General features: G+C 66.6%; 46 protein-coding genes and 2 tRNA genes (1 of these 48 running past the window's edge). 25 read left to right on the plus strand and 23 right to left on the minus strand.

The window, feature by feature from the left end:
* Both ACYQ1H_RS05760 and ACYQ1H_RS05765 read right to left on the minus strand, forming a co-directional pair.
* Positions 1-942, minus strand: a complete 942-nt coding sequence (locus tag ACYQ1H_RS05760) for a sigma-54 interaction domain-containing protein (protein WP_460027090.1) — start codon at positions 940-942, stop codon at positions 1-3.
* Positions 943-961: 19 nt separating this feature from the next.
* Positions 962-1,690: a sulfite exporter TauE/SafE family protein gene (locus ACYQ1H_RS05765; RefSeq protein ID WP_460027091.1), complete on the minus strand. Its 729-nt coding sequence runs from the start codon at positions 1,688-1,690 to the stop codon at positions 962-964.
* 208 nt (positions 1,691-1,898) lie between these two features.
* On the opposite strand from ACYQ1H_RS05765, the gene ACYQ1H_RS05770 reads away from it, so the two are divergent.
* Entirely contained in the window at positions 1,899-2,333 is a 435-nt protein-coding gene (locus tag ACYQ1H_RS05770; RefSeq protein WP_460027092.1) for an NUDIX domain-containing protein, read from the plus strand.
* Positions 2,334-2,355: 22 nt separating this feature from the next.
* On the opposite strand, the gene ACYQ1H_RS05775 is transcribed toward ACYQ1H_RS05770, so the two are convergent.
* Positions 2,356-4,230 carry a potassium transporter Kup gene (locus ACYQ1H_RS05775; protein WP_460027093.1) on the minus strand — a complete coding sequence of 625 codons (1,875 nt, stop codon included), beginning with the start codon at positions 4,228-4,230 and terminating at the stop codon, positions 2,356-2,358.
* 246 nt (positions 4,231-4,476) lie between these two features.
* Here ACYQ1H_RS05775 and moaB point away from each other — a divergent pair, with 246 nt between their 5' ends.
* Positions 4,477-5,004, plus strand: a complete 528-nt coding sequence (moaB, locus tag ACYQ1H_RS05780; protein WP_460027144.1) for a molybdenum cofactor biosynthesis protein B — start codon at positions 4,477-4,479, stop codon at positions 5,002-5,004.
* A 3-nt stretch (positions 5,005-5,007) separates the two neighbouring features.
* Here the strand turns inward: moaB and moaA are convergent, their stop codons facing one another.
* Complete coding sequence (gene moaA / locus ACYQ1H_RS05785) at positions 5,008-6,018, minus strand: GTP 3',8-cyclase MoaA (RefSeq protein ID WP_460027094.1); 1,011 nt, start codon at positions 6,016-6,018, stop codon at positions 5,008-5,010.
* 278 nt (positions 6,019-6,296) lie between these two features.
* Here moaA and ACYQ1H_RS05790 point away from each other — a divergent pair, with 278 nt between their 5' ends.
* Positions 6,297-9,089, plus strand: coding sequence for a 2-oxoglutarate dehydrogenase E1 component (locus ACYQ1H_RS05790; RefSeq protein WP_460027095.1), 2,793 nt, complete (start codon positions 6,297-6,299; stop codon positions 9,087-9,089).
* A gap of 9 nt (positions 9,090-9,098) precedes the next feature.
* Positions 9,099-10,337 carry a 2-oxoglutarate dehydrogenase complex dihydrolipoyllysine-residue succinyltransferase gene (gene odhB, locus ACYQ1H_RS05795; RefSeq protein ID WP_460027096.1) on the plus strand — a complete coding sequence of 413 codons (1,239 nt, stop codon included), beginning with the start codon at positions 9,099-9,101 and terminating at the stop codon, positions 10,335-10,337.
* Here the strand turns inward: odhB and ACYQ1H_RS05800 are convergent.
* The 5 genes from ACYQ1H_RS05800 to ACYQ1H_RS05820 all read right to left on the minus strand — a co-directional run bounded on the left by ACYQ1H_RS05800 (position 10,334) and on the right by ACYQ1H_RS05820 (position 13,503).
* Positions 10,334-10,615, minus strand: a complete 282-nt coding sequence (locus ACYQ1H_RS05800) for a YkgJ family cysteine cluster protein (protein WP_460027097.1) — start codon at positions 10,613-10,615, stop codon at positions 10,334-10,336. The two genes, odhB and ACYQ1H_RS05800, sit on opposite strands and share 4 nt — an antisense overlap.
* Positions 10,615-11,058 (minus strand): HIT domain-containing protein, encoded by a 444-nt coding sequence (locus ACYQ1H_RS05805; RefSeq protein WP_460027098.1) that lies wholly within the window; start codon positions 11,056-11,058, stop codon positions 10,615-10,617. Before ACYQ1H_RS05805 ends, ACYQ1H_RS05800 begins: the two co-directional genes overlap by 1 nt.
* Positions 11,048-12,091, minus strand: a complete 1,044-nt coding sequence (queA, locus tag ACYQ1H_RS05810; protein WP_460027099.1) for a tRNA preQ1(34) S-adenosylmethionine ribosyltransferase-isomerase QueA — start codon at positions 12,089-12,091, stop codon at positions 11,048-11,050. Before queA ends, ACYQ1H_RS05805 begins: the two co-directional genes overlap by 11 nt.
* 88 nt (positions 12,092-12,179) lie before the next feature.
* Entirely contained in the window at positions 12,180-12,608 is a 429-nt protein-coding gene (locus ACYQ1H_RS05815) for a hypothetical protein (RefSeq protein ID WP_460027100.1), read from the minus strand.
* 145 nt (positions 12,609-12,753) lie between these two features.
* Positions 12,754-13,503: a HesA/MoeB/ThiF family protein gene (locus ACYQ1H_RS05820; RefSeq protein WP_460027101.1), complete on the minus strand. Its 750-nt coding sequence runs from the start codon at positions 13,501-13,503 to the stop codon at positions 12,754-12,756.
* Positions 13,504-13,672: 169 nt separating this feature from the next.
* Between ACYQ1H_RS05820 and ACYQ1H_RS05825 the strand changes: the two genes are divergently transcribed.
* A complete protein-coding gene (locus ACYQ1H_RS05825; protein WP_460027102.1) occupies positions 13,673-14,005 on the plus strand; it encodes a DUF2782 domain-containing protein in 333 nt (110 codons plus the stop codon).
* Positions 14,006-14,090: 85 nt separating this feature from the next.
* Entirely contained in the window at positions 14,091-15,662 is a 1,572-nt protein-coding gene (gene gshA, locus ACYQ1H_RS05830; protein WP_460027103.1) for a glutamate--cysteine ligase, read from the plus strand.
* A gap of 110 nt (positions 15,663-15,772) precedes the next feature.
* On the opposite strand, the gene ACYQ1H_RS05835 is transcribed toward gshA, so the two are convergent.
* Together ACYQ1H_RS05835 and ACYQ1H_RS05840 are read right to left on the minus strand one after the other, a co-directional pair.
* The gene (locus ACYQ1H_RS05835) at positions 15,773-16,144 is read right to left on the minus strand and encodes a hypothetical protein (protein WP_460027104.1); all 372 of its coding nucleotides are present in this window, start codon (positions 16,142-16,144) and stop codon (positions 15,773-15,775) included.
* A gap of 177 nt (positions 16,145-16,321) precedes the next feature.
* The gene (locus tag ACYQ1H_RS05840) at positions 16,322-19,987 is read right to left on the minus strand and encodes an FAD-dependent oxidoreductase (RefSeq protein ID WP_460027105.1); all 3,666 of its coding nucleotides are present in this window, start codon (positions 19,985-19,987) and stop codon (positions 16,322-16,324) included.
* Positions 19,988-20,263: 276 nt separating this feature from the next.
* Here ACYQ1H_RS05840 and pepN point away from each other — a divergent pair, with 276 nt between their 5' ends.
* The 6 genes from pepN (at position 20,264) to ACYQ1H_RS05870 (ending at position 26,781) form a co-directional block, all read left to right on the plus strand.
* Positions 20,264-22,906 (plus strand): aminopeptidase N, encoded by a 2,643-nt coding sequence (pepN, locus tag ACYQ1H_RS05845; RefSeq protein ID WP_460027145.1) that lies wholly within the window; start codon positions 20,264-20,266, stop codon positions 22,904-22,906.
* Between the two features lies 1 nt (position 22,907).
* Complete coding sequence (locus tag ACYQ1H_RS05850; RefSeq protein ID WP_460027106.1) at positions 22,908-23,831, plus strand: hypothetical protein; 924 nt, start codon at positions 22,908-22,910, stop codon at positions 23,829-23,831.
* Complete coding sequence (locus ACYQ1H_RS05855) at positions 23,828-24,811, plus strand: vWA domain-containing protein (RefSeq protein WP_460027107.1); 984 nt, start codon at positions 23,828-23,830, stop codon at positions 24,809-24,811. Before ACYQ1H_RS05850 ends, ACYQ1H_RS05855 begins: the two co-directional genes overlap by 4 nt.
* Positions 24,799-25,359 (plus strand): MxaK protein, encoded by a 561-nt coding sequence (locus ACYQ1H_RS05860; RefSeq protein ID WP_460027108.1) that lies wholly within the window; start codon positions 24,799-24,801, stop codon positions 25,357-25,359. Before ACYQ1H_RS05855 ends, ACYQ1H_RS05860 begins: the two co-directional genes overlap by 13 nt.
* Positions 25,360-25,403: 44 nt before the next feature.
* Positions 25,404-26,396, plus strand: coding sequence for a vWA domain-containing protein (locus ACYQ1H_RS05865; protein WP_460027109.1), 993 nt, complete (start codon positions 25,404-25,406; stop codon positions 26,394-26,396).
* A 79-nt stretch (positions 26,397-26,475) separates the two neighbouring features.
* Complete coding sequence (locus tag ACYQ1H_RS05870; RefSeq protein WP_460027110.1) at positions 26,476-26,781, plus strand: hypothetical protein; 306 nt, start codon at positions 26,476-26,478, stop codon at positions 26,779-26,781.
* Positions 26,782-26,800: 19 nt separating this feature from the next.
* On the opposite strand, the gene ACYQ1H_RS05875 is transcribed toward ACYQ1H_RS05870, so the two are convergent.
* From ACYQ1H_RS05875 to ACYQ1H_RS05895, 5 genes are all read right to left on the minus strand, one after another.
* Entirely contained in the window at positions 26,801-29,266 is a 2,466-nt protein-coding gene (locus tag ACYQ1H_RS05875) for a glycogen/starch/alpha-glucan phosphorylase (RefSeq protein ID WP_460027111.1), read from the minus strand.
* Positions 29,267-29,395: 129 nt separating this feature from the next.
* The gene (locus ACYQ1H_RS05880; RefSeq protein ID WP_460027112.1) at positions 29,396-29,920 is read right to left on the minus strand and encodes a YqaA family protein; all 525 of its coding nucleotides are present in this window, start codon (positions 29,918-29,920) and stop codon (positions 29,396-29,398) included.
* Positions 29,921-29,993: 73 nt separating this feature from the next.
* Positions 29,994-31,139 (minus strand): lipocalin-like domain-containing protein, encoded by a 1,146-nt coding sequence (locus ACYQ1H_RS05885; protein WP_460027113.1) that lies wholly within the window; start codon positions 31,137-31,139, stop codon positions 29,994-29,996.
* Between the two features lie 4 nt (positions 31,140-31,143).
* Positions 31,144-33,702 carry an FtsX-like permease family protein gene (locus ACYQ1H_RS05890; protein ID WP_460027114.1) on the minus strand — a complete coding sequence of 853 codons (2,559 nt, stop codon included), beginning with the start codon at positions 33,700-33,702 and terminating at the stop codon, positions 31,144-31,146.
* Entirely contained in the window at positions 33,699-34,379 is a 681-nt protein-coding gene (locus ACYQ1H_RS05895; RefSeq protein WP_460027115.1) for an ABC transporter ATP-binding protein, read from the minus strand. Before ACYQ1H_RS05895 ends, ACYQ1H_RS05890 begins: the two co-directional genes overlap by 4 nt.
* A gap of 546 nt (positions 34,380-34,925) precedes the next feature.
* Here ACYQ1H_RS05895 and ACYQ1H_RS05900 point away from each other — a divergent pair.
* Positions 34,926-35,162: a YgaP family membrane protein gene (locus ACYQ1H_RS05900; RefSeq protein ID WP_460027116.1), complete on the plus strand. Its 237-nt coding sequence runs from the start codon at positions 34,926-34,928 to the stop codon at positions 35,160-35,162.
* An 86-nt stretch (positions 35,163-35,248) separates the two neighbouring features.
* Here ACYQ1H_RS05900 and ACYQ1H_RS05905 read toward each other — a convergent pair whose 3' ends face one another.
* Positions 35,249-36,523: a transporter substrate-binding domain-containing protein gene (locus ACYQ1H_RS05905; protein ID WP_460027117.1), complete on the minus strand. Its 1,275-nt coding sequence runs from the start codon at positions 36,521-36,523 to the stop codon at positions 35,249-35,251.
* Positions 36,524-36,598: 75 nt separating this feature from the next.
* Here ACYQ1H_RS05905 and ACYQ1H_RS05910 point away from each other — a divergent pair, with 75 nt between their 5' ends.
* The 6 genes from ACYQ1H_RS05910 to ACYQ1H_RS05935 all read left to right on the plus strand — a co-directional run bounded on the left by ACYQ1H_RS05910 (position 36,599) and on the right by ACYQ1H_RS05935 (position 43,776).
* Positions 36,599-37,315 (plus strand): potassium channel family protein, encoded by a 717-nt coding sequence (locus ACYQ1H_RS05910; protein ID WP_460027118.1) that lies wholly within the window; start codon positions 36,599-36,601, stop codon positions 37,313-37,315.
* Positions 37,312-38,406, plus strand: coding sequence for a glycine cleavage system aminomethyltransferase GcvT (gene gcvT, locus ACYQ1H_RS05915; protein ID WP_460027119.1), 1,095 nt, complete (start codon positions 37,312-37,314; stop codon positions 38,404-38,406). The genes ACYQ1H_RS05910 and gcvT overlap by 4 nt, the downstream gene beginning before the upstream one ends.
* 26 nt (positions 38,407-38,432) lie before the next feature.
* Complete coding sequence (gene gcvH, locus ACYQ1H_RS05920; protein ID WP_460027120.1) at positions 38,433-38,819, plus strand: glycine cleavage system protein GcvH; 387 nt, start codon at positions 38,433-38,435, stop codon at positions 38,817-38,819.
* 10 nt (positions 38,820-38,829) lie between these two features.
* Positions 38,830-41,733, plus strand: coding sequence for an aminomethyl-transferring glycine dehydrogenase (gene gcvP, locus ACYQ1H_RS05925; protein WP_460027121.1), 2,904 nt, complete (start codon positions 38,830-38,832; stop codon positions 41,731-41,733).
* Positions 41,734-41,828: 95 nt separating this feature from the next.
* Positions 41,829-42,521, plus strand: a complete 693-nt coding sequence (locus ACYQ1H_RS05930; RefSeq protein WP_460027122.1) for an SIMPL domain-containing protein — start codon at positions 41,829-41,831, stop codon at positions 42,519-42,521.
* 4 nt (positions 42,522-42,525) lie between these two features.
* Positions 42,526-43,776: a dicarboxylate/amino acid:cation symporter gene (locus tag ACYQ1H_RS05935; RefSeq protein ID WP_460027123.1), complete on the plus strand. Its 1,251-nt coding sequence runs from the start codon at positions 42,526-42,528 to the stop codon at positions 43,774-43,776.
* A 6-nt stretch (positions 43,777-43,782) separates the two neighbouring features.
* Here ACYQ1H_RS05935 and ACYQ1H_RS05940 read toward each other — a convergent pair whose 3' ends face one another.
* A complete protein-coding gene (locus ACYQ1H_RS05940; RefSeq protein ID WP_460027124.1) occupies positions 43,783-44,307 on the minus strand; it encodes a hypothetical protein in 525 nt (174 codons plus the stop codon).
* 143 nt (positions 44,308-44,450) lie between these two features.
* Here ACYQ1H_RS05940 and ACYQ1H_RS05945 point away from each other — a divergent pair, with 143 nt between their 5' ends.
* The 5 genes from ACYQ1H_RS05945 (at position 44,451) to ACYQ1H_RS05965 (ending at position 51,221) form a co-directional block, all read left to right on the plus strand.
* The gene (locus ACYQ1H_RS05945; RefSeq protein ID WP_460027125.1) at positions 44,451-46,109 is read left to right on the plus strand and encodes an MFS transporter; all 1,659 of its coding nucleotides are present in this window, start codon (positions 44,451-44,453) and stop codon (positions 46,107-46,109) included.
* Between the two features lie 18 nt (positions 46,110-46,127).
* Positions 46,128-47,939, plus strand: coding sequence for a GTPase (locus tag ACYQ1H_RS05950; protein WP_460027126.1), 1,812 nt, complete (start codon positions 46,128-46,130; stop codon positions 47,937-47,939).
* A 7-nt stretch (positions 47,940-47,946) separates the two neighbouring features.
* Positions 47,947-49,638, plus strand: a complete 1,692-nt coding sequence (locus ACYQ1H_RS05955) for a GTPase (RefSeq protein WP_460027127.1) — start codon at positions 47,947-47,949, stop codon at positions 49,636-49,638.
* A gap of 159 nt (positions 49,639-49,797) precedes the next feature.
* A complete protein-coding gene (locus ACYQ1H_RS05960; protein ID WP_460027128.1) occupies positions 49,798-50,547 on the plus strand; it encodes a globin domain-containing protein in 750 nt (249 codons plus the stop codon).
* An 11-nt stretch (positions 50,548-50,558) separates the two neighbouring features.
* Complete coding sequence (locus ACYQ1H_RS05965) at positions 50,559-51,221, plus strand: class I SAM-dependent methyltransferase (RefSeq protein ID WP_460027129.1); 663 nt, start codon at positions 50,559-50,561, stop codon at positions 51,219-51,221.
* 102 nt (positions 51,222-51,323) lie between these two features.
* On the opposite strand, the gene fusA is transcribed toward ACYQ1H_RS05965, so the two are convergent.
* From fusA to ACYQ1H_RS05990, 5 genes are all read right to left on the minus strand, one after another.
* A complete protein-coding gene (gene fusA / locus ACYQ1H_RS05970; protein ID WP_460027130.1) occupies positions 51,324-53,408 on the minus strand; it encodes an elongation factor G in 2,085 nt (694 codons plus the stop codon).
* A gap of 243 nt (positions 53,409-53,651) precedes the next feature.
* Positions 53,652-53,727: transfer RNA gene (locus tag ACYQ1H_RS05975), tRNA-Glu, on the minus strand.
* A 20-nt stretch (positions 53,728-53,747) separates the two neighbouring features.
* Positions 53,748-53,823: transfer RNA gene (locus ACYQ1H_RS05980), tRNA-Ala, on the minus strand.
* A gap of 43 nt (positions 53,824-53,866) precedes the next feature.
* Positions 53,867-55,270: a glutamate--tRNA ligase gene (gltX, locus tag ACYQ1H_RS05985; protein ID WP_460027131.1), complete on the minus strand. Its 1,404-nt coding sequence runs from the start codon at positions 55,268-55,270 to the stop codon at positions 53,867-53,869.
* Positions 55,271-55,401: 131 nt separating this feature from the next.
* Entirely contained in the window at positions 55,402-56,880 is a 1,479-nt protein-coding gene (locus ACYQ1H_RS05990; protein ID WP_460027132.1) for an AAA family ATPase, read from the minus strand.
* Between the two features lie 85 nt (positions 56,881-56,965).
* Between ACYQ1H_RS05990 and uvrC the strand changes: the two genes are divergently transcribed.
* A protein-coding gene (gene uvrC, locus ACYQ1H_RS05995) for an excinuclease ABC subunit UvrC (protein WP_460027133.1) crosses the window boundary here: on the plus strand, positions 56,966-57,671 show its 5' end (the start). It continues 1,130 nt past the right edge of the window; only the first 706 of its 1,836 coding nucleotides appear in the window; its start codon is at positions 56,966-56,968; its stop codon lies off the right edge, out of view.

The raw sequence follows: 57,671 nt of genomic DNA on the forward strand, positions 1-57,671 counted from the left end.
TTAGCTGATGCCGTATTTCTGCATGCGGTACAGCAGGGTATCGCGGGAAATCCCCAGTAGCTTGGCCGAGCGGCTGCGGTTGCCGTTGGTGCGCTGCAGGGCCTGGCGGATGAGGTCGATCTCAACCTGTTCCAGGTTGATGCCCCGCTCCGGCAGCTCGATCTCGGGTTTCTGTGCCGGCAGCCGGCTGACGATCTCGGGGGGCAGATTGTTTTCCTCGATGACGCGGCCGGCAAGCAGGATGCAGAGTCGCTCGCAGACGTTGCGCAATTCGCGGACATTGCCCGGCCAGGGATAGGCCACCAGGCGGTTCAGGGCCGACTTGCTGATCGAGACCTTCTGCAGTCCATGGTCGCGGGTGAACTGGGCGATGAAGTGTTGCAGCAAGACCTGCACGTCGCCGATGCGCTCGCGCAGGGGGGGAATCTCCAGCGGAACCACGTTCAGGCGGTAGTAGAGGTCGCGGCGGAATTCGCCGCGGCTGATCCGGTCCAGCAGGTTGGCATTGGTGGCAGCGATGATGCGGACATCGACATTGTGCGTCGCGGTCTCGCCGACCGGCTGGATCTCGCCGGTTTCCAGGAAGCGCAGCAATTTCGCCTGCAGCGGAACCGGCAGCGAATCGACCTCGTCGAGAAAGACGGTGCCGCCATTGGCCGCCTGCAGCCGGCCGACCTGGTTCGCGGTGGCGCCGGTGAACGAGCCCTTCCGGTGGCCGAACAGCTCGGACTCGACCAGGGATTCCGGCAGGGCCGCGCAATTGATGGTGATGAAGGGCTTGCCGCTGCGCGGGCTGTGCTGCTGCAGCGCTTGCGCGAGCACCTCCTTGCCGGTACCGGTCTCACCGACGATCAGCACCGTGACATCCGTGGCGGCGACCATGCGGGCGCTGCGCAACAGGGATTCGAAGTTGGGAGACTGCCCTATCAGCTTTTCGAACATGGTCATACCTCAACGCACCTCAATGGGCCATGGTGTGCTGCTGCACCATCGGATTGAGGCCGGGAAACGCCGCCATGAACGCCAGCAGGATCAGGGTGATTCCGGCCAGCTGGCGAAAGCGGGTCATGCTCGACAGGCGCACCATCCAGGAGGTCATGATGCCCACGCCCATCACCGCGGGCATGGTGCCAAGGCCGAATGCCAGCATGGTGAAGGTGCTGCGGACCACATCGCCGGTCGTCGCGGCCAGGGCCAGCGCGGTGTAGACCAGGCCGCATGGCAGCCAGCCCCACACCATGCCGAACACGAACGCCCGGGGCAGCGTCTCCACAGGGACCAGCCGCCGGCCGTAGGGTTCAATCCGCTGCCAGACACCGCTGCCGAATTTCTCGATGTAGGCGAAGCGCGGGAACCAGCCGGCGATATGCAGACCCGCGCCCAGCATGACCAGGGCCGAGAGTATTTGCAGCAACCGATGACCATGTCCCTCGCCCAGCGGCATGCTCAGCACATGCTCGGCCAGCCCGGCGAACAGCCCGGCGATGGTATAGCTGAAGACCCGTCCGGCGTTGTAGCTGGCGACATAGGGCAGCAGCGTGCGCTTGTTCTCGCGGATTTCCCGCTTGAGGCTGAGGGTCAGGGAGCCGATGATCGAGCCGCACATGCCAAGGCAGTGCAGCGCGCTGAACAGCCCCATCAGCAGGGCGACGAAATAGGATGTGCTGAAGGCGGAGTCGAGATGATTCATGTTGGCCCGGTCATGCTTGCGGGAGGATCGGCGGAGCGCGACGGCTCCCGACCCCGGGATTGACGGCGCATTTTACCGTGGATCGGTAGGGGATTAGCAGCCATGCGTCGCGGGACGCCGGCCAAAAGAGCGCTGGCAGTGCGGCAGGGCCCGGCTTGCCATCGGCGCCGCGATCTCTTAAGGTCCCGCAAAAACCGCGAGCGTCCTCATGTCCCGTCCCGTCACACCCCAGATCGCCGCCGACATCATCATCGAACTGACCGACCGTCCCGGTCGTCCCGTCGTCCTCATCGAACGCCTGTATCCGCCGCACGGCTGGGCCATTCCGGGCGGGTTCGTCGACGTCGGGGAGACCCTGGAGACGGCGGCCCGACGCGAGGCGCAGGAGGAGGTGGGGCTTGCGGTCCGGCTGACGGCCCTGCTGGGCAACTACTCGGATCCGGCCCGCGACGCCCGCGGGCATACCGTCACGGCCGTCTATGTCGCCGAGGCCACGGGAACACCCATAGCGGCCGACGACGCCAGGAAGGCGGTGATCGTCGACCCGGAGAACCTGCCTGCCCCGCTGGCGTTCGATCATGCGCTGGTGCTGGCGGATTACCGGCGGTTCCGGGCCACGGGGCAACCCGCGCCGCTGCGCTGATCGGTGGCCGCGCCCGGCCGGCTCACAGTTCGACCTTGAGACCCAGCTCGACCACCCGGTCGGGCGGAATCTGCCAGAACGCCATGGCGTTCTCGGCATTCATGGCCATGCGGATGAACAGGCGTTCGCACCAGCGCGGCATGCCATCGCGCGGGGTGGAGACCAGATGCTCGCGTGACAGGAAGAACGAGGCTTCGGCCAGATCCACCGTCAGTCCCTGGCTCCGGCAATAGGCCAGGGCGTCGGGAATGTTGGGCTGCTGGTTGTAGCCGTAGTAGATGCGTACCCGATAGATCTGATCGCCGAAGTGGCGGATCTTGACCCGTTCGGCAAGCGGAATCCAGGGTTCATCCCGGGTGACCACGGTCAGCACGATGACCTGCGCGTGCAGCACCTTGTTGATCATCATGTTGTGCGTCAGCGACAGCGGGGCGCCGAAACGTCCGGCCGTCAGGTAGACTGCGGTGCCGGGCACTCTCGGCAGGGGGTTGTGGCCCTGCCGGGAAACCAGTTCCTCCAGTGGTACCGCCTTTTCGTTGAGGCGTGTCACCAGCAGTTCCCGTCCCCGTATCCAGGTCCAGAGAAGCAGGTAGATCACCCCGCCGATCAGCAGGGACACCCAGCCACCGCGCGGGATCTTGGTCGCGTTGGCCATCAGGAAGCTCAGGTCGACCAGCAGGAAAAGGCCGAACAGCAGCCCGGCAAACCGCCAGTGATGGCGCGAAACCCGGCGCAGCAGGCCGAACATCAGCAGGGTCGTCACCACCATGGTGCCGGTGACGGCAAGGCCATAGGCCGCCGCCAGCCGCGACGAGGACCCGAAGCTCACCACCAGCAGGACGACCGAGAGCGCCAGCAGCCAGTTCATGGCCGGCACGTAGATCTGTCCGTAACGTCCCTTCGAGGTATGGCGAACCGCCAGCCGCGGCAGATAGCGCAGCCTCACGGCCTGGGCGGCCAGCGAAAAGGCTCCAGAGATCACGCCCTGGGACGCGATGATGGTGGCCAGGGTAGCCAGGGACAGGAGGGGCAGCACGCTCCAGCCCGGCCCCAGCAGGTAGAAGGGATTGCTGGCTGCCGCGGGATCGCGGATCAGCAGGGCGCCCTGCCCGAGGTAATTCAGGGTCAGGGCCGGGAAAACGGCGAGAAACCAGGCCGAGCGGATCGGCGCGATGCCGAAATGGCCGATATTGGCATACAGCGCCTCCGCACCGGTCACGACCAGCACCACGGCACCCAGCACCACCAGGGACTGGGCCTTGGCCTCGTGCAGGAATGCCAGGCCATGGGAAGGGTAAAGCGACTGCAGGACCGATGGCGTTTGCAGGATGCTCAACAGGCCCAGGATGGCTATCAGCAACAGCCACAGCACCATGATCGGGCTGAACAGCCAGCCGATGAAAGCGGTACCGCGATACTGGATGAGAAACAGCACCCCCAGGATGATCAGCGTGACCGGCACGATCAGGGCGTTCAGCTGGGGGGCGCCAACCTTGAGGCCTTCCACCGCGCTCATCACGGAAATGGCCGGCGCGATCATGGCGTCGCCAAAAAACAGCGCCGTACCGATGAGCCCCAGGCTCATGATCCAGCGGCGGCGCGGCTTCTGGTTGACGGGACGCAGGACCAGCGACATCAAGGCCATGATGCCGCCCTCGCCATTGTTGTCGGCACGCATCACCAGCCAGGCATACTTGACGCCCACCACCAGCGTCAGCGACCAGAAGACCAGGGAGAGGATGCCCAGCACATGCTCCGGAGTAGGCGTCAGCCCGCCCCCGCCGGTGAACGCGACCCGCAGGGCATAGAGCGGGCTGGTGGCGATATCGCCGAATACCACGCCGAGACAGCCCAGCGTCAGGCTCCAATGCGGCGATTCGTCCTGGTTGCGAACCATGTGTCCTCTCATGACTGATGTTCCCGGGCGGCCGGGAGACAAGGCGTGGCGCAGCCACGGTATCGTTTCAAGAAAACCGGCGCCCTGGAGGCGAATTGTCCGATCCGATTGACGGAATGCCCGGCAGCTGGACAAATCAGGTGATTATAGACCACCCATGTCATAGGGTAAGATCGTTGTCAAAATAAGGTGGCGAGCCGGCACCCCTGTCGTGTTAAGCTGGTTGTTTTGACTCAAAACGTGAAAATCCCAGTGCATCAGGAACGCTCATTTATTCCATTATCCATAACCATCCTGACGGTCTCCGACACACGCATCGAAGCCACGGATACCGCCGGTCGCCTGCTGCGGGAGCGGGTCACCGAAGCCGGACACTGGGTAATCGACAGGTCCATCGTAGCGGACGATAAATACCAGATTCGTGCCCGGGTTTCGGAATGGATCGCCGATCCGGCCATTCATGTCATCCTGACCACCGGCGGCACGGGCGTCACGGGGCGCGACGGCACCCCGGAAGCGGTGGAGGTCCTGTTCGACAAGACCCTGGAAGGTTTCGGCGAGGTGTTTCGCAGCCTGTCGTACCAGGAAATCGGCACTTCGACGCTGCAATCGCGGGCCACGGCGGGCGTCGCCAACGGCACTTACCTGTTCTGCCTGCCCGGTTCGCCGAATGCCTGCCGGCTGGCCTGGGACGCCCTGATACAGGCCCAGCTGGACTATCGCACCCGCCCCTGCAATCTGGTCGAACTGATGCCGAGACTGCTGGAAAGCTGAGTTTCAGCCGCCGGTGGCGTTCATGTGCCGCAGGATGACCGGCTGGGCCTCAAGGTCGAAATGATGGCGCTCGGGCTTGATGGCCATGGCATTGCGGATCGTCGCCTTGAGCGCCTCGGCCGAAGCCTGCTCGGCCCGCAGCACATCCTTGAGCTCGACCGCGTGCTCATTGCCCAGGCACAGCAGCAGGCGGCCCTCGGCCGTGACCCGCACCCGGTTGCAGCTACCGCAAAAATTGTGTGAATGGGGAGAGATGAACCCCACCCGCGAGGCACTCCCGGCGATACGGAAATAGCGCGACGGACCACCGGTGGTCTCCGGGCTGGGCAGCAGTTCGAACACCTGTTCCAGGTCCCGGCGGATGGCATCGCTGGAATAGAACTCCTCGGCCCGGTCATGGCCATCGACGTGGCCCAGCGGCATCTCCTCAATGAAGCTGATATCGATGCCATGGTCGATGGCAAAGCGCGTCAGGCTGACGACCTCGTCATGATTGCGACCCCGCAGGATGACGGCATTGATCTTGATGCGCTCGAAGCCCGCCTTCAGCGCCGCCTCGATACCGTCCAGAACCCTGGCGAGATCGCCGACCCGGGTCAGTTGCCGAAAGCGCTGCGGATCGAGGGAATCCAGGCTGATGTTGATGCGACGCACCCCGGCCGCCCTGATGTCGCCGGCCAGTTCGGCCAGGCGGGTTCCGTTGCTGCTCAGCACCAGTTCGCGCAGCCCTGGCAAGCGGGCGATGCCGGCCATCAGGTCGACCGCACCGCGCCGCACCAGGGGCTCGCCGCCGGTGATGCGAATCTTGTCCACGCCCAGGGCAACGAAGGCCTCGCACACCCGGTGGATCTCCTCCAGGGTAAGAATCTGCGGTCTGGGCAGAAAGCGCATGTCCTCGCTCATGCAGTAGAGGCAGCGCAAATCGCAGCGATCGGTGATCGACACCCGCACGTAGCTGACCCGCCGGCCGAAACGGTCGGTGAGCTGGGGAGTATTGGCGACGGCATTTTCCATGGCAACAAACCTTCTCCGGGTTACGTCCGGACCCTGACAGTCCGGCCCTGCTATATCTTGAGCATAACACTCGGGAATTGCCTTGTGCAGATACCCGCCGCCGCGGCCCGGCCCGGCTACGCTCACCCCGCGACAAGCGGGCAATTTCTGCCGAAATCAGGGAAACTATGTAGTGATGTGCAATCAAAACAGCGACGCTCAAACCCGACCCGCCCAACCAGGGAGCGGTGACGCCAGCCAGTGAAGGCTGGCGCGAAGCCATCACGACGGGAACACGCATGAAACGGCTGCAGCAATTATTCGAAGGTTCGGCGGCCATCGCCGAGGATAACCTGGGCTTTCTGGAAGACCTCTACGAGCGGTTCCTGCGCGATCCGGACTCGGTCGACTCCAGCTGGCGCGACAAATTCCGCTCCATCCAGGATGCCGCTCCCGAGCTGTCCGGCCCCCGTCCGCCCCTTCCCCGCGACGACGACGGCAGCGAGATCGAGGCCACGCTGCGCAAGCAGGCGGCGGTGGACCAGCTGATCTACCACTACCGGACCCGCGGCCATCAGGTTGCCGACAACAATCCGCTCAGGCTGAATCCGCCGACCATACTCAAGGATCTCGATCCGGCCTACTACGGCCTGACAGCCCAGGATCTGGACCGGCACTTCTACGTCGACATCCTGCATCATTCCCGCCGGCTGCCGCTGCGGGAAATCCTCGCCCTGCTGCGCCAGACCTATTGTGAGAGCATCGGCGCCGAGTACATGCATATCGTCGACAGCGACATCAAGCACTGGATCCAGACGCGGCTGGAGAATACCCGCGGCCGGGCCTTCCCGGAACCGGAGAGTCAGACGTCGCTGTTGCGGGCCCTGACCGCCGCGGAAGGTATCGAGCGCTATCTGCACCGCAAGTATGTCGGGCAGAAGCGTTTTTCCCTGGAGGGTGCCGAGAGCCTGATCCCCCTGCTCGACGAAGTCATCGAGCGCGGCAGCGAACAGGGCGTACGCGAACTGGTGATCGGCATGGCGCACCGCGGCCGGCTGAATGTGCTCATCAACGTGCTGGGCAAGAAGCCCAGTTCTCTGTTCCAGGAATTCGAGGGCACCGCCGCCAACCTGCCGCTGGCGAGTGCCGGCGACGTCAAGTACCACATGGGCTTCTCCTCCGACATCCTCACCCGCAGCGGCCCCGTGCATGTCGCGCTCGCCTTCAACCCCTCCCACCTGGAGATCATCGACCCGGTAGTCGAGGGCTCGGTCCGGGCGCGGCAGGACCGCCAGGCCGGCAATGCCGAGAATACCGTCATGGCGGTACTGATTCACGGCGATGCCGCCTTCGCCGGGCAAGGCGTGGTGATGGAAACCCTGAACATGGCGGAAACCCGCGCCTACACCACCGGTGGCACCATCCACATCGTCGTCAATAACCAGATCGGCTTTACCACCAGCAATCCCTTCGATGCGCGCTCCACGCTGTACTGCACGGATGTCGCCAACATGGTCCAGGCACCGGTATTCCACGTGAACGGTGACGATCCGGAAGCGGTGCTGTTCGTGACGCGGCTGGCGGTCGACTACCGGATGCGGTTCAACCGCGACGTGGTCATCGACCTGATCTGCTATCGCCGCCACGGGCACAACGAGGCCGACGAGCCCGCCGTCACCCAGCCGGCCATGTATCGCTTCATCCGCCAGCAGCCGACCGTGCGACGGCTGTATGCCGAGCGGCTGATCCGTGCCGGTGTCATCAGCGCCGCCCAGGAAAAGGCGATGGAAACGGACTACCAATCCGCCCTGGCCCGGGACGACATCGTCTCCCGCCCGCTGATCGATGCCGAGGGAAGGTTCCCCAAGCCCTCCTGGACTGCCTACCAGAATCAGCTGTGGACCACCCCCTACGACGCCCGTATGCCGCTGCAGAAGCTGAAGGAGCTGGCCGGACGCATGTTGCGGCTGCCAACGAACTTCTCCCTGCATCCGCGTGCGGCGGCGATTGTCGAGGGTCGCCGGGCCATGGCCAGGGGCGAGCAACCGATGGACTGGGGATTTGCGGAAAACCTCGCCTATGCCAGCCTGCTCGATGGCGGCCATACCATCCGCTTCAGCGGCCAGGATGTCGGCCGGGGAACCTTTTTCCACCGCCACGCCATTCTCTACGACCAGAACACGGGAGCGACCTGCATTCCCCTGCAGCACCTGGAAAACGCCGCGCCATTCCGGATCTATGACTCGCTGCTGTCGGAGGAGGGGGTGCTGGGATTCGAGTATGGCTACGCGACCTCGGCCCCCGAGACGCTGGTGATCTGGGAGGCGCAGTTCGGCGATTTCGCCAACAACGCCCAGGTTGTCATCGACCAGTTCATCGCCTCGGGGGAGAGCAAGTGGGGCCGGCTGTGCGGGCTCACGCTGCTGTTGCCGCATGGCTACGAGGGCCAAGGGCCGGAGCATTCCTCGGCGCGCATCGAGCGCTATCTGCAGCTGTGCGCCGAGCAGAACATGCAGGTCTGCATTCCGACCACGCCGGCACAGATCTACCACCTGCTCCGCCGGCAAATCCTCAGGCCCTACCGGCGGCCGCTGATCGTCATGACCCCCAAGAGCCTGCTGCGGCACAAGCTGGCGGTTTCCACCCTGACCGAGCTCGCCGAGGGAACGTTCCGCAACATCATCGGCGAAATCGATCCGCACGACCCGGCGGGGATCAGCCGCGCCATCGTCTGCGCCGGCAAGATCTACTACGACCTCCTGGAGGCCCGCCGCAAGTCCGGCCTGTCCCACATCGCCATCCTGCGCGTCGAACAGCTCTATCCATTCCCGGACGAGGCCTTCACCGAGGTATTGTCCCGCTATGGCAACCTCAAGGAACTGGTCTGGTGCCAGGAGGAGCCGGAGAACCAGGGCGCCTGGCATCAGATCAAGCACCGCTTCTTCGGCCACCTGGAGAACCGCATCGCACTGGTCTACGCCGGACGGCCGATGTGCCCGGCGCCGGCGGTCGGGCAATTCCATCGCCACCTCGAGGAACAGAAGCAGCTGGTGCAGGACGCACTCTATGGCCCCGCCGCCTCTCACAGCTAAGGAAATCCGATGCGCATCGAAGTCCTCGTTCCCAACCTGCCCGAATCCGTCAGCGACGCCACGCTGCTCGACTGGCACTTCCAGGATGGCGCCCTCGTTCAGAAGGATGCCAACCTGATCGACCTGGAAACCGACAAGGTCATCCTCGAGGTGCCCGTGCCGGAATCGGGCATGCTCAAGGAAATCTGCCGTCACAAGGGCGATATCGTCTCCAGCGGCGATCTGCTGGCTGTCATCGAAACCGAAGCCGAGCTTCGCCCGCCAGCCGTCACCGAGCCGCAAGCGCTGCCGGAGATGCCGCCGGCCAGGAACGCCGGGCCACCCGCGGGCGAACCCTCCGCAACCGGCCACGCGCCCGCTCTTGACCAGCCCATGAGCCCGGCGGTGAGGCGGCTGCTGGCCGAACATAATCTGGAGCCTTCCGACATCCCGGTCAGCGGGCGCATCACCAAGCAGGATGTGCTGAACGTTCTGGAGCAGCGCTCGACCCCACCCGCGCCCGTCCCGCTGTCCGGCCATGAGGCGGCATCCGGCCCGTCCTCACCCAAGGGCGGCGAGCGCCGCGTGCCGATGACACGCATCCGCGCCCGCATCGCGGAACGGATGCTCGAGGCGCAGCACAGCACGGCCACCCTGACCACCTTCAACGAGGTGAACCTGCAGAAGATTTTCGATATCCGCCAGCAGCACCGGGCGCGTTTCGAGCAGACGCACCAAGTCAAGCTCGGCCTGATGTCGTTCTTCGTCAAGGCTTCGGTCGAGGCACTCAAGCGCTTCCCCATCATCAACGCCTCGGTCGAGGGCCAGGACGTCGTCTATCACGACGTCTACGACATCGGCATCGCGGTCACCACCGAACGCGGCCTGGTGGTCCCGGTGCTGCGCCATGCCGACACGCTGGACTTCGCCGAAATCGAGAAAGCCATCAACGAGTTCTCGCTGCGGGCTCGCGACGGCAAGCTGAGCTTCGAGGAATTGACCGGTGGCACCTTCACCATCACCAATGGCGGCATCTTCGGCTCGATGCTGTCGACGCCCATCCTGAATCCGCCGCAGAGCGCCATCCTGGGCATGCACGCCATCAAGGAGCGCCCGGTGGTCGAGGACGGACAGATCGTCATCCGCCCGATCATCTACCTGGCCCTGTCCTACGATCACCGCATCATCGATGGTCGCGAGGCCGTCTCCTTCCTGTTCACGGTCAAGGAACTGCTGGAGGACCCGGCCCGCCTGCTGCTTGGCGTCTAGACCAACGGCGCCACGGGCGGATCATCGGGCGCCGTTGCCTGCTCCAGCCAGGCGAGATGAGCGAGCGCGGCCTCGCGGCTGTCGCCGCACATCTCCCCGCTGGGCTGCAACCCCCGGCAACAGGCGGGGCGCTCCGGCTGGCCGAAAATGCGGCAGCGCCAGTCCTCGCCGAGCTGGACGCAGGCCAGCCCCGCCGGCTTGCCTTGGGGCATGCTGGGGATGGCCGAGCGTATGGATGGTGCGATGCAGCAGGCTCCGCAGCCGGGCCGGCAATCCATCAGGGTGCCGGTCCGATCCGCAGGCCGGGCAGAGCGGCCAGCTGCAACCGGCTGATCAGCCCGGCCCGCTCCGCTTCCGTGTAGTAGGGCTCCGGGGGGCTGCGCCCCCAGACCGGAGCCGGCCAGGCGGCATCGTCCCGCCGGCGTACCACATGATGCACATGCAGCTGCGGCACCAGGTTGCCAATGGCCGCGACATTGACACGATCGGCGGCAAATACCCGCTTGAGATACCCGGCCAGACACGAGGATTCACGGATGAGGTGATCCTGGTCTGTGTCGCCAAGTTCATGGATTTCGCCGATTCCGGGCCGTTCGGGCACGAGAATCAGCCAGGGATAGCGGCGCTCGTTCATCAGCAACAGCCGGCAGAGCCGGAAACGGCCCAGTTCCAGACAATCGAACCTCAGCTGCGGATGCAGTTCGAAAGCGTCAGCGTGCATCCCGGCCCGCCTCCTCGCGGATCAGGAACATGGCATCACCATAGCTGAAGAAGCGGTAGCCCTCGCGTACGGCATGCCGGTAGGCCGCCATCACGGGCGCATGCCCCGAGAACGCGCAAACCAGGGTCAGCAAGGTCGATTCCGGCAGATGGAAATTCGTCAGCAGGACATCGACGCAGCGAAAATCGAAGCCCGGCCGGATGAACAATCGCGTCTCGCCCTCGTAGGGTTCGAGTTCCCCCGACCGCGCGGCGGTCTCCAGTGCCCGTACCACCGTCGTGCCGACGGCGATGACCCGCCCGCCGCTGGCCCGCGCTGCCCGGATGCGGCGAACCACGGTTTCCGGCACGCTGCACCGCTCCGCATGCATGCGGTGCTGATCGAGATCGTCGACGCGTACCGGCAGGAAGGTGCCGCTGCCGACGTGCAGGGTCACGCAGACATGATCGATGCCCTGCCCGGCAAGATCGCGCAGCAGGATTTCGTCGAAGTGCAAACCCGCCGTCGGCGCCGCCACGGCACCTGCCGAGCGCGCGAACACGGTCTGATAGCGATGGTGATCGGCGGTCGTGTCCGGCCGCTGGATATAGGGCGGCAGCGGTACATGACCCACGGTTTCCAGCACCTCGGGAGCGCTGATCCCGGCCGCAAATTCCAGCACGAACAGATCCTCGCGCCGCTCCAGTACCCGACACTCATAGCCGCCATCGAGATGCAGCCAGGTATCCGGCTTGGGCGACTTGCTGGCCCGCAGATGCACCAGCAGCGTCCGTTCGTCGAGCAGCCGTTCGACCAGGATTTCGATGCGCCCGCCGGTGGCCTTGCGTCCATGCAGGCGGGCCGGTATGACGCGGGTATCGTTCAGAACCAGAAGATCTCCCGGACGCAGCAGGCTGGGCAAATCCCTGAAACCGCGGTCCTCCAGGCTCCCACCCTCCAGCAGGCAGAGCAGCCTGGAGGCGGTCCGTTCCGGCAGGGGCGCCTGAGCGATCAGATGCTCGGGAAGGTCGTAGTGGAAGTCACTCTTGCGCATGGCGGCGCATGGTAGCAATTCGGCCTGGCGATTGCAGCCACGGAAGCGGCTTTGCCGCCCCGTTCCCGGGCATCCAGGCGCCCGCCGCTTAGAAGAGCAGCAGGCTGCCGACGTAGGCCATGGCCAACAAGGACAGGAAGCCCCAGTTGTGCTGGGCGCCATCCTTGAGACAGAGCCAGAAATAGCCCCAGGAGGACCGATAGCGTCTCTTCAGGCGCCGCAGACAGAGGATATAGAGCAGGCCAGCCAGGCTGGCGAGCATCAGGCTGCCGATCCAGGCGGTCACCATCTGCGCATCATGACCTTCCAGATGAAACAGGGCCTCCAGGACACCCTCCAGCCCCAGCTCGAGATACTCGATGACGATGTGCAGGAGATGCAGCAGGAAATCCAGCAGCACATCCCAGTACAGCAGTGTCATCAGCCAGGCAAACCAGGCCAGGACGCGGCGTCGCAACCGCCAGACCCGGCCGGAAGACGCGTCACGGGCTGGCGTTTGTGGCTGTTGTTCGCTCATCGCTTGTCTCCATGACCGGGTTTGAATCGGTGAAGCATTCGGATTCGATGGGAGGACGGTGACGTGCTGGCGGCTCAGCTATTATTGACACGATACCAGATGGGTGGCGAGACGGCGCATGGTCCCCGGCTGGGTCAGGGGCCTGTCAGCCATTCCGCCCGCAGGTCGCGCAATCGGGGTTGCGGGTGACCCTCATTCTCTGCCACTCGAAGCCAAGCCCGTCGAACAGATGGAGCACGTTGAAGGGCGCATAAGCGGGCAAGGTCAGCAGCTTGATTGCCTCCAGCGCCTGCAGGCTGCCGATGATGCCCGGCACAGGCGCCGCCACGCCATTCTGGCTACAGGTTTCGACCCCGCCCTCGTCATGCGGGTACAGGCAGTTGTAGCAGGCGCTGTCGCCAACCCCGGGCCAGAAAACCGCCAGCTGGCCCTCGAAGCGAATGGCCGCCCCGCTGACCAGCGGTTTGCCCTGGCGAAAGCAGGCACGGTTGACGGCGAAGCGGGTGGCCAGGTTATCGGAACAGTCCAGCACTACGTTCGCCTGGTTCATGGCTATTTCAAGGCCGGCCTCGTCCAGACGCTCCCCGATCGGCGTGATGCGAACTTCGGGGTTGAGGCGATGGAGTGTTGCCATCGCCGAGCGGGTCTTGGCGGTGCCGATATCGTCGGTGGCATGCAAGATCTGACGTTGCAGGTTGCTCAGGTCGACCCGGTCGAAATCATTGACGAGCAAATGGCCGACGCCCGCCGCCGCCAGGTACATGGCGGCGGGTGAACCCAGCCCCCCCAGGCCGACGATGAACACGGTGGCATCCAGAAGCTTCCGCTGTCCGGAAAGATCGATCTGCGGCAGCAGGATCTGACGGCTGTAGCGCAGCAGCTGATTATCATCCATGATTGTGGGACAAAAGGGAGTGAACAATATGTTTTGACCCGTGTGGCACCCCGGTGGATGTCACCCTGGCACAGTGGCCGCGGCGCCGGGCGCCAGGCTTGCGGAACCATCGCCGTGCGATCTGTACTATCATTGCCCGCCAAAAACCTCTGAAAAGCCGTACTTTCTCATGATTCGGATGTTGTCGCTGTTGTCGGTCCTGTTGGCAGGCCAGGTTCACGCCGAGGACGAGATCCCTGTGCCCATTCCGGATCAGCCGGATCTGCCGGCGCCCGTGCAGAGCGGCCAGCCCATGGAACCGGATGTGACCATCATCCGCCGGGGAGAGGAAACGATCGAAGAATACCGCATCAACAACCAGCTCTACATGGTCAAGATCACGCCCGTCATCGGCCCTGCCTACGTGCTCGTCGATCGCGATGGCGACGGCAATCTGGAGGTCCGCCAGGGCGATAACCAGAAGGGCATGAACATCAACAGGTGGGTCCTGTTCAGCTGGTAAGCTGGCGCATCCCACGGACCGCTTGGGGTCGGACCGACCCTCACACCGGAGTCACCCTCCACCTTATTTCCCGAAGTCTAGCGACATGGCGCACAGTAGCCGTTTGGAAAACCTGCTCCGGGCAGGACAACAAGGATTTTTGCGAGACGGACTCAAGGGGCTCGAGAAGGAGAGCCTGCGCCTCGACCCGGATGGCCGCATCGCCCAGACACCGCACCCCGCCGCCCTGGGTTCGGCCCTGACCCATGAGTGGATCACCACCGATTACTCGGAAGCCCTGATCGAACTGATCACCCCACCCGCCGCCAGCGCCGAGGAGACCCTGGGATTTCTGGGCGACATTCACGCCTACGTGCATCAGCACCTCGAGGGCGAAATCCTGCTGGCCACGTCGATGCCGATCGGGCTGGATGGCGACGACAGCATTCCGATCGCCCGCTATGGGCGGTCGAACATCGGCCTCATGAAGCAGATCTACCGGCGCGGCCTGGCACACCGCTACGGGCGCACCATGCAATCCATCGCCGGAGTGCACTTCAACTACTCGATCAACGAAGCGCTCTGGCCAGTCCTGCACGATCTGGAGCAGCCGGCGGCCGAGCTGTCCGCTTTCGTGTCCGAAGCCTACTTCGGCATCATCCGCAACATCCACCGCCACGGATGGCTGCTGATCTACCTGTTCGGCAACTCACCGGCCATCTGCAAGTCCTTCTTCAGTGGCCGTGAAAACCTGGCCACGCGCTTCGCCGAGCTTGATCCCGAAACCTACTACCGGCCATTCGCAACCTCCCTGCGCATGAGCGATATCGGCTACCGCAACGACAATCAGACCAGCCTCGACATTTCCTTCAACGCCCTGGACGACTACATCGCCAGCCTGGAGGCCGCCATCAGGCAGCCTTACCCGCCTTACGAACGGATCGGCATCAAGGTGGATGGCGAATACCGGCAACTGAACGCCAACATCCTGCAGATCGAGAACGAGTACTACAGCGCGATACGGCCCAAGCAGATCACCTTTTCCGGCGAGAGGCCAACCCTGGCGCTGCGCAAGCGCGGGGTCCGCTATCTGGAACTGCGCGCCCTGGACCTGCTCGGCACCGAACCGGCCGGCGTCGCCCTCGATGAGCTCCGCTTTCTCGAGACGTTCGTACTGTACTGCCTGCTCGAAGCGAGTCCCCCGCTGTCGACCGAGGAAAAGGCCGAGTGCAGCCGCAACAGCCTGACTGTCGCCTGCTGTGGCCGCGGCCCCGCATTGCCGCTGTCCCGGACCGGCCGCGAGGTTCCGCTGGCCCAGTGGGCAATGGAGATCGTTGAGCACCTGGAGGATATCGCCGCCATCCTGGATGAGGGGCAGGCGGGGACCCCCTACCGCAACAGCGTCCAGCGCTATCGCCCGGCCTGCCAGGAACCGGAACTGACGGCCTCGGCGCGCGTGCTGCGGGAGTTGCGCGACAACCGGGAAACCTTCGCCGAATTTGCCCTGCGCCTCTCGCGGGAGCACGCCAAGCACTGGCTGGCCCATCGCCTGGACAAGGATCGGCTGGGCCGTTTCGCCGCTGAAGCCGAAGCCTCCTGGAATCGGCAAATGCAGATCGAGGCGGCCGACCGTCTCTCCCTGGACGATTTCCTGAGCGCGTACTGGCAGCAGGCCTGAGCGTGCAGTCGCCGACCCGGTTCCCGCCGCCGCCACCAGAATTCGGGCAATAAAAAAGGCAGACTGGAATCCAGTCTGCCCTGGCTTGATCTTGCCGAAGAAAACCGTTCTTACTTCAGGCTTTCCTTTGCAATCTCGTCAAGCTCCTTGGATACGTGAACGCCAACTTCAGCACCCTTGGCGACATCGCCAGCCTGGCAAGCTTCCTTGCCGGTCTGCATGACATCGATGGCTTTCTGGAGCCGCATGCTTGCCGCGTTGCCGGTGATTTCCTTGTAGTGCTGCTTGGCCTGCTTGTAGTGCTTCACGCACTCTTCCTTGTTGCCAGCCGCCGCCGCTGCCTGAGCTTCCTTCACTTCCTTTTGAGTCAGCGCGAAGTGCTCCTTGACGCCTTCGGCGTTTTCGGCTGCGAATACGTTACCGGAAACAGCCAGGGCCAAAAGTGCGCTGCTGACAACGGTGGAAATCTTGCTCATTTTCATGTTTCTAGTGTCTCCTTAGGCAGCCCTGCAGGCAACCCAATCAGTTTTCCAAATAGACCAGTTGGTGACTCGGACTTCTGCCGGCATCAACGGGTGGCCATAGTAAAAGAGTTCTCCGGCCTTGTCATGCTTTATTGCGGCATTTTTCAAAATGCCGGGCCGGCACCTGCCGACGCCTCATGAGCGCCGGCCGACCAGGTGCGCCAGCCACCTGCCGGAGAGTTTCTCCTGCACCGAGTTCTGGCGCAGGCGCGCGTTCAGGTTGGGGAAGTCCACCCGATCCAGTTCCTGATCCTGGTTGTAGCAGGAGTACACGAAGTATTCCTTGCCCGTCTCCGGTTCGACATGCTTGCAGAGACACTGGGCGCAGACCCCCTTCATCATGCACTGCATCGGCGAATTGATCGAACCGATGGCGACATGATGGGACTTGATGTAGGGCTTCAGCACCCCGTAGCGGGCGTGCTTGACCGCCGCCATCATGCGGTCCGAGCCGATCACGATCATGTGATCGACATCGTCAAGGTGAATGGGCGTCGGCCCCAGGTCACCCCTGGCATAGGCCACCATCGCTTCGACGATGTTGCCGACAAAGGTCTTGTCCTGCGGCCGCAGCACCGGGATGGGCTCGGCGCCCTCGGACGCGTCGACGGCCCAGACCACCACATCCGAGGCGGCCTCGATGTCGCGCACCTTGAAGACATCCTCGCGCTTGCGATAGCCGGCGAAATAGACCACCTGGCTGCCTGCCCCGCGCAGGGCCTTGCCGATGGAGAAGAGCACGGCATTGCCCAGACCGCCGCCGATCAACGCCACGGTCTGGCCGGCCGGGATCTCGGTCGGTGCGCCGGTCACGCCCATGACGACCACCGGGTCGCCCGGTTTCCACAGCGACAGCATGCGTGACGAGGAACCCATTTCCAGGGCGATGAGGGAAATCAGCCCCTGCTCCTTGTCCACCCAGGCGCCGGTCAAGGCCAGTCCCTCGGCCACCAGCACCGTCTCCTCGATCACCGGCGCCAGTGCCTCGAAGTTCTGCACGCGGTAGAACTGGCCCGGGGCGAAATGCTTGGCCGCCATCGGCGCACGCACGATGACCTCGATGATGGTCGGCGTGATGCGGTTGATTTCCACGATGCGGGCCAGCAACTGATCGTCCAGGCGCGTCTGGAACTGCCTGAGGGCCTGGTCGCGGACCGTCTGTCCGGCGGGATCGAGAACCGCCAGCTCCGTTTCGTACAGCCGGGTGATATAGGGATAGCCATCCTTGGCGCTGGCCATGGCCTTGACCACATTGCCGGCATAGACGGGATGGTTGTCACCGTAGAAGGTGATGAACTTGCCGTGGCGGCGGTAGGAGGTGAACGGCGCCGGCTTGCCGATCTTGACCTCGGCCGTGTCCTGAACCGGCTCCAGCTCGGGGATTCCGTCCAGCCACTGCGGCTCGTAACGCTGGTAGAACTTCTTGTCCATCTCGAAGCTGTCCGGGTGCTCGGATTCGTAGATGGTGTTGGGCGAGGTGCCGGCGGCGACGAACAGGCTGCGCAGGACCACGTCCTGCTCGCCGGCCTTCTGCCACTGGCCATCGGCCAGCCGCAATTGCTCGAACCGCACCGCCCGCAGGTGGCCGTAGTCATCCTCCAGGGCTTCCAGCGGATTCATGCCCGGCGCCAGACGGATGCCCTCGTCCAGCGCTTCGGTGATTTCCTCGGCGTTCTGCCGGTAGGCCGGCGAATCCTCGATGCCTTTGCGGTAGAACATGGTCACGCCGCCCCAGCTGTCCAGCAGCGGCAGGAAATCGGGCTTCTCGCCGGCCGCCTCGGCACGCCGACGCTCCGCCTGGATGGCCCGTCCGTGCGCCAGGAATTCGTCCAGGATCAGCTGCTCTTCCTCATCGTACATCGCGCGCACGGCCTCCTCGCCCTGCAGGGCGGTGAGCTTTTCATAGCGGTGGAGAATCTTCTCCACCTGGACCGGGTAGTAGGCCAGCACCTCGGTACAGGTATCGATAGCCGTCAGACCGCCGCCGATGACACCGGCGGGCAGGCGCACCTGCATGTTGGCCAGCGAGGATTCCTTGGCCGCACCGGTCAGCTGCAGGCCCATCAGGAAATCGGACGCCTTGCGGATACCGCGGATCAGATTGTTCTTGAGACCGATCAGCGTCGGCTTGCCGGCGCCCGAGGCAATGGCGATGTGGTCGAAGCCCAGATCCCAGGCCTCGTTGATGGTCAGCGTGCCGCCGAAGCGCACGCCGCCATAGATGCGGAAGGTCTGCCGACGCAGCAGGTTGAGGTAGATGACCTTGAGGAAATTCTTGTCCCAGCGCACGGTGATGCCGTACTCGGCCACGCCGCCGAAACCCAGCATGATGCGCCGGTCGAGATCCTCGTAGAGCTCCCGGAAATCGCGGATCGGCTGTGGCGGCCTGTTGGCGTCGCCCACCAGGTGCGCCGGCAGGGGCTCGATCTTGAGGCCATCGATGCCGACCACGCCGAAGCCCTCGTTCAGCAGGTAATGCGCCAGCGTGTAGCCGGCCGGCCCCATGCCGGCGACCAGCACGTTGCGGCCGTTGTAGGGCAGCACCACCGGCCGCTTGACGTTGAGCGGATTCCAGCGCGTCAGCAGGCTGTAGATCTCGAAGCCCCAGGGCATGAAGAGGACATCGGTCAGGACGTTGGTCTCGATCTGCGGGATGTTGACCGGCTGGGTCTTCTGGTAGATGCAACCCTTCATGCAGTCGTTGCAGATGCGATGACCGGTGCCGGGGCACAGCGGATTGTCGATGGTGATCAGCGCCAGCGCGCCCAGGTTGTCGCCCTGGCGCTTGACGAGGTGCATCTCGGAGATCTTCTCTTCCAGGGGACAGCCGGTGATGGTGACACCCAGCGGGTTGACCTTGTAGCTGCCATCCTTCCTGTTGCGCATGCCCTTGGAGCACGAGTCGGTATCGCGGTCATGGCAGTAGATGCAATGATCCACCTCGTACAGCACGCGCCGCTCGGGGAAGCGGGGATCGGTCAGACCGAACCCGTCGCGGCGACGATGATGCCCGGCAGGGCCCCGCCAGACCTTGTAGCCATCGACCGGCAGCAACTCGTGATGCACCAGCTGCGCGAAGTCGGTCTTGGCCGGGGTCTTGAAGCTGACCCAGTGCTTGACCTCGCCTTGCAGCCCCGCATCGCGGGTGGCGGCAAAGGTCCAGCGCCCCACCAGATCATGCAGGGCGGCGGCCAGCGCCGCGTCATCGCCCGCGAGCGCATCCGCGAACAGGGGCGCTGCGGACGTATCCGCCATCAGGCGACCGCGCACGGTGGCCACCCAGGGTGTCGCCCCCGGCGTCTCGACGGCCCGCTTCAGGGCAATGGCGAAGCCAGCGATGGCGGCCTCGCGGTCGGCGGACAGCCGTTCCTCGTCGATGGCCGCCTGGACGAGCGTTGCGAACAGGTGGCTGATGGCCTTGATGTCCCAGTTGGCCGGATCTTCGCCCTTGTAGCGGCTGGCGGACTTGGCCACGATCTCGTTCTTGTAGGCGAACACCGTGTCGAAATCGGCCCGGATGGCTGTGGCCTGGCTCTCCCGCTCGCACTCCACCCCGAACAGCCGGGCGACGAAATCGCCCACCCGGGGAGCCAGCCGGACCAGCAGGTCGGACACCGCTTCCGGCGCCATCCCCTCGCCCCGGCAGTCCCGGTATGCCTGGAACTCCGCGAACAGCTCCGGCTGCCGGCTGGCCAGTTCCGTGTCGAAACATTCGGCCAAATCCTTCAGTCGAGCCGGATGATAGAGATCGGCGTAATCGAAACCGGGAATTCCCAGTTGCAGGGGCGCAGTCAGGGTCATGGATGTATCGTCGGGAAAATGGATGTCGGAAGCAGTTGGGCCAGCGATCAAAATGGCCCAATTCTAGGCCATCAAAGGGTTCAAGTCGATTTACAGTCTCTTTCGTGGGGTTGCCGCGCCCATTACCGTGGGCCCCGGCCAACGGACATGCCGGGCCGGAACCCGCAAGGCGGGGCATAGTCTTGGTATTCTTAGGGAAAACCGCACAGTTGGCTGTGAAAGCCGCTATCGGGCCCCTGCCACCCCCATCCGCCGCCAACCGACATGACGCTGCCCATGCGCGATGCCTCGCCCAGAACCGTCTACCTGAAGGATTACACCCCCCCGGACTTTCTCGTCGACCGCATCGACCTTCTGATCGAGCTCGACGAACAGGCGACACGGATCACGGCCACCCTGGCCATGCGGCGGCGTCCCGGGGCCCGCCGTGCCGCCGTCCTGTCGCTGGACGGCGAGCAGCTGCGACTGGTCTCCCTGAAGCTGGATGGACTGCTGCTGGAACAGTCCCGTTACGCGGTGCACGCCGATGCCCTGATCGTCCGCGAGATTCCCGGGCAACCGTTCGTCCTGGAAACCGTCACGATCATCGATCCGTCCGCCAACACCGCCCTGGAAGGGCTTTACCTCTCCGGCGGCATGTTTTGCACCCAGTGCGAGGCCCAGGGCTTCCGCAGGATCACCTACTTCCCGGACCGGCCGGACGTCATGGCCGTCTACACCACCACCCTGGTCGCGGACAAGGCGCGCTACCCGGTATTGCTGTCCAACGGCAACCTCGACGGCAGCGGCGACCTGCTGAACGGTCGCCACTGGGCACGCTGGATCGACCCCTACCCCAAGCCCAGCTACCTGTTCGCGCTGGTCGCGGGACAGCTGGAGTGCCTGGAGGACCATTACACGACCCGCTCAGGCCGGGCGGTGACGCTGCGCATCTTCGCCGAGGCGCACGACATCGACAAGTGCGGCCACGCCATGGCCTCGCTCAGGAACGCCATGCGCTGGGACGAGGACAACTTTGGCCGGGAGTACGACCTCGATCTGTACATGATCGTTGCCGTGAGCCACTTCAACATGGGGGCGATGGAAAACAAGGGGCTTAACATCTTCAACACCCGCTACGTGCTGGCGCGGCCGGACACGGCAACCGACGCCGACTACGAGCACATCGAGAGCGTCATCGGCCACGAATATTTCCACAACTGGACGGGTAACCGGATCACCTGCCGCGACTGGTTCCAGCTCAGCCTCAAGGAGGGCCTGACGGTCTTCCGCGACCAGGAGTTTTCCGCCGACCGGCATTCCCGGGCCGTCAAGCGCATCGACGACGTCAACATGCTGCGCACCCGCCAGTTCGCCGAGGATGCGGGCCCTCTCGCCCACCCCGTGCGCCCGGAGTCCTACATCGAGATCAACAACTTCTACACCCTGACGGTGTATGAAAAGGGCGCGGAGCTGATCCGCATGCTGCGCACCCTGCTCGGCGCCGACGGCTTCCGGTCCGGCAGCGATCTCTACTTCACGCGGCACGACGGTCAGGCCGTCACCTGCGAGGACTTCGTCCGCTGCATGGAAGACGCCAATGGCGTCGACCTCGCGCAGTTCCGGCGCTGGTACAGCCAGGCGGGCACCCCGGAACTGACCCTGGAAAGCCACCACGACCCCGCCAGCGCCAGCCTCGAACTGATGGTCCGCCAGCGTTGCCCGGCCACACCCGGGCAGCCGGACAAGCTGCCCCTGCACATCCCCCTGGCGCTGGGATTGCTCGATGCCGACGGGTTCGAGCTGCCGCTGCAGCTCGACGGCGAGAGCGGCCCGTCCCCCGCGACGACCCGCGTGCTGGCGATCCGCAAACCCGAACAGCGCTTTCGCTTCGTCAACCTGCCGGCGAAACCGGCCATCTCCGCCCTGCGCGGATTTTCCGCCCCGGTCCGCCTGACGCTGGCGCGGACGCCGGACGAACTGGCCTTCCTGTTCGCGCGCGACAGCGACGCCTGCACCCGCTGGGATGCGGGCCAGCAACTCGCCACTCAGGCCATCCTGGAAACCCTGCAGCGACCGGAAGACGCCCGCTGCGCCGATCTGCTGGTGGCGACCTTCCGTGCCCTCACCCGGGAAACGTCGCAGGATCTTTCCTACCAGGCCCTGCTGTTGACTCTGCCCGGCGAGGACTATGTCAGCGGCTGCCTCGACAGCGTCGATCCGGTGGCGCTGCACCAGGCACGTCAGGACATTCGCCGCCGGCTGGCAAGCGAACTGACCGAGGCCTGGCGGACGCTCTACCACGACCACCATCGCGACGAGTACAACCAGTTCGACGCCCCGGCGATCGGACGCCGGCGGCTGAAGAACACCGCCCTGGACTATCTCGCCAGCCTGGACGATGCCGACGCGCACGAGCTGGCGCTGCGGCAATTCGAGACCTGCCGGACCATGACCGACCGCATCGCCGCCCTGGCCGCCATCGTCAACAGTCACCATCCCCATCAGACCGCAGCCCTGGAGGCGTTCTACCGGCAGTGGCGGGACGAGGATCTGGTGGTCGGCAAATGGTTCACGCTCCAGGCCACCAGCCGTCTGCCCGGTGGGCTGGCGCGGGTTCAGGCACTGATGCGGCACCCTGCCTTCGATATCCGCATGCCCAATCATGTGCGCTCCCTGATCGGTGCCTTCAGCCAGTCGAATCCGGTGAACTTCCATGCCGGGGATGGCGCCGGCTATCGCTTCCTGGCCGATCGCGTCGGCGAGCTGAACGGCATCAACCCGCAGATTGCCGCCCGCATGCTGACCGCGCTGACCACCTGGCGCCGCTACGAGCCGCACCGGCAGGCGCTGATGCGCGCCGCGCTGGAACAGGTGGCGGAGACAGCCGGACTCTCGCCCGATGTCTATGAAGTTGCCACCAAGGCCCTGGCCGCCTGACATGGCCCGCCCTGCCTCGTGCACGCCGGGGGCCGGCATCGGGCTGGTGCTGCTGACGCTGGGGGGATGCGGGCCGGCCGGCGACCCGGACCGGCTGCCGGCCGCCAGCCTGTCGCCCACGCGCGATTACGGCTATGTGCTGGGCGATGAAATCCACCACGCCATCACCCTGGAACTGGCCGAGGGACAGTCGCTGGAACGCCAGGATCTGCCGCCGAACGGTCCCCTCAACGACTGGCTGACGCTGCGCGACAGTCGTGTGCAGCCACTCGACGGCGGTGCGCGGCCGCGCGTCCGGCTCGACCTGGCCTATCAGGTATTCAAGGGGGTGCGGCAACCGGAAACGGTCGCCATCCCGCCCCTGAGCCTGCGCATCGCCGGACCGCCCCCGCATGAGCTCAAGACCCCCGCCTGGTCCTTCACCCTGGCCCCGGTGATCCCGCCCGATCTGCCCGACGAGCAGGTCGAGGTACGCGACCCGCTGCCGCCCGAATCCGCCGACACGAACGCGGCCGCGAAGCCCCTGGCCGGCTGGCTGACCGGCCTGGCGTCGACCGGTGGTCTGATCGGCCTGCGCCAATACCTGCGCCGCCGCAGGGTGCTGCCTTTCGCCCGCGCGTCCCGCGAACTGCGCCGGATACTCGCCTCCGGCCACGACCCCGAGACCCTGCGCGCCGCTGCCCGCACCCTGCACCGGGCACTGGACCAGACCTTCGGCGAAACCCTGTTTAGCAACCAGCTCGACCGCTTCTGCGCCACCTGCCCGGCCTTCGCCTCGCTGCGCGAACGGCTGGCGGAGTTTCTCGGCTGGTCGCAGGCCCTGTTTTTCGATCCCGGCGCACCGGTCCGCCTGGATGCCGAAACCCGCCGATGGCTGCGCGATCTGATGGAGCGCTGCCTGAGCGCCGAGCGCCGACTGACATGAGCCTGGGCGTCCTGCACCCTCTGGCGCTGACCCTGCTGCCGCTGGCCGCCCTGCCCTGGTTCCGCCGCGGCCAGGCGGCTGTCACCTGCTCCTCGCTGGCGCTCATCCCCGAGGACCCCTGGTCGGAGGTCATCGACCGGGGCCTGCGGATAGCCGCCTGCCTGGTGTTCTTCTGCCTGATCGTGGCGATGTCGGGACCCTACCGGCGGGAGCAGGTCGTCGAACGTATCGGTACCGGCGCGCACATCGTGCTGCTGCTGGACCGCAGCAGCAGCATGAACGAGAACTTCACCGGCCGTTACCTGGGGGCGCGGGCCACCGAATCGAAGAGCGCCATGGCCAGGAAGCTGCTGTCCGAGTTCGTCGAACGCCGCCGGCACGACCTGTTCGGCATGGTCGCGTTCGCCGCCGCGCCCATCTATGTCCTGCCTCTGACCGAGGACAAGGCCGCCGTGCAGGCAGCGATCGCGGCAGCCGGCGGCCGGGGCCATGGCGTCACCCATATTGCCCCGGGGCTGGCGATGGCACTGGACTTTTTCGCCCAAACGCCGCGTCGGGGTTCGCGCATCATCCTGCTGGTTTCCGATGGCGCCGCCCGCATCGACGACGAAACCCGGGACCGGCTGCGCCAGACCTTCCGGGAGACGGAGACCACCCTGTACTGGATCTATCTGCGGAACCCGACCAGCGCGCCGCTCACCGAAAGGCCGGCCAACCCCAATGAAACGACGACCCCCGAATACTTCCTCAACGCCTATTTCGAGTCCCTGGACATCCCCTATCGCGCCTTCGAGGCCGAGAACCCGAACGCCATGGAAAAGGCTATCGCCGAAGTCGAGCGGCTGGAGAACCTGCCGCTGCCCTATCAGGAGAGACGCCCGCGCGAGGACCTCGCGGGCGGCTTCTACGGAGCGGCGCTGGTGCTAATGCTCCTCCTGCTGGCCGGACGAGCCCTGGAGATTCCGTCATGGAACGCCTGATGCGCCACCTCCTGTCGCCCTGGCTGCTCGGCGGCCTGGCGCTCCTGTGCCTGGCCGGCGCCCTGCATGCCGGCGCGCGCTGGTACCGGCTGCATGAATACAATCGGCGGCTGGCGGAGCCGGCATCCATCGACATCACGCCCGACACCGATGCCGGCCTGGTCTTGGCCAAGGCCTACCGGCTCCAGTCGGGTGGCGATCCGCTCGAAGCCATCCGCCTCTACGGGACGATATTGCAGCAGGGCGATGCCCGCTTCCGCGCGCAGGTACGCTACAACCTGGGCACGCTCTACCTGCGCGATGCCGCCAGACTGTGGAAAGACCGCGGGCTGCTGGAACACGTGCGCATCAACACCCTGCTGGCGGCGGCCAAGGACAGCCTGCGCGAATCCCTCAGCCTAGACCCCACCCAATGGGATGCCCGCTATAACCTGGAATATGCCTACCGCATCACGCCACCGCCCAAGGAGAAGCCCAAGAACGATTTCCAGGGCTCCAAGGGTAGCGTGTTCGCGACCTTGCCCAGCATTCCCGGCGGCGGCCCCTGAGTCATGGGCAACAGCGCCATGACCAGACCCGGTCGCCGCGTCCCATGAGTCGCCGGCAACGCGCCTGGCCCTGGCTGCGCCGGCACGGGCGTGCCCTCTGGCTGGCACTCGCCGCCCTGCTGGTCGCCCTCGCCCTCCTGCAGCCCCGGATGACCTTGCCACAGGAGGTCTATCGCTATGTGATGGTGTTCGACATCACCCAGAGCATGAACACCCGCGACTACCATCGGGCCGGCTGGCCCGAGGACCGGCTGGGCTACGCCAAGCAGGCGGTACGGGAAAGCATCAAGGCGCTGCCCTGCGGCTCCGAGGTGGGACTGGGCCTCTTCACCACGCAGACCGTGCAGCTGCTGTTCGAGCCGCTGGAAGTCTGCGCCCATCTGCCGATCATCGACGATGTCCTGAACCATATCGACTGGCGCATGGCCTGGTCGGCGGACACCCACGTGGAGACGGGGCTCTACCACGCCATTCGCGAGGTGCGGAAACGCGATGCCGGCCTGCGGCTGGTGTTTCTCACCGATGGCCAGGAGACTCCGCCGCAAACGGTGCAGCCACAGTTCGACGGCAGCCCCGGCGAAGTGCCGGGGCTGCTGGTCGGCGTGGGCGGAACCGCGCCGGTGACGGTACCGCGCTACGATCGGGAAAACCGGCCGCTGGGCATCTGGGAAAACGCCGACATCGAGAAACCGCCGGTCTCGACCACCGTCTACTCGGTCAAGGTCGAGACCCGCAGCCTGCCGGCCGAGGGGCCCTATCTCTCCTGGCTGGACGAGGCGCACCTGAAGGTCCTGTCCGCCGGCACCGGCCTGCGCTATCTGCGCCTCGACGACCCCGCCGCGTTCATGGCCTTCATGACCCGCGCCGAGTTCGCCGAGCGCCGCCCGACCTCGACCGACGTCCGGCCCCATCTGGCCGGCATGGCCCTCTTGCTGCTGGCCCTGAGCTATGGCTACGAACGGCGCCGGGGGAGCCATGGCAAAGGGAAACCTCCCGGCCATGGCCGCGTCAAAGGCTTCCGCCGGTCCGCTGGCTGAGCGGTATACTCGGCAGCCGCAACATGCGGGGGAAGCCCCGCGTCCGCTTCAATAACAACGACTCGAGAGGAGACGACCCATGGCCATGTTCTTGTCCGTACTGCTGACAATCGGCATCGCCTTCTGGTTCTACAGGACGGCCGTGCACCGGCAGGCCAACAGCGTGCAGTGGGCGATCGTCGGCGCCGTGTCGTACCAGCTGCCCGCCTGGGCCTGGATGCTGCTGATCTCCAAGCCCTACCTGACCTCGCTGCAGGGTACCGCCAACAAGACCAGCCTCGCGGCGGGACTGATCGGCCATTCCTGGATCGCCGTCGGCGTGGTTGCCGCCCTGCTGGTATACCGGTTTGCCCTGCTGAAGAGCAACGTGAAGGTCTCGTCCTGAGACGATCCCGCCGCCGGCCTCAATCCGGGCGCGGCGCAACCCCCCAGACATCGCGGGCATAGGCCTGGATGGCGCGGTCGCTGGAGAAGATCCCCGAGCGCGCCACGTTCAGGATGGCCTTGCGGGTCCAGGCTTCCTGGTCCGCATACAGGGCATCCACAGCCTCCTGGCTGGCGACATAGCCGCCATAGTCCGCCAGCAGGGCATAGCGGTCACCGCCCAGCAGCAGGGTATCGACCAGGGGCTGGAAACGGCCCGGATCATCCGGGCTGAAATGACCGCCGGCAATCATGTCCAAGGCCTGTTTCAGCTCGGGATTGCCGTGATAGTGATCCCACGGGTTGTAGCCCTGCCGGCGAAGCGCCGACAGCTGTTCGGCGGTGTGGCCGAACAGGAAGAAGTTCTCCTCCCCCACCGCGTCGCGGATCTCGATGTTGGCGCCGTCCAAGGTGCCCAGCGTCAGGGCGCCGTTGAGCGCCATCTTCATGTTGCTGGTGCCGGAGGCCTCGGTACCGGCCATCGAGATCTGCTCCGACAGCTCCACCGCGGGGATCAGCTCCATGGCCCGCGAAACGTTGTAATCGGCCAGAAACACGAGATTCAGGCGATCCTTCACCGCGGGATCGCGATTGATGACGGCGCCGACATCGTTGATCAGCTTGATGATCAGCTTGGCCATCCGGTACCCGGGCGCGGCCTTGCCGCCGATGATGACGGTGCGCGCCGGCAGCGCCAGATCGGGATGGGTACGCAGGCGGTTGTAGCGGGTCACCACGTGCAGGACGTTCAGCAGCTGGCGCTTGTATTCGTGGATGCGCTTGATCTGCGCATCGAACAGCCATTCTGGATGCATCAGCTGCCCCGTCGTCAGCGCGAAACCGCGGGCCCAACGCGCCTTGTTGGCCATCTTCACGGCCCGGAAGCGTTCGCGGAAGCCGGCGTCCTCGGCCAGGGGCTCCAGATCGGCGAGACGCTCGAGGTCGGCGATCCAGCCCGGACCAATGGCCTCGGTGACCAGCGCCGAAAGGCCCGGATTGGCCTGATGCAACCAGCGCCTCGGCGTGACGCCATTCGTGATGTTGATGAAGTGGTCCGGGAAGATCATCGCGAAATCGCGGAAGATCGTTGTCTGCATCAGATGCGAGTGCAGCTTGGCCACGCCGTTGACCTTGTGGCTACCGACGATCGCCAGATGCGACATGCGCACCCGCTGGCCATGCTCCTCGTCGATCAGCGAGACGCGCCGGATCAGGTCCATGTCGCCCGGATGGCGCAGGCTGACCTCGGCCAGGAAGCGCCGGTTGATCTCGTAGATGATCAGGAGATGCCGCGGCAGCAGGCGGTTCATCAGGCCGACCGACCAGGTTTCCAGCGCCTCGGGCAGCAGGGTATGGTTGGTGTAGGCGAAGGTCCGCACCGTGATGTCCCAGGCCGGCTCCCAAGCGAGCCCGTACTGGTCCACCAGCAGTCGCATCAGCTCGGGGATGGCGATCGCCGGATGGGTGTCGTTGAGCTGGATGGCAACTTCGCTCGGCAGGTCGTCGAACGAGGCGTGATCAGTGGTGAAGTGCGACAGGATGTCCTGCAGGGTGGCGGAAACGAAGAAATACTCCTGCCGCAGCCGCAACTCGCGCCCCATCTGGGTGGTATCGTCGGGATACAGGACCTTTGAAAGGTTTTCCGAGCGGGTCTTCTGCTCCACCGCGCGGATGTAGTTGCCCTCGTTGAAATACTGGAGGTCGAAGTCGCGCGAGGCCTTGGCCGACCACAGGCGCAGATTGTTGACGGTCTTGCCGCCATAGCCTGGAACCGGGGTATCGTAGGCCATGGCCATGACGTCCTCGGTATCGCGCCACTCGTAGCGCGGGCAGTCGTCGGTGCAGGCGACCTGCACGGCCGTGCCCTGGAACTGCACCCGGTACATGACATCCGTGCGCGGGAATTCCCAGGGGTTGCCGAAGCGCAGCCAGTTGTCGGGATGCTCGACCTGCCAGCCCGCCTCGATCTGCTGCGTGAACATGCCGTATTCGTAGCGGATGCCGTAACCGAAGCCAGGCATGTTGAGGGTCGCCAGCGAATCCATGAAGCAGGCGGCCAGGCGGCCCAGCCCACCATTGCCGAGCCCCGCCTCCGCCTCCCATTCGCCGATCTCCTCCAGCCGCAGGCCCACATTCTCCAGCGCCTCGCGAAACGCCCCGGCGCACTGCATGTTGAGCAGCGCGTTGCCCAGCGTGCGGCCGATCAGGAACTCCATCGACAGGTAATAGACCCGCTTGGCATCCTGCAGATAGTAGCGGCGCATCGAGTCCATCCACTGCGAGGTCAGGAGATCCCTGACCACATGCGCCAGCGCCAGAAACCAGTCGCGCTGGCTGGTATCCACCGGATCCTTGCCGAGCAGATACATCAGCCGCTGCACCAGGGCCTGCTCCAGGCCGGTCAGGTTCTCGTCGGGATGGGAGAGTTCGGGGATACGGGTATCCATGGGTATGCCGCAAGATGGGGAATGGGGAAGGATGGCGCGCCCGTCAGGTTCGGCTTGTCGCGGCGCGGAGACACGATTATCCCGCATCCGGGGCCAAGCGGGCGCCGCAACGAGGCAATGGCCCGTTCCTCAGGCCAGCATGGCCCAGGCTATGGCGCCGTAACGGGCGCCCTTGCCGAGGGCGATCAGCAACATGGAGCTCGCCAGCGGCAGGCGCAGCCAGCCGGCGGCGAAGCAGAAGCCATCGCCCACCAGCGGCAGCCAAGACAGCAGCAACAGAGGCCTGCCCCAGCGGCGCACCCGCAGGACCGCGGCGCGGCGGCGGGCATCGAGCGGCCGGTCGGCCGGATAGCGCCGGCTCAGCCAGTAGCCCAATCCCCAGGTCGTCAGCGCCCCCAGGGTATTGCCGACCGTCGCCACCGCGACCAGCTGCGCGGCCGCCCCGTGCGACTGGCTGATCAGGTAGGCCAGCACCGCCTCGGACCCGCCGGGTGCCAGGGTGGAAGAAATGAAGGCGCTGAGGAACAGCCCCCCCAGGCCGGCGGAACCGCCCGCCATGTCTGTCATGTCCATCAAGGTCGGATGCTCCGGAATGTGCGCCTCGCCGTTCCCCGCCATGCCGGGCGGCAGGCCCGGGTACCGGGAAGCGGGCATGTCCCGGGGCAGCCGGCACGATGATGCCGGTCAGGCCGGCCCCGCGCGCCCCGGCACGGTACGGCCCAGCCCTTCATGGTTCGCCGCTGCGCTCCACCGCTCCTGGGGCGTAGCCGGTGAGTTCGACATAGCCGCGGCCCAGGCGGCGACGGGTCGTGGCATCGAGCACATCGACGGCGCCCTCCCAGTAGTGCGCGTCGTGGCGGAATTCCTGGTCGGCCAGGACAGGACGGATTTCCCATGTCTGCCCCGTGGGCTTCACGGTCAACCGCCAGGCCGCTGGGTAATCGTAACCGCCGGGGCTGCGCCAGTGGTCCAGCACCGCCAGCGTCACGTCCTCGTGCGCCAGATGACGCCCCGCACCCTCGGCCGCGAACAGCGCGCCGGAACTCAGCGGATCGTCCCCGCCATTGCGGCGCCGCATGCGGAAGTACATGAGATCACGGCCATCGTCCAGTTGCAGCGAGAACCAGTCCCAACCAGCCTGGTCCGGCGCGAGCATGCTGGTGCTCCATTCGCGGTCCAGCCAGGCAAGGCCGTCGACCGGCCATGTCGTCCCGGCGAGACGCACCTGCCCCCTGGCCTGCAGGCGCGTCATCGAATAATAGTAGGAGGCGTTGCCGGGCTCCGCGCTTTTCTGGCTCAGCCCGCGATCGCCCTGCAGGACGGGTGGCTTCCGGGGCGTGAGTTCGAGCGCCAGGGCGACATCCCCCTGCGCCGCGGTCAGACGCCACACCGTCGGCGCATCCGCCGGGGCTTCGATGCGCCAGTCGTCCAGCCAGACGCGAAACGGCTCGGCCTGCGCGCCCGCGAGACCGATGGCCTCGCGCGACAGGCGCTGGAACGCGGTATAGCGCCGGCCGGCGACATCGGTAAGGGCGAAATGGGCCATCCAGGCGTCCTGTCCGGCCCAGCGGGAAGCGCCCGGCCGCCGGCCATGCCGCAGCCCGTGGCGGAAAAAGGTGATCTGGAAGCCGAAGCGCCGGCTTCCGGGCCCCTCCAGATTGCCGGTCACATACCACCACTCATCGCGGAAATCGGGGTGCGGGCCATGGTCGGCGGGGAAGGCGAGCGGCCGCACCGCCAGCGCCCGCGCGAAGCCCTGCGTGTCGGCCTGATGCAGCGTGGCCGCCACACCCTCACCCGGCGGCACTGGCGCCTCACAGCCCGGCAGGCTCAGCAGCGCCAGCAGGATGCCGGCAATGCGCCAGGTCGTCATGGCCTCATTCCTCCCGCAAGGCCAGTGCCGGCGCTATCCGCATGGCCCGCCGCGCCGGGTAGAGCCCGGCCAGCAGCGCCGCCAGCAGCGCCAGCGCCACCGCCAGGAACAGAGGCGGCCCGGAAACCGTCAGCGCCATGGTCCAGCCGAAGGAGCGCAGATTGATGACCTGCACCAGGGCCACCGCCACGGCCAGCCCCAGCGGCACCGCGAGACATCCCGCGATCAGCCCCATGCAGCCGGTCTGCAACAGCACCAGTGCCCCCGTCTGCCGGGGCGTCAGGCCGATCGCGCGCAACACCGCCAGTTCGCGGCCGCGCTCGGTCTGCAGGGCCAGAAGGGCGCTGACGATGCCGATGAAGGCGACCCCCACCGCCAGCAGGCGCAGTACCTGGGTGATGGCGAAGGTGCGCTCGAAGGTCTCCAGCGACGCGGCGCGGATCTCGCGGTTGGAGCGCACCATCAGCGGCTCGCCGAGCGCCGCCAGCCGCCGCTCGACCTCGGCACGCACGCTGGCGAAATCGGCGCCCGGCGCCAGGTACAGGCCCAGCGTGGTGCTGGCGGCAGCCGGCCAGTAGCGCTCGAACAGCCGCCGGTGCATCACGATCAGGCCCTGATCGGACCGATAGTCGAAGAAGATGCCGGCCACCGGCAGGCTCACCGGCCCGCTGGGCGTGCCCAGCCCGACGGGGTCGCCGACCCTGAGCCGATGCCGCTGCGCGTAGGGCTCCGAGACCAGGAGACCTTCCAGCTCGGGAAACCGCGCCCACAGCCGGCGGCCATCGCCGTCGCGGAAGCGGAAGCCGGGCCGGTCGAGGTAGGGCGGGTCCAGCACCAGCAATTCGCTTTCGCCGAGCGAGGTGTCGAGGAACAGCCGCCGCCCGGGGCTCAGCCGGTCGACACCGGGAATCCCGGCCAGTTGCCCGGCGAGGTCCGGCGGCAGGGGCGGGCTGGCGCGCGAGGTCGAGCTGGGCGCGGCGATATAGATATCGGCTTGCAGGATCTGCTCCAGCCATTCGGCGATGGTGCCACGGAAACTCTCGATCATGGTGCCGACGCCAATGCTGACCGCTACGGCGATGGTCAGCGCGGCGATCGCCAGCCCCGTGCGGCTGAGGGAAGCCGCAATGCCGCGCACGGCGAGACGGAGCAGCCAGGCCCGGCCTGGCCCCTGCCGTGCACCGGCCACTGCCGTCCCCCACCGGGCGGCAAGGCGTGTGCCGGCGACCAGCGCCAGCGGCGTCAGCAGCCCATACCCCAGCAGCAGCAGGAACACCCCGGCGATGGCCGGCGCCAGACCCGGCAGGTCCACCGTCAGCAAGGCGCCGGCCCCGAGCAGGGCGAGGACGGCGACCGCGCCCAGCCAGGGCAGGGCCCGCCGCATCGAGTGCTCGGCGCCGGAGCGGGCCCGGGTCAGGATCGGCGAGGTCAGCGCCGCCTCGACGGCCGGTCCCAGGGCCGCCAGCACCGCGACGGCCACGCCCAGGCCGGCGCCGCTGGCCAGCACCAGCGGGTCGACGATGAGTTCGCTGACGGTCAGCACAAAATAGAGATCGTTGATGGTGCGCGTAACCATGTGCAGCAGCGCGCGGGCGGCCAGCCCGCCGAGCGCCAGCCCCAGGGCGCTGCCGAGCAGCCCGAGCAGCGCGGCTTCCAGCAGGATCTCCGCCAGCAGCTGCCGGCCGGTCGCGCCCAGCAGGCGCAGGGATGCCAGCAGCTCGCGCCGCTGCAGTACCGAGAAGGCCATGGTGTTGTAGATCAGGAACGACCCGACCAGCAGCGCCAGCAGGCTCATGGCGCGGAGGTTCAGCTCGAAGGCCGCCGTCATGTTCTGCGTCGCGCTCTGCCGGCCGGCGGCGGAGGCCAGGGTGACGCCAGGCGGCAACAGCGCCCGAACCCGCGCCTCGCTGGCGGATGATCCGTCCAGCACCAGATCGATGCGATCCAGCCAGCCGACGCGCCCCAGCAGTTCCTGCGCGGTCGCCATGTCAGCCAGGATGACGCCTTCCAGCGCCGGATCGGGCGGCCCGTCGGCCTCGATCAGGCCGACCACCCGCAGCCGCTGCGGCTGGGTCGCCAGGGTGACTTCCAGGGTGTCGCCGACGCGCACCCCCAGCCGTCCGGCACTGACCGCGGACAGCAACACGCTGCCCGGCTCCGTCAGCAGCCGCAGGCTCGAGTCGCCGCGCGAGGCGCGGGCAAAGCGGCTGCCGGCGTTGCGCTCGGCAAAGGGATCGAAGCCCACCAGCCGCAGGGTCGTCCCGGCCAGGCTGGCGAATCCCTCGATGGCCGGCGCGCTCTCGTGCAAGCCCGCCTCGGTGCGAAGACGCGCGAACAGAGCCTCCGGCAGGCCATCCGGCCCGTGGCTGCGGATATGGTGGGTGTAGTGGCCGGTCAGCGCCGCCATGGACAGGGCGAATGCCCTGTGCGTGCTGGTCGCGGCCAGGTCGATGGATATCACCATCGCCACCCCCAGGGCGACGCCAAGCACGGCCAGCAACCCCTGCAGGGGATGGCGGACGAAGTGCCGCCGGTTGGCCCGGCCCAGGAGCGACACGCTCACGCGACCGGCGCGATGCGGCCGTCCACCAGCCGGACACGGCGATCGGCGCGGCGCGCGACCTCGGCGCTGTGCGTCACCAGGATCAGCGTGCGCCCACGCGCCCGCACCAGCCGGTCGAGCAGGTCCAGCACCTGCTCGCCGGTCGCGGCGTCGAGGTTACCGGTCGGCTCGTCGGCCAGCACCAGCGGCGGCTGGTGAACCAGCGCCCGGACGATGGCGACCCGCTGCTGTTCGCCGCCGGAGAGCCGGTCGGGGTAACTCTCGGCACGCTCCCCGAGCCCGACCTCCGCCAGCAGGGCCAGCGCCGCCGGCCGTCCCCGGGGTTCGGTCACGCCGTTCAGCTCCAGCGGCAGCAGGACATTCTCGATCACCGTCAAGGTTGGAATCAGGTTGAAGAACTGGTAGATGAAACCGACCTGCCGCCGCCGCCACAGGGTTCGCGCCGGTTCGCCGAGGGCGGCCAGATCGGTCTCGCCGAAACGGATCGTCCCCGCCTGCGGCAGATCCAGCCCGCCGATCAGGTGCATCAGCGTCGACTTGCCCGACCCGCTCTGGCCGATGAGGGCAAGCTGTTCCCCTTCGTCAACGTCGAGGTCCACGCCCCGCAATACCGTCCGCCAGGCACCGGCTTCGCGGTAACCATGGGAAACCTGCCGGAGATGCAGCAATCGTTTCATCGTTTCTTCCATGAGTTCACGATAACGACCTCAAGACAGGCGGCGCGGCCTTGGTGAATCGGGCGCAATACAGGCCTGACCAGGGTTTCCCCCATGCCGGCAAGGGATTCCACCCGGCCCATGGACGGCGCGATGGCAAGCGCGCGAATCCCGTATCGTCCAGGTCCAGGAAACCCTCTTTCGCTTGCGCCGAACGGGAGAGGCCGGCATATCCCGCCATACCGGATGCCGGATTGCGCCCATGACTCGCCCTGCGGGGCAAACCCGGCTGCCGGCCGGGCGGGCCGAGCGGAAACCGCCCATGGCAAGACCCGGATATCGCCCGGCTTATGGCACAGGCGCGCCCGACCCCGCCCCAGGAAGTCTCGCCCCTTGCCCGCCGGTCGCAAACCCTGGCTGAGTGCCCGCGGGATACCCCTGGTATGTCGTCCGCTCGCATCCCCCACCATGATAGTATCGCGCGGTTGGCCGCAGCGGCTCTCCAATACCGGTAACAGCCGGTGGCACAACAGCTCTCGCATAACAACAACAAACCGGAGGATGACGATGAGTCTCGATTTTTCGCGCTTGCTCAAACGGGAATTCAATATCGGCAAGAAGGACCAGCAAATCCGCCTGGGCGTCGGTGTCGGCCTCATGATCCTGGCCTCCATCATGGAAAGCGGCCTGCTGATGCTGGCGGGTCTCGTGGTCGCGACAATGGCGCTACTGAAGTGGTGTCCGGCCTACTCGTTGCTGGGCAGGAGCACCGTGGGTCCGGAGGACAAGCCACCGGTCGTCTAGGCCACTGGCCGGCAAGGACCGAGCCGCCCTCCGCGGGCGGCTCCCGTCACCATGCCACGCCACCCAGCAGCGGGAAGATCCCTGAATCACCGCTGCTCTGACACCCGGGAAGGCGAAAAATCCGCCTGCGGCGGCAACACCGCCAGCAACGCCTCGATCGCCCCCTCATCCAGCCGGTCCGACAACCGGTCGTCGAGACTCCCGCGCACCGCCTCTTCCTGCCCCGCCAGCACGCTCCGGCAGCGCGCGATTTCCGGCAGCAGCGAGTCGCTCGCCGCCGCAACCGCCCGGCGCAGGTCCGCCAGCGACAAGTCCGCGGCCGCCGCCGTCGGGCTCCGGGCCTGAATCTGCCGGGCCTGCGCCATCAGTACCTGGAACAGACGCCCGGCCGCCGCCTCGTCCAGCCCCGCGCGCCCGGCATCCGCACGGACCCGCGCCAGCACCTGGCGCTCCTGCGCCGGGTCGCTGATCGGCAGTCGCACGCGGCGCTTCACGGCGGCGACCCGCGGCATCAGCGACAAGCGCAGGTCGATGGCCACCGCCAGGGCCCGGGCGCACCAGCCCGCCGGCGACGCCGCGGCGCCCGCCAGCAGCTGCCGCTGGCGCAGCGCGGCCAGCCCGCCGCTGGCTTCCTGCCGGGCCAGCCAGTCATCGATATCCCGGCGCAGCGGCAGCCGATCGAGCGGCATGGCCAGCGCCTTCAGATCGCTGGTAAAGGGCCCCAGCTGCCGGACACCGGACCAGCGGCCCGCCTCGTGAATGTCCGAAACCACCGCCTCGACCCCGCCGCGCGCCAGCGCCTCGCGCAAGCGGCGGTTGTCGTCCAGGGGGCGCAGTTCGGCATGCCGGAAGCGGCTCCGCGCAACCCGCTCCAGATGGCCGCCGGCATTGACCGCGATGCGCCGCCCCGGCCGGTCCAGGGCGGCCAGCGTCGGCAGCTCCGCGGCATCCTCGGCGCGTATCACTGCCACCGCGCCGCTGGACGCATAGGGCCGGGAAAAGGCCATCGCCGACGCCCGGTCGCCGCGCAGGGTGATGCCGCAGACCGCGAGATCCAGCCGCCCCTCGGCCATCAGTTTCGACAGCTCGCCCCACCGGTAGGGTCGCAGGCTCACCGGCCGGCCAAGATCGGCGGACAGCTGTCGCAGGAGTTCGATGTCGAAACCCGAGTAGCCCTGCCACGTGCCCGGACCGGGCCGGGCCTCGCAGAAGGGCGGGTAGTCGCCGCTGACACCCACGATGATCGGTGGCGCTGGCATGTCCGGCCGGGGTGCCGGCGGCGTCGAACAGGCCGGCAGCAGGGCGAAGGCCAGGATGGCCGTTATCCGGCGGCAGGTAGGTTTGAGGGTATCGGGCAGCATGACGACAGGCGCGGAATCGGGCAAGGGAATCAGGATCGGGGATAATGACGCGAACCGCAACCGGAGATTCCCCGCATGTCTCGATTACGCGCCGGCTTTTCGGGCCTGCAGCGGCAAATCGGCAGCTTCGGCCTGCTGACGCTGGCCCTGCTGCTGATGATGCTGATCCGGCCGTTCCTGGACGAGGACGGTGAAGGCGGCCTGCTGACCGATCTGCTGTTTCTCGGCACCTTCCTGGCCGGCATCTACGCGGTCCGGCGCCAGCGCTACAACTACCGGCTGGCCATCGGCATCGCCTCCGTCAGCCTCGTCGGCCGCGTCCATCTGCACCTCAGCGACGCCGAGCTGATCCCCATCGTCGTCAGCCTGTCGTCCCTGCTGTTCCTGCTGCACGCCCTCGTCAACGTGGCAGGCTACATCTGGACGGAACGACGCCGCGTGACACATGACGTCATCTTCGCCGCTGTCTGCGCCTATCTGCTGCTGGGCCTCGTCTGGGCCTATGTCTACGAGTTTCTGGCCATGGGCATGCCCGACGCCTTCCATGGCCCCGTCGCCACCCTGAACCGCGACGATTTCACCTATTTCAGCTTCGTGACCCTCGCGACCCTGGGGTATGGCGATATCGTGCCCATGTCCCGCCCGGCACGCGCGCTGGCCGTGATCGAGGCGGTCAGCGGCCAGCTGTACCTGGCCATCCTCATCTCGCGCCTGGTCGGCGCCCATGTGGGCCAGCTGCAGAAAGCGGCGCCCGCGCCCAGGACAGACCCTCATCGCCACGACGCACCATGAACCTGAACACCACGCTCAAGACCACCCCCCTGCATGCCCGGCACCGGGCGCTGGGCGCCCGGATGATGGATTTCGGCGGCTGGGACATGCCGCTGAGCTACGGCTCGCAGATCGAGGAGCATCTGGCCGTGCGCCAGGACGCCGGGCTGTTCGACGTCAGCCACATGCTGCCGGTGGACATCGCCGGTCCCGGCGCCGAGGACTTCCTGCGGCATCTGCTGGCCAACGATGTGGCCAGACTGCGCACGCCCGGCCAGGCGCTCTACAGCTGCATGCTCAATGCCCATGGCGGCGTCATCGACGACCTAATCGTCTATCGCCGGTCGGCCAGCCAGTATCGGCTGATCGTCAACGCCGGCACCGCCGACAAGGATCTGGCCTGGCTGGAGCAGCAGCGACAGGCGCGACACAGCGACCTAGCCATCCAGGCGCGCCGCGACCTGGCCCTGCTCGCCATCCAGGGTCCGCGGGCGCGGGACAGGGTCTGGCAGGCCCTGCCGGAAATCCGGCCCGCCACGGACGCCCTCGCGCCCTTCCAGGCCGCCGAGACCGGACCCTGGTTCGTCGCCCGCACCGGCTACACCGGCGAGGACGGCTTCGAGATCCTGCTGCCCGCCGGGCTGGCCGAGACTACCTGGCAGGCCCTGACGGCGGCCGGCATCCGGCCGGCCGGCCTCGGCGCGCGCGACACCCTGCGGCTGGAAGCCGGGATGAACCTCTACGGCCAGGACATGGACGAGGACACCTCGCCACTGGATGCCGGACTCGGCTGGACGGTAAGGCTGGACGACGGGCGGGACTTCATCGGCCAGTCCGCCCTGCGGGCGCAGGGGCAGCGCCACCGCCTGCTCGGTCTGGTGCTGACGCAGCGCGGCATGCTCCGGGCCGGTCAGTCGGTCGCCACCGAACACGGCCCCGGGCATATCACCAGTGGCAGCTTTGCGCCGACCTTGCAACAATCCATTGCCCTGGCACGCCTGCCGCTGGCATCCCGGCCGGGTGACACCGTGGCGGTCGACATCCGTGGACGCCCGGCCCCGGCCCGCGTCGTGCCGCCGCCGTTCGTCCGGCATGGCAAGATTCTCGTTTGAAACCGCACCATCCGACAGGAGATTTCATGTCCCAGATCCCCGCCAGCCTCAGGTACACCGATAGCCACGAGTGGGTCCGCCACGAAAGCGATGGCAGCCTCACGATCGGCATCACCGACCATGCCCAGGAAGCCCTCGGGGACCTGGTCTACATCGAACTGCCGGCTGTCGGCACCACGGTTGCCGCCCGCAAGGACATCATCGTCGTGGAATCGGTCAAGGCCGCCTCCGATGTCTACGCCCCGGTGGCCGGCACCGTCATCGCCGTCAACGAAGCGCTGGCGGCGGCTCCCGAGGCGCTCAACCAGGATGCCTACGCGGCCTGGCTGATCCGGTTGCAACCGGACGATCCGGCCGATCTCGACGGGCTGCTGGATGCCGAGGGCTACCGCGCCCTCGTCGAACCAACCTGAGCTGGCGGTCATGACCGGACAGCCGCGCCTCGACGAGCTGACCCAGGAGGACGCCTTCCTCGCCCGGCACCTAGGGCCAAGCGCCGCGGAGGTCGCCGGCATGCTGTCGGTCCTCGGGCTCGCCAGCCTGGATGAGCTGATCGACCAGGCGGTGCCGGAAAGCATCCGCCTGCGGCAACCCCTGGCACTGCCCGGTCCGCGCCGGGAGGATCGCGCCCTGGCCGATCTCGCGGCGCGGGCCCGGCACAACCGTGTGCAGCGCTCGCTGATCGGCATGGGCTACCACGGCACCGTCATGCCGTCGGTCATCCGCCGCAACGTCCTGGAAAACCCCGGCTGGTATACCGCCTACACGCCCTACCAGCCGGAAATTGCCCAGGGCCGGCTCGAGGCCCTGCTGAACTACCAGCAGCTGGTGGTCGATCTCACCGGGCTGGACATCGCCAACGCCTCGCTGCTGGACGAGGCAACGGCCGCCGCCGAAGCCATGGCCATGGCGCGACGGCTGTCGAAGTCGGACTCCAGGCGGTTCTTCGTCGACGAATACAGCTTCCCGCAGACCCGAGCCGTCCTCGAGACCCGGGCCCGCTATCTCGGCTTCGAGCTGGTCAGCGGACCGCTCGCGACCGCGGCGCAGAGCAACTGCTTCGGCGCCCTGCTGCAATATCCCGACGACCGGGGCCTGGTCGCCGATCTCGGCCCGGCCATCGCCGGCCTCAAGGCCAGCGGGGCGATCGTCGCGGTGGCCTGCGATCCGATGGCCCTGGTGCTGCTGAAATCCCCCGGCGCACTGGGTGCCGACATCGCCCTCGGCTCCGTGCAGCGCTTCGGCCTGCCGATGGGTTATGGCGGCCCGCATGCCGCCTTCTTCGCCACCCGCGAGGACTGCGTGCGTTCGATGCCGGGCCGCATCATCGGCGTTGCGCGCGACGCGCGCGGCAGGACCGCGCTGCGCATGACCCTGCAAACCCGCGAGCAGCACATCCGCCGCGAGAAGGCCAACTCCAACATCTGCACTTCGCAGGTGCTGCTGGCCAACCTGGCCGGCTTCTATGCCACCTACCACGGTCCCGAGGGCCTGCGCACCATCGCCCGCCGCATCCATCGCCTGGCCGCCCTGTTCGCGGCGGGCCTGCGCGCGGCCGGCATCGCGGTCCGGCACCGGCACTTCTTCGATAGCGTCCGCTTCGATGCCGGCGAGCGGACGCCGGCGCTCCACGACATCCTGACCGGGGCCGGCTACAACCTGCGCCGGCTGGATGATGGCGGACTGGCGGCGGCCTTCGACGAGACGGTGACGCCGGAGGCGCTGGCACAGCTGCTGAGCCTGATCACCGGCCGGGAAGCCGACCTCGAACGGCTGGATGCGGAAGTCATCGCGACCGGCGAGAACCTGCCGCCGGCGCTGCTGCGCCAGGATGCCATCCTCAGCCATCCCGTGTTTCACCGGCACCGCACCGAGCATGGCATGCTGCGCTATCTGAAGGCATTGCAGAACCGCGATCTGGCGCTGGATCACGCCATGATCCCGCTGGGTTCCTGCACCATGAAGCTGAACCCGGCCAGTGCCATGATCCCGGTCGGCTGGCCCGAATTCGCCGACCTGCACCCTTTCGCGCCGGCCGATCAGGCGGCCGGCTATCGCCAGCTGCTCGACGATCTGACGGCCTGGCTGACGGCCATCACCGGCTTCGATGCCATCTCCCTGCAACCCAATTCGGGCGCCCAGGGCGAATATGCCGGGCTGGTCGGCATCCGCCGCTACCATGACAGCCGCGGCGAGGTACAGCGCGATATCTGCCTGATTCCGCAGTCCGCGCACGGCACCAATCCCGCCAGCGCCCATCTCTGCGGGCTGGAGGTGGTGGTCGTGGCCTGCGATGCCCAGGGCAACGTGGACATCGCCGACCTGGAGCGCAAGGCGGCAGAGCACACCGGCCGGCTGGCGGCACTGATGATCACCTATCCTTCCACCCACGGCGTGTTCGAGGAGGCAATCCGCGACATCTGCGCCATCGTGCATCGCCACGGCGGGCAGGTGTACCTGGACGGCGCCAATCTCAACGCGCTGGTGGGGCTGGCCCGGCCCGCCGACATGGGCGCGGATGTCTGCCACATGAACCTGCACAAGACCTTCGCCATCCCGCACGGCGGCGGCGGCCCCGGCATGGGGCCGATCGGCCTTGCGGCCCATCTCGCGCCGTTCATGCCCGGCCACCCGGCACCTGGCCCGGAACAATGCGGGCAGGGCGCGGTGAACGCGGCGCCCCATGGCTCGGCCTCGATCCTGCCGATCACCTGGATGTACCTGGCGATGCTGGGCGGCACCGGCCTGGTGCAGGCCAGCCGCATCGCCATTCTCAACGCCAACTACCTGGCCACGCGGCTGGGCGAGCATTACCCGGTGCTCTACAGCGGCCGCCGGGGTCGGGTCGCGCATGAATGCATCCTCGACATCCGGCCCATCCGGGCGGCGACCGGCATCGCCGAGATCGATATCGCCAAGCGGCTGATGGACTATGGCTTTCATGCGCCGACGGTCAGCTTTCCGGTGCCGGGCACTATCATGATCGAGCCCACCGAGTCGGAAACCCGGGCGGAACTGGATCGCTTCGTCGAGGCCATGGCGGGCATCCGCGCTGAGATCCGCAAGGTCGAGTCCGGTCTCTGGCCCGCCGACGACAACCCCCTGAAACGGGCCCCGCACACACAGGCCGATGTGGTCGCGGACGACTGGAAACGTCCCTACAGCCGCGCGGAGGCCGTCTTCCCCCTGCCCTGGCTGCGCGCCAACAAATTCTGGCCCAGCGTCAACCGCATCGACGAGGTCTGGGGCGACCGCCACCTGCAATGCAGCTGCCCGCCCACCGCGTCCTACGACACTGGCGCTGCGCCGCCCGGCCCGGCCGCCTGAGGAGGCCGGCCGCGACAAACCCGCGCCCTCTGCCGATTCGCGCCAGGCAAATCCGCCCTGGGATACCTTCATCGTCCAGCCACCCGGAGTCGTCCATGAAACGCCTGATCTTCCTCGCCCTGTCCCTGCTGTCCCTGAGCACGCCCATGTCCCATGCCGCCGACACCCCTCTGACCTACGACCGCATCAACCTCGGCGCCGCCGCCCAAGGCAAGGCCGCCAACGATCTGCTGGTCGCCGTGCTGTTCCAGCGCAGCGAGGGCCCGCAGGCCGAACCGCTGGCGGCCGACGTCAACAAGGCCATCGCTGCGGCCGTGGAACAGGCGCGCAAGGTCGCGGAGGTATCCGTGCAGACGCTGAACTACCAGACGCAACCGACCTACCAGAACCAGAAGGTCAACGGCTGGAGCGTGCAGCAGTCCATCCGGCTGGAAAGCCGCAGTCCGGAAAAGCTCGGCCGGCTGATCGGCGAGTTGCAGAAAACCCTGAAGGTCGAATCCGTCAGCTACGAGATCTCGCCCGAAAGCCTGCATGCCACCCAGGACCGGCTGATCTCGGAGGCCCTCAAGGCCTTTCAGCTGCGGGCCGAGCGCATCACCCAGGATCTGGGCCGCAAGCGCTACCGCCTGGTCAACCTGGATGTGAACACCGCCGGCTCGGCGCCGCCGCCCGCCTTCCGGATGGCCCCACGGGCCATGGTGGCGGAAACCGCCAGCCCCGCACTGGAGGCGGGCGAACAGACCGTGACCGTCACCGTGCAGGGCACCATCGAGCTGCAGGCGGACTGAGCCGATGCCCCGCCGCCCCGGCCTCAACGGGCAAATCCTGCTGGCGGCGCTGGCCGGCCTCCTGGTCGGCGTCTACCTGAACCTGGCCGCCGACGACAGCCCGGCGCGCGCCGTCTGGCTGCCGCCACTGCAACTGCTGGGCGGGCTGTTCGTCGATCTGCTGAAGATGGTCCTGGTGCCGCTGGTACTGGCGTCGGTCGCCTCGGGCGTCGCCAGCCTCGGCGATCACGAACAGTCGGACCGCATCTGGCGCACGACCCTCTTGTACTACCTCGGCACCACAGCGCTGGCAGCCGGCCTGGGACTGGGGCTGATGAACCTGTTCGCGCCCGGCCAGGGACTGAGCCTGGCGATGTTCCGCGACGCCATGGGCAGCGGCCCGGCGCTGGCGCCGCTGGGGTTGGGGGAATTTCTGACGCATTTCCTGCACGGACTCTTCGTCAATCCCTTCAAGGCGATGGCGGAAGGCGCGGTGATGCCGACGGTGGTTTTCGCCCTGCTGCTGGGACTGGCCATCGCCCGCCTGGGCGAGTCGGCGAGCCGCCTGCGGCAGCTGCTGGACGATGCCCTGAACGTGATGCTGGTGCTGATCGGCGGCATCATGCGCCTGGCGCCCATCGGTGTCTTCGCCCTGCTGGCGCATCTGGTCGCCACCCAGACCACGGCCCTGTTCGCCAGCCTTGCCGGCTTCATCGCCGTCGCCGTCGGCGGCCTCCTGATCCACGGCCTGGTGCTGCTGCCGGGCCTCCTCTGGCTGCTGACCCGCCATCGGCCGCGCGCTTTCTACGGACATGCGCAGGAAGCCCTGCTGACCGCCTTCGCCACCTGTTCCAGTTCCGCCACCCTGGCGGTAACCCTGCGCGTCGCCTGCGAGCATCTGCGGGTGGCGCCCCGGGTCGCCCGCTTCGTGCTGCCGCTGGGCGCGACCGTCAACATGGACGGCACGGCACTCTACGAGGCGGGCGCGGCGCTGTTCGTCGCCAACCTGGCCGGCGTGGAGCTGAACCTGCTGCAACAGCTGGTGGTCTGCCTGATGGCGATGCTGGCCTCGGTCGGCGCCCCGGGACTGCCCAGCGCCGGCATGGTCACCATGGTCATGGTCCTGCAATCGGTGGGACTGCCGGTCGAAGCCATCGGCATCCTGTTGCCCATCGACCGCCTGATCGATGCCGTGCGCACGGCCGTCAACGTCGAGGGCGATCTGGTGGGTTCGCTCATCGTCCACCGGGTCAGCGGCCTGCCCGCCGACGACTGAGATACGCTACCTGGCTGCCCCGCCGACCGTGCCGGACGGGTTGGCAGGCCGGTAATCAGGCCATTCCGACCAGTGCCCGGAAACCTGCGGACGGGACGAGAGGGCATGGTCGAAGGCCGGCTTGTTCTGGATCATGGCGCGGGCAAAGCTGGCGGCGACGGCCGTCAGCTTCTGCACGACGGCTTCCTTGCGGGCCTCCGGGGCCATGCCCTGCGGCAACAGCAGCAGGTCGCTGAAGCGCCCGACGGGGATTTCCAGCGCGCCGTTCTGCAGCCGGTGGCAAAGTCCCAGGGCCAGATAGACGAGATCGCCGTTTGCCGCCGGCAAAGGCTGGGTATCCAGCAGGACCTGGATGCCGTACTGGCGTCCCGGAAAGGCGGTGGCGAACCCCTGGCCGATGCCCTGGCCCAGGGCCTGCTGGATCTCGCTGTCGAGCAGCGGGGTGTCGGAATGGGTGATGCTGGCTTCCCAGTTGACGGCCTGGGCCAGCATCGGCAGCAGAACAAGGAGGCATCCGGACAGTATCTTCATCGTGACCATCATGCGCGGGCTGCTTGGCACCATCGGGCCGGCCTGCCCCGCGGTGCGGCCGGCCCTGCGCATCTTACCCGCGCCGCGCCCACCGGGGCCATTCCGGTAAAATCCGGCATCGTCCCCGCTTTCCCATCCCCATCATGCAAACGCCTTTCCCCCAACCTGTTTCCGCCCTGCTGGCATCGCTCTGGCGCTGGTTCGACCGCAACTTCATCGAGCTGGGCCGCGAGCTGCGCATCAGCTACCTGCCACCGCTGATGGTGTACCTGGCGGCCGGCATTTCCGGGCTCACGGCCATCGTCGGCACCTTCTTCGTCAAGGAATACCTGGGTCTCTCGGCCGAGTTCCTCGCCGGCCTGTCGTTCTGGGCCATGCTGCCGTGGACGCTGAAGCTGCCGGTAGGCCACCTGGTCGACCTCATCTGGCGCTACAAGGGTGGGCTGGTGTTTCTCGGCGCCGGCCTGATCGCCACCAGCCTGCTGATCATGCTCGGCCTGCTCCACGACCGGGCGGCCATGGAGGCCATCCTGCCGGCCGGCAGCTGGTATGTGCTGAGCGTGTTGCTGGCACCGGTCGGCTATGTGATCCAGGACGTCGTCGCCGATGCCATGACCGTGGAGGCCGTGCCCACCGTCAACGAGGCCGGCCGCCCCTATCCGGAGGACGAGCAGCGCCTGATGCATGCAACCATGCAGACGCTGGGGCGCGTCGCCATCATCGCCGGCACGCTGATCGTGGCGCTGGTCAACGTGCTGATGTTCAACGGCGTCGAGGGCATGTCCGAGGCCGACAAGATCGCCATCTACCGCAGGCTCTACCTGATGGCGCTGATCATCCCCGCCACGTCCTGTTTCGGCGTGGCTTTCGCTGCCCATCTGCAGCGCCGCCAGCGGCAGGATCTGCGCCGGCTCGGCTACTCGACGGCGGAGATCGCCGCCATGACCGCGGTACACGAGACGCGCACGTCGCCGAACTGGTGGATTCTTGGCGGCGGCATCGCCTTCGCGGCCGGAACCGTCGCGGTAGGGCTGGCCGATCTCGCCTTCGGCCAGGAAATCATCTTCACCATCTCCATGGGCATCATTCTGGCGCTGATGCACCAATTGACCAACGACATGGCGCCCGCCGCCCGTTCGACGCTGGTCGGCACCGCGGTGTTGATCTTCTTCTTTCGTGCCGTGCCGACCCCCGGTCCCGGCTCCAGCTGGTGGATGATCGACGTGCTCAGCTTCGACCAGTCCTTCATGGCCCGGCTGTCGCTGATCGGCAGCGTGCTCAGCCTGGCCGGGCTGTTCCTGTTCCGCCGCTTCATGGCCGAGCGCTCCATCGCCGCCGTGGTGGCGCTGCTGACCTTGATCGGTGCGGCGCTGTCGCTGCCGGTCATCGGCATGTATTACGGGCTGCACGAGTGGACCGTGCGCCTGACCGGCGGCCTGGTTGACGCGCGCTTCATCGCTATCGTCGATACGGCGCTGGAATCGCCGCTGGGCCACATCGCCATGGTGCCCATGCTGGCCTGGATCGCCCACGCCGCGCCCAGCCATCTGAAGGCGACCTTCTTCGCCGTCATGGCCTCGTTCACCAATCTGTCCCTGGCGCTCAGCCAGCTGGGCACCAAATACCTGAACCAGATCTATACCGTCACGCGCGAGGTCCGGGATGCCGCCACCGGCCAGGTCAGCGTCCCGGCCGACTACAGCGAACTGGGCCAGCTGCTGATGGTGGTGACGATCATCGGCCTGGCGGTGCCGTTCGCCGCCATCGGCGCGGTACGCCTGTTCCGGCTGCGCAGCGTCTGACGGGGCCGGCCGGACGCCATGACACGCGCCGGTGCCCGCAACGCCATCGTGTACAATCCGCCGCATCCCGAAGCCGCTCCCGCCGACCTCATGCTCGCCTTTCTCCGCCTGCTGCAAGAGCGGTACCGCGCCCTCGCCGACGCCGCGCCAGGCACCGTACCCGGCCGCCGCGAAGCCCTGGCGCCGCTGCTGCCCTCGCTGGGTTTCGCCGAGGCCGTGCTGGAAAAACTGGCGTGGCTGGAAGGACAACAGCCCGCGCCGCCGCTGCAGATCGCCATCCTCGGCCCCACCCAGGCCGGCAAGAGTTCGGCGATGAACTGGCTCGCGGGCCTGGAGCTGGCCAGCATCAGCCCCCTGGCCGGCTTTACCGTGCATGCCCAGGGCTTCGCGCTCGCACCGGTGTCGGCGCCGCTGCTGCGGGATCTGGAAGGCTATTTCCACGGTTACCGCCGCCTGCCCCGGGAAATGCTGGACGCCACCCGGCTGGACAGCTTCAGCCTGGACTCGGCGGAACCGGCGACCGCGGAACCGGCGCTGCGGGATGCCGTGCTCTGGGACACGCCCGATTTCGACTCGGTGCAGTCCGGCGAATACCGTCATGCCGTGCTGCGGGTGGCAGCACTGGCGGACATCGTCGTCCTGGTCGTCAGCAAGGACAAATACGCCGATCTGTCGGTGTGGGAATTCATGCGCCTGCTGCAACCCCTGGCGCAGCCGACCCTGATCCTGCTCAACAAGACCGACCCCGCCGCCCAGACCACGCTGCTGCGCTCGCTCGCCGGCAAGTGGCGCGATTTCCGCAGCGATCCGCCAGCCCCGGTGATCGCCCTGCCCTACCTGCAGAATCCGCCCGGACTCGCCGGCCTGGCGGTGGAACGCCAGCAGATGCTTGCCAGCCTCGCACAGGCCCGCCGGCAGGTACAGCGGGGGCGCTATGCCGACGCGTCCCGCCGGCTGCTGAGCGCCCATTGGCCGGCCTGGTCGGCGCCGGTGGTGGCCGAACACCGGCTGCAGGAGGACTGGCAACAGCGGCTCGACCAGACGCTGCAGGACTGCCTGACGCGCTATCAGCGCGACTACCTCGATCATCCCCTGCATTACGAGACCTTCCAGCGGGCGCTGGGCGAACTGCTGACCCTGCTGGAAATCCCGGGACTTGGCAGCCTGCTCCAGGGCGCGCGCCGGATGGTGACCTGGCCGGTGCGGCAGCTGGGTCGCCTCGCCTCGGGCCACCGGCAGGCGATCGCCGGCGGCGAACCCGCGCTGCTGCGGCAGACCGCCGAGCACGCGCTCGCCCTGCTCGGCGAGAGCCTGCTGCTGGAAGCCGCGCCGGACCCGGTCGCGCAACGCTGGTGGAGCCTGGTCAACCAGCAGTTGTCGGCGCAGCGCGCCGCCATGCTGCAGGATTTCGACGCGGCCACCCACGCCTATGTCGAGGGCTTCCGGCCGGAAATCGAGCGCACCGCGCGCGGGCTCTATGCCCACCTGCAGGAACATCCGCTGGTCCTCAACAGCCTGCGCGCCACGCGGGTCACGACCGATGCCGCCGCCCTTGCCATGGCCCTGCACACGGGCGGTATCGGCGTGCAGGACTTCGTCATCGCGCCGGCGATGCTGTCGGTGACCAGCCTGCTCACCGAAAGCACCCTCGGCCGCTACATGAACCGGGCCGCCGAACAGCTGAAGCAGCGGCAGCGCAGCGCCGTGGCGATGCTGTTCCGCACCGCCCTGTTCGAGCGCCTGGCGCAGATTCCCGGGCGCATCGACCCCGAGCTCCGCATCGGCATCGCGCCGGAAACCCTGGCCCAGGCGACAGCCCGCCTGCAGTGACCCGCCCATGAGCCCGAACTTCGACGATCTCCTCGACCGCGCGCGCGCCTGGGCCGAGCACGCCGTGCGCGAGCGCTGGCTACAGGCCCGGGACATCCGCGAACTGAACGCCCTGGAAACAGCCAGCCCCGGCATGCTGTTCGAGGCCGGCAGCCATCGGCCGCTGGTGGCGGCGTTCTTCGGCGGTACCGGCGTCGGCAAGAGCAGCCTGCTGAACCGCCTGGCGGGACAGCCGATCGCCCGCACCGGCGTCGAACGTCCCACCTCGCGCGAGGTGTCCGTCTATCGCCATGCCTCCATCCAGATCGCCCAGCTGCCGCGGGACTTTCCACTGGACAGGGTACGCAGCGCGCCGCACCACGACGACGCCATGCGCCAGGTGCTCTGGATCGACATGCCGGACATCGACAGCGTCGAGCAGCACAATCGCGAACTGGTGCTGGAGTGGCTGCCGCACATCGATGTGCTGGTCTACGTCGTCAGTCCGGAACGCTACCGTGACGATCGCGGCTGGCGACTGCTGCGCGAGCATGCCGGCGACCATGCCTGGCTGTTCGTCCTCAACCAGTGGGATCGCGGGATCGAGGCCCAGTACGACGATTTCCGCCGGCTGCTGAACACGGCCGGCTTCGACGATCCCGTCGTGCTGCGGACCGACTGCCGGGAAAATGCCGCCGAGCGCCGGCCGGACGACTTCCCCGAACTGCAGCGACTGCTGCGGCAGGTTTCCGAGCGGCACCTGCTCGGACAACTCGAAGCACGTGCCCAGCGGGCCCGGATCGCGAGCCTGCGGGAGGCCCTGCAGCAAACGCTCGCCCGGCTGGGCAGCGCTGCCGGCTATCGCGAGCTCGACCGCGCCTGGGAACGTATCTGGGCCGCCGCACAGGAGGATCTGATGGCCGGGCTGGCGTGGCCCATGCGCCTGACCGCCGCCGGTTTCGCCGGCCGCGACGCCAATCCGCTGGCCCGCGCCCTGGTCCTGAGCCCCGCGCTCCCGGAGGCAGAGAACCGGCCCGCGCCGGTACAGGCCCCGCTCTGGGACGACTGGGCCGAGGGCCGGGTGCGCGATGCCCTGAGCCAGCTGGTCGTGGAAGCCGGTCGCCTGGGGCTGCCGGCGCTGCCGCTGAAATCGGTGTTGGACCCGGTGCCGGCCGAGACCGGCCGGCAGGTGCTCGCCCGTGGCCAGCTGCGGCTGCGCCAAGCTCTCGCCCTGCCAGGCAATCGCCCGCAGCGGGTGGCGCTGCGGTTCATGGGCCTGCTCGCCGTGATCCTGCCGCTGGCAGCCTTGGGCTGGGCCAGCTATCAGGTCGTCACGGGCTATTACGAGAGCACCACCCGGCATCTCGATTATCTGGGCACCGACTTCGCCATCCACAGCCTGCTGCTGATCGGCCTCGCCTGGCTGCTGCCATGGTTTGCCTGCACGCGTCTGCGGCCCTCGGTCGAGAACAGCGCCCTGCGGGGCCTGCGCGAGGGCGTTGCCGCCGCCCTGGCCGCGCAGGCGGAGGCGGTCGGCCAGATCCTGGCGGAGGCCGACCGGCACCGCGCCGATACCCTCGCCGAGGGCGAACGGCTGCTGGCAGCGCTCCACTCGCTCACGCCGGCGCCAGCCGCCAGCGAGCCGGTGCCCGCGCTGCTGCGGCGCATGCTGCTGACCCAGGATGGCAACCCCTCGGCTCGCCGGGCGATGTCGCCCTGAGGCTTTTGCCAGAGACATGCCCCGGATCGCATCGGAACATCCCGGCCAGGAGACCGTTTGCCGGGGTGTTCATGAATGCGGCAGACTTCCCGCCTGCAAGCCGGACCCGCGCTGGCTGCATCCCCCTAGCATCCCTTTCCGCCACAGGAGCCAACCTTCATGAGCGAAACCCTGGCCAATGTCTTCCGAAGACGGCATGACGCGGTACCCGCCACGCCGAATGCTAGCCTCTATGAACGCCTCGGCGGCGAGTCCACCGTCAACCGGGCCGTCGATATCTTCTACCGCAAGGTCATCGCCGATCCGCGGGTCAACTACTTCTTCTTCGGCGTCAACCTCAGCGAGCAGGCGGCAAAGCAGAAGTCCTTCCTGACCATGGCCTTCGGCGGACCGCACGCATATAGCGGGCGGGACCTGCGGGTCAGCCATGCCAGACTGGTCGGCATGGGACTCCGGGACCAGCATTTCGATATCGTCCTCGACCATCTGCGGCAGACGCTGGCGGAATTGCAGGTTGCCGAGGCGTTGACCGGGGAGGTCATGGCGATCTGCGAAAGCACCCGTGACGATATCCTCAACCGGGCGCCGCGCGAACCCGCCGCGCCGGGAAATACCCCGGCAACCCGGCCATCGGCCTCGCCTGTCCCGGCACCGATCACATCCTCCGTGCCGGCAGCCAACGCCGGCGCCGCGGCAGTCCCGCCGGCCAGCGGGCCTCGCCCCGCCACGCTGGCCGGCATCCTGTCGCCGGTTCGCCACCGGCTCACCCCGACCAGCACCCTCCAGGAAGCTGCCGAGTGGCTGTCACGGCCCGATGTCGCGGTACTGCCGGTGGTCGACGCCGATGGCAGGCTGATCGGCCTGGTCACCGCGGCCGATCTCGTCCGGCACCTGAAGCAAACATCCTGAGAGGACTGGACATGGCAGGCAAGGCCCTGGCGCTGGGCGAGGAACTCTACGACTACCTGCTTGCCGCGACGCCGCGGGAGCACGATCTGCTGCGACAGCTACGCGAGGAAACCGCCACGCTGCCGGAGGCCATGATGCAGATCACGCCCGAGCAGGGCCAGTTCATGGGCTGGCTGACCCGACTCAGCAAGGCACGGCAGGTGCTCGAAATCGGTGTCTTCACCGGCTACAGCTCGCTCGCGGTGCTGCTGGCGATGCCGGCGGATGGACACATGCTGGCCTGCGACCTCAGCGAGAGCTGGACCGCCGTGGCCCGCCGCTACTGGGCACTGGCCGGCGTGGCCTCGCGCGTGGACCTGCGACTCGGCCCGGCGCTCGCCACGCTCAACCAGCTGCTGGCGGAGGGGCGCGAGAATAGTTTCGACATGGCTTTTATCGATGCCGACAAGGCCCATTACGATGATTACTACGAACGGGCGCTGGTTCTGGTCAGGCCCGGCGGCATCGTGGTGATCGACAACCTGCTGTGGAGCGGACGGGTTGCCGATCCCGCCGCCATGGACGCCGACACCCTGGCCATCCGTGCACTTAACGACAAGCTGCGGCACGACAACCGCATTGCTTACAGCCTGCTGCCGGTCGCCGATGGCCTCGGCCTGGCCCTGAAGCTCTAGCCGACCAATGCAAAAAGGCGGCCCACCGTTGCCGATGGGCCGCCTTCCGTGGGGTTCCTGCATCCGCCTGCCCCCTTGGGGGCAGGCGGGCCGGGCGAGCGCTTACTTGCTCGCGTTCCGCTCGTTGACTTCCTTAATGACCGCATCGGCCACCTGCCTCGGGCACGGCATGTAGTGCGAGAACTCCATGGAGAACTGGCCGCGACCGGAGGTCATGGTCCGCAGATCGCCGATATAGCCGAACATTTCCGACAGCGGCACTTCCGACTTGATGCGCACACCGGTGGCACCGGCTTCCTGGGACTTGATCATGCCGCGGCGGCGGTTGAGGTCGCCGATGACGTCACCGACATGGGACTCGGGCGTGAAGGTGTCGACCTTCATGATCGGCTCCATCAGCTGCGGTGCGCACTTCGGAATGGTCTGCCGGAACGCCGCCCTTGCCGCGATTTCGAAAGCCAGCGAAGAGGAGTCGACGGCATGGAAGCCACCGTCAGTCAGCGTGACCTTGAAATCCACGCAGGGGAAACCCGCCAGCGTGCCTTTGTCAAGCATGCTCTTGAAGCCCTTTTCCACCGCCGGCCAGTATTCGCGCGGCACGTTGCCGCCGGTCACGGTGGACTCGAACACGAAGCCAGCCCCCGGTTCGCCCGGCTCGATGACGTAGTTGATCTTGGCGTACTGACCGGAGCCGCCCGACTGCTTCTTGTGGGTGTATTCGTCCTCGACCCGCTTGGTGATGGTTTCGCGGTAGGCCACCTGGGGCTTGCCGACGATGACCTCGACGCCATGGGTGCGCTTGAGGATGTCGATCTTGATGTCGAGGTGCAGCTCGCCCATGCCCTTGAGGATGGTCTCGCCGCTTTCCTCGTCGGTGCCGACGTGGAAGGACGGGTCTTCGGCCACCATCTTGCCCAGCGCAATGCCCATCTTCTCGTTGCCGGCCTTGTCCTTGGGGGCAATGGCGATGGAGATGACCGGATCGGGGAAGACCATCGGTTCCAGGGTTGCGGGATTGTCCGGATCGCACAGGGTATGACCGGTCTGCACGTTCTTCATGCCCAGCACGGCCACGATGTCGCCGGCCTGGGCCGTATCCAGCTCCTGACGGTTGTTGGCGTGCATCTCGACGATGCGGCCGATGCGCTCGGTCTTGCCGGTGAAGGTGTTCAGTACGGTGGTACCTTTCTCCAGCTTGCCGGAATAGAGGCGCAGGAAGGTCAGCGCGCCGTAGCGGTCGTCCATGATCTTGAAGGCCAGGGCGCGCAGCGGACGGCTCGGATTGACGACCGCGAAATTGCCGGTCTCGTGGCCTTCCAGGTCGACTTCCGGCTGCGGCTTGACTTCGGTCGGGTTGGGCAGATAGTCCACCACTGCATCCAGCACCAGCTGCACGCCCTTGTTCTTGAACGAGGAGCCGCAATAGGTGGGGAAGAAGTCCATGTTGATGGTGCCCTTGCGGATCAGGCGCTTGAGGGTGTCGACATCCGGCTCTTCACCTTCCAGATACTTCTCCATGACCTCGTCGTCCTGCTCAACGGCCTTTTCGACGAGTTCGGCGCGCCATGTCTCGACATCCTCGACCATGTCGGCGGGAACGTCCTTGATCTCGTATTTCATGGGATCGCCGGAGTCGTCCCAGATCCAGGCCTTGCGGGTCAGCAGTTCGACCATGCCGACGAAGCCGTCCTCGCGGCCGATGGGCAGGGTCATCACCAGCGGGTGGGCGCCCAGGACGTCCTTGATCTGCTTGACGACGCGATAGAAATCGGCGCCGATGCGATCCAGCTTGTTGATGTAGATGACGCGGGCAACCTCGGAGTCGTTGGCATAGCGCCAGTTGGTCTCGGACTGCGGCTCGACACCGCCCGAACCGCAGAACACGCCGATACCGCCGTCCAGGACTTTCAGGGAGCGATAGACTTCGATGGTGAAGTCGACGTGACCGGGGGTGTCGATGATGTTGAACCGGTGGCCATTCCAGAAGCAGGTGGTCGCGGCGGACTGGATGGTGATACCGCGCTCGGCTTCCTGATCCATGAAGTCCATGGTCGACTCACCTTCGTGAACTTCGCCGATCCGATGAATCTTGCCGGTGAGCTTGAGAATGCGCTCGGTGGTGGTGGTCTTGCCAGCATCCACGTGGGCGAAGATGCCAATGTTTCGGTAGTGCGTCAGGTCAGTCATGGAAATGCTCTACGGGGTTGATTGCTCTAGGGCTGGAGTCTGATGACCGGGGCGCTGCGCTGCCGCTGGAATTGTGGACGGCCGGGCCCGGGGAATTCGATCATGGGCAATTCGGAACCCGGCACCGGGACCCAAATGCTGCCCATACAAAAAAGGCGCCCAAGGCACCCTGTTTTGCAAAGCCGGATCACGGCCCACTGCGCACTGCGCACTGCGGCGACTGCCTTCCGAACCCTCACGCAATGGCGTCCCCAGGGGGATTCGAACCCCCGTCGCCGCCGTGAAAGGGCGGTGTCCTAGGCCTCTAGACGATGGGGACGGAACGCATCACGTTGATGATGGTGGAGCCAGCGAGGATCGAACTCGCGACCTCTACAATGCCATTGTAGCGCTCTCCCAGCTGAGCTATGGCCCCTCAACGTTAAGCCGCATATTCTAGACAGCTTATCCCGGCCTGTCTAGTCTTTTTTTTCGATCCAGTCGATCGCACGTTCGATGCGCGCGATCGACTTCGTCTGGCCCAGGATCGCCAGCGTCCAGTCGATCGGCGGCGACACCGACGTGCCGGACACGGCAACCCGCAGTGGCTGCGCCACACCGCCCATCTTCAGACCCAGCGATTCGGCGGTGGCGGCAATGACGTCGTGGATGCTCTCCCGCACCCAGGGACGCAGGGCGGCCAGGGTATCGCGCAAATGCCTGAGACCTCGCGCGGCGTCCTCGCCCAGGTGCTTGCGGGCGGCCTTCTCGTCGTAATGCTGGAAGTCCCGGTAGAAGAACACGCTGGCCTCGGCCATCTCGACCAGCGTCTTGCAGCGCTCACGCTGCGCCTTCACGACTTCGACGGGGTCCGGGCCCTCGGTCGGGTCGATGCTCAGACGCCCAAGATGCCAGCGCAGATGATGGGCGACATGCACGGGATCGGAGTGCATCAGGTAGTGGTGGTTGAGCCACAGCAGTTTGTCGGGATTGAAGGTCGAAGCCGAATGATTGATGTCGGGCACGTCGAACGATTCGATCATCTGGTCGATGGAGAAGATTTCCTGATCGCCGTGCGACCAGCCCAGCCGCACCAGATAATTGAGCACCGCTTCCGGCAGATAGCCATCGTCGCGGTACTGCATCACGCTGACGGCGCCATGCCGCTTGGACAGGCGGGCGCCGTCGGCGCCGAGAATCATCGGCACATGCGCGTATTTCGGCAGCTCGGCACCCAGCGCCTTGAGAATGTTGATCTGGCGTGGCGTGTTGTTGACATGGTCGTCGCCGCGGATGACATGCGTGATGCGCATGTCGAGATCGTCGACCACCACCGTGAAATTGTAGGTCGGTGAACCATCCGAGCGGGCGATGATGAGATCATCCAGCTCGCTGTTGCGGACGACGATACGGCCCTTGACCAGATCGTCGATGACCACCTCGCCCTCGTCGGGATTGCGGAAACGCACGACCGGCGGCACCCCCGCCACCGGTGCCTGGCGATGGCGGCAGCGGCCGTCGTAGCGAGGTTTCTCCTTGCGGGCCATCTGCGCCTCGCGCATGGCGTCCAGCTCATCCTTGCTGCAGTAGCAATGGTAGGCCTTGCCTTCGTCGAGCAACTGCTGGATCAGCGCCTTGTAGCGATCGAAGCGATGCGTCTGATAGAACGGCCCCTCGTCGTATTCGAGCCCCAGCCAGGTCATGCCTTCGAGAATGGCATTGACGGATTCCGCGGTCGAACGCTCGAGGTCGGTGTCCTCGATACGCAAGACGAAGGTGCCGCCATGCTTGCGGGCGAACAGCCAGGAAAACAGCGCAGTGCGGGCGCCGCCGACATGCAGGTAGCCAGTCGGGCTGGGCGCGAAACGGGTACGTATGGTCATGCGGTTAAGGTCCTGAAAAACAGACGGCGCCCCGTCGGGGGCGCCGGATGAGGGAAAGCGGCAGGCGCCTGCCGAAAAGCGCGCATGTTAGCAAAGCCGGCTGCCGGCCAAGGCGGGTAAATCCGCCCGCGCTAGGCAGCCTTCTTGGATGCCGGCGTCGCCCGGGTCTGCGACCACTGGCGCAGATGCTTGATCTGCTCCTCCATCGTGCGCGACAGCGGCACCATCCGCGCCGAGGTGTAGGTGATGTCCTTCTCGTCGAAGACCCGGCCCTCCTGGAAGGCATGGATGCGCGCCGCCTTGACGGCCTGCTCGATCTCCGCGCCGCTCCAGTCCTTGGTGACAATGGACAGGAGGTTCATGTTGAAGGTGTCGGGATCGGCGCCATAAGCCTTGATGTGGATGCGGAAGATCGCGCGGCGCTCCTCGTCGGAGGGCAGATCGAGGAAGAACAGCTGATCGAAACGGCCCTTGCGGATGACCTCGGCGGGCAGCTTCTCGATGCGGTTGGCGGTGGCGACGACGAACACCTGGGCCGGCTTTTCCTGCATCCAGGTGAGGAAGCTGGAGAAAATGCTGCTGCTGCCGCCCGTGCTCCCGCCCATGCTGTCATAGCCGAAACTGTTCTCCATCTCATCGATCCACAGTACCAGCGGCGAAATATTCTCGGCGGTCCTGAGAGCGCTGTCGAAGGCGTATTCCGGCGAGCCGAAGGCACCGGACATCACCAGGTTCATGTCCAGACGCACCAGCGGCAGGTTCCAGGCACTGGCAATGACCTTGGCCGCCATGCTCTTGCCGCAGCCGCTGATGCCCATGAACAGGATGCCGGCCGGCATCGGGATGCCGGTCTGGAAGGACTGCCGGCTGAACAGGGACTTGCGGCTGAGCACCCACTCCTTGAGATTTTCAAGCCCGCCGACCTGGTCGACCTCGATGCTCTTGGAGATGAACTGGAGGCAGCCCTCCTTCTGCAGGGCAGCGGTCTTGTCGGCATAGATGTCCGGCAGGACGCTGTGCAGGTCGAAGCGGTTCTCGTGAATCCAGCCCTGGGCCAGATGCCGGACCTCGTCCAGCATCAGCCCCTTCATCGCCGTGGCACACTGCTGATACCAGGCCTCGTCGACGGCCGCCGCCTTGCCGGCCACGGCCAGCAATTCCTGCAGGTAGCCCAGCAGTTCCTGTTCGTCCGGCATGCCCATATCGACCAGCCACAGCTGCCCCTTGAGCTCATCCGGCAACAGGAGCCCCGGATGGGACATGAAGACGAAGCGGTTCTGTCCCGCCAGATCGCGGTAGAGATCCCGCAGGGCGCGCACCAGCACCGGATTGCCGGCGAACAGGGCCGGCAGATCGCGCAACAGATAGAAGCATTCCTGGTTGCTCTGGCGCAGGATACGGATCATCTCCAGCGGCTCGGACAAGGCCGCATCACCCTGGAGCCCCAGCGCCGTGCTCCAGAGCATGATCGGCCGGTCGTCGCCGTAATGAGCCCGGGAAAGCGCTGTCAGCTGACGCTCCAGCCGCTGCTCCTCGCGACTCTGTAGATAGATGAGGGGATACTGGTTGATCAGGCCCTTGACCAGGTGGGGATTCGGCTTGTCGTGCATGGGTGAATACCGGTGGCGATGAGGCTGCGTTTCCGCGCCGAAGCGTCTCATTATAATGAGCAACCGGTCACCCAGCCTGCCGCCCATGACCCCGCCCAGCGCACCGCTCTTCGACATCCCGGCGTTCCTCGACGCCCTTACCTCGCGTCCCGGCGTCTACCGCATGCTGGACGAGCGCGGCGAGGTGATTTACGTCGGCAAGGCGAAGAACCTGAAAAAGCGGGTTTCCAGCTATTTCAGCCACAAGGACTGCTCGCCCAAGCAGCAGGCCATGGTAGCCCGCATACACAGCATCGACGTGCGCGTCACGCACACCGAAGGCGAGGCGCTGTTGCTGGAAAGCCAGCTCATCAAGCAATACCGGCCGCGCTACAACATCACCCTGCGGGATGACAAGAGCTATCCATCCATCTACGTCTCCACGCACCAGCCCTTCCCGCGCCTGGCCTTTCATCGCGGCGCGAAGAGCCGGAGTGGGCGCTATTTCGGACCCTATCCCAGCGCCAGCGCCGTCCGCGAGAGCCTGAAGCTGCTGCAAAAGATCTTCCCCGTCAGGCAATGCCGCGACGCCTATTTCGAAAACCGCAGCCGCCCCTGCCTGGAGTACCAGATCGAGCGTTGCACGGCACCCTGCGTCGGGCTGATCGACGAGGCCGGCTATGCCGAGGATGTTCGGGACACGCTGATGTTTCTGGAGGGCGATGGCCGCCAGCTGGTCGACCAGCTGGCGCGGCGCATGGAAAAGGCTGCCGCCGAACTCCACTTCGAGAAGGCGGCCCGCTACCGGGACC

Source organism: Methyloparacoccus murrellii (assembly GCF_054657115.1).

What these genes read in the sequence shown, in the direction of transcription:
- ACYQ1H_RS05760 (WP_460027090.1), bottom strand. Translation starts at nt 942, where the DNA reads ATGTTCGAAAAGCTGATAGGGCAGTCTCCCAACTTCGAATCCCTGTTG.
- ACYQ1H_RS05765 (WP_460027091.1), bottom strand. Translation starts at nt 1,690, where the DNA reads ATGAATCATCTCGACTCCGCCTTCAGCACATCCTATTTCGTCGCCCTG.
- ACYQ1H_RS05770 (WP_460027092.1), top strand. Translation starts at nt 1,899, where the DNA reads ATGTCCCGTCCCGTCACACCCCAGATCGCCGCCGACATCATCATCGAA.
- ACYQ1H_RS05775 (WP_460027093.1), bottom strand. Translation starts at nt 4,230, where the DNA reads ATGGTTCGCAACCAGGACGAATCGCCGCATTGGAGCCTGACGCTGGGC.
- moaA (WP_460027094.1), bottom strand. Translation starts at nt 6,018, where the DNA reads ATGGAAAATGCCGTCGCCAATACTCCCCAGCTCACCGACCGTTTCGGC.
- ACYQ1H_RS05790 (WP_460027095.1), top strand. Translation starts at nt 6,297, where the DNA reads ATGAAACGGCTGCAGCAATTATTCGAAGGTTCGGCGGCCATCGCCGAG.
- odhB (WP_460027096.1), top strand. Translation starts at nt 9,099, where the DNA reads ATGCGCATCGAAGTCCTCGTTCCCAACCTGCCCGAATCCGTCAGCGAC.
- ACYQ1H_RS05800 (WP_460027097.1), bottom strand. Translation starts at nt 10,615, where the DNA reads ATGGATTGCCGGCCCGGCTGCGGAGCCTGCTGCATCGCACCATCCATA.
- ACYQ1H_RS05805 (WP_460027098.1), bottom strand. Translation starts at nt 11,058, where the DNA reads ATGCACGCTGACGCTTTCGAACTGCATCCGCAGCTGAGGTTCGATTGT.
- queA (WP_460027099.1), bottom strand. Translation starts at nt 12,091, where the DNA reads ATGCGCAAGAGTGACTTCCACTACGACCTTCCCGAGCATCTGATCGCT.
- ACYQ1H_RS05815 (WP_460027100.1), bottom strand. Translation starts at nt 12,608, where the DNA reads ATGAGCGAACAACAGCCACAAACGCCAGCCCGTGACGCGTCTTCCGGC.
- ACYQ1H_RS05820 (WP_460027101.1), bottom strand. Translation starts at nt 13,503, where the DNA reads ATGGATGATAATCAGCTGCTGCGCTACAGCCGTCAGATCCTGCTGCCG.
- ACYQ1H_RS05825 (WP_460027102.1), top strand. Translation starts at nt 13,673, where the DNA reads ATGATTCGGATGTTGTCGCTGTTGTCGGTCCTGTTGGCAGGCCAGGTT.
- gshA (WP_460027103.1), top strand. Translation starts at nt 14,091, where the DNA reads ATGGCGCACAGTAGCCGTTTGGAAAACCTGCTCCGGGCAGGACAACAA.
- ACYQ1H_RS05835 (WP_460027104.1), bottom strand. Translation starts at nt 16,144, where the DNA reads ATGAAAATGAGCAAGATTTCCACCGTTGTCAGCAGCGCACTTTTGGCC.
- ACYQ1H_RS05840 (WP_460027105.1), bottom strand. Translation starts at nt 19,987, where the DNA reads ATGACCCTGACTGCGCCCCTGCAACTGGGAATTCCCGGTTTCGATTAC.
- pepN (WP_460027145.1), top strand. Translation starts at nt 20,264, where the DNA reads ATGCGCGATGCCTCGCCCAGAACCGTCTACCTGAAGGATTACACCCCC.
- ACYQ1H_RS05850 (WP_460027106.1), top strand. Translation starts at nt 22,908, where the DNA reads ATGGCCCGCCCTGCCTCGTGCACGCCGGGGGCCGGCATCGGGCTGGTG.
- ACYQ1H_RS05855 (WP_460027107.1), top strand. Translation starts at nt 23,828, where the DNA reads ATGAGCCTGGGCGTCCTGCACCCTCTGGCGCTGACCCTGCTGCCGCTG.
- ACYQ1H_RS05860 (WP_460027108.1), top strand. Translation starts at nt 24,799, where the DNA reads ATGGAACGCCTGATGCGCCACCTCCTGTCGCCCTGGCTGCTCGGCGGC.
- ACYQ1H_RS05865 (WP_460027109.1), top strand. Translation starts at nt 25,404, where the DNA reads ATGAGTCGCCGGCAACGCGCCTGGCCCTGGCTGCGCCGGCACGGGCGT.
- ACYQ1H_RS05870 (WP_460027110.1), top strand. Translation starts at nt 26,476, where the DNA reads ATGGCCATGTTCTTGTCCGTACTGCTGACAATCGGCATCGCCTTCTGG.
- ACYQ1H_RS05875 (WP_460027111.1), bottom strand. Translation starts at nt 29,266, where the DNA reads ATGGATACCCGTATCCCCGAACTCTCCCATCCCGACGAGAACCTGACC.
- ACYQ1H_RS05880 (WP_460027112.1), bottom strand. Translation starts at nt 29,920, where the DNA reads ATGCCCGCTTCCCGGTACCCGGGCCTGCCGCCCGGCATGGCGGGGAAC.
- ACYQ1H_RS05885 (WP_460027113.1), bottom strand. Translation starts at nt 31,139, where the DNA reads ATGACGACCTGGCGCATTGCCGGCATCCTGCTGGCGCTGCTGAGCCTG.
- ACYQ1H_RS05895 (WP_460027115.1), bottom strand. Translation starts at nt 34,379, where the DNA reads ATGAAACGATTGCTGCATCTCCGGCAGGTTTCCCATGGTTACCGCGAA.
- ACYQ1H_RS05900 (WP_460027116.1), top strand. Translation starts at nt 34,926, where the DNA reads ATGAGTCTCGATTTTTCGCGCTTGCTCAAACGGGAATTCAATATCGGC.
- ACYQ1H_RS05905 (WP_460027117.1), bottom strand. Translation starts at nt 36,523, where the DNA reads ATGCTGCCCGATACCCTCAAACCTACCTGCCGCCGGATAACGGCCATC.
- ACYQ1H_RS05910 (WP_460027118.1), top strand. Translation starts at nt 36,599, where the DNA reads ATGTCTCGATTACGCGCCGGCTTTTCGGGCCTGCAGCGGCAAATCGGC.
- gcvT (WP_460027119.1), top strand. Translation starts at nt 37,312, where the DNA reads ATGAACCTGAACACCACGCTCAAGACCACCCCCCTGCATGCCCGGCAC.
- gcvH (WP_460027120.1), top strand. Translation starts at nt 38,433, where the DNA reads ATGTCCCAGATCCCCGCCAGCCTCAGGTACACCGATAGCCACGAGTGG.
- gcvP (WP_460027121.1), top strand. Translation starts at nt 38,830, where the DNA reads ATGACCGGACAGCCGCGCCTCGACGAGCTGACCCAGGAGGACGCCTTC.
- ACYQ1H_RS05930 (WP_460027122.1), top strand. Translation starts at nt 41,829, where the DNA reads ATGAAACGCCTGATCTTCCTCGCCCTGTCCCTGCTGTCCCTGAGCACG.
- ACYQ1H_RS05935 (WP_460027123.1), top strand. Translation starts at nt 42,526, where the DNA reads ATGCCCCGCCGCCCCGGCCTCAACGGGCAAATCCTGCTGGCGGCGCTG.
- ACYQ1H_RS05940 (WP_460027124.1), bottom strand. Translation starts at nt 44,307, where the DNA reads ATGAAGATACTGTCCGGATGCCTCCTTGTTCTGCTGCCGATGCTGGCC.
- ACYQ1H_RS05945 (WP_460027125.1), top strand. Translation starts at nt 44,451, where the DNA reads ATGCAAACGCCTTTCCCCCAACCTGTTTCCGCCCTGCTGGCATCGCTC.
- ACYQ1H_RS05950 (WP_460027126.1), top strand. Translation starts at nt 46,128, where the DNA reads ATGACACGCGCCGGTGCCCGCAACGCCATCGTGTACAATCCGCCGCAT.
- ACYQ1H_RS05955 (WP_460027127.1), top strand. Translation starts at nt 47,947, where the DNA reads ATGAGCCCGAACTTCGACGATCTCCTCGACCGCGCGCGCGCCTGGGCC.
- ACYQ1H_RS05960 (WP_460027128.1), top strand. Translation starts at nt 49,798, where the DNA reads ATGAGCGAAACCCTGGCCAATGTCTTCCGAAGACGGCATGACGCGGTA.
- ACYQ1H_RS05965 (WP_460027129.1), top strand. Translation starts at nt 50,559, where the DNA reads ATGGCAGGCAAGGCCCTGGCGCTGGGCGAGGAACTCTACGACTACCTG.
- fusA (WP_460027130.1), bottom strand. Translation starts at nt 53,408, where the DNA reads ATGACTGACCTGACGCACTACCGAAACATTGGCATCTTCGCCCACGTG.
- gltX (WP_460027131.1), bottom strand. Translation starts at nt 55,270, where the DNA reads ATGACCATACGTACCCGTTTCGCGCCCAGCCCGACTGGCTACCTGCAT.
- ACYQ1H_RS05990 (WP_460027132.1), bottom strand. Translation starts at nt 56,880, where the DNA reads ATGCACGACAAGCCGAATCCCCACCTGGTCAAGGGCCTGATCAACCAG.